Genomic DNA, 56,376 nt, shown 5'->3' on the forward strand with positions numbered 1-56,376 from the left:
GCGCATCCTGCCGGTGGACATGTTCTGCTGTGCCACCTTGCTCAGTCTGAGTTTCCAGAGCCGTTCGGTGGAGGTGTGGAATGGTGGCATGCCCGACGGTTACCTGCACCGCATGGCCAGCGGCGAGCGTGTTCCCTTGCCGGCGCGGCATTTGCCCCTTGGGATTCTCAGCGCGCAAGCCTTCGATGACCGTACGGATGTGTATCCGATGGCCGTCGATGATCGAGTGTTTCTGTTATCGGACGGGGTGATCGATACCTGCGATGCCAATGACCAGTTGTTCGGCGTCGAACGCTTGCAGCAGGTGTTTGCGGCGAACCGTGAGCCGGATCGGTTATTCGAGGATATCGAACAGGCGTTGCGCGATTTTCGCGGACAGGCCCGTGATGACGTAAGCATGGTCGAAGTCAGTCTGCTTGAGTCGGCGCAGGCCCACGGCGCAGCGCCGGTGTATTCCGACAGTGGCCAGTCGTGCCCGCTGGACTGGTCGGCCAGTTTCGAGTTTCGCGGCGCCACGCTCAGGCGCTTCAATCCGTTGCCGTTCCTCTTGCAGTTGCTGCTTGAGGTGCATGGCCTGCGCGCGCAAAGCGGGGCGCTGTACAGCGTGCTCGCCGAGTTGTATTCCAATGGGCTGGAGCATGGCGTGCTCGGGCTGGACTCGAGCCTCAAACGCGATGCGGCAGGTTTCGCCCGCTACTATGAAATGCGCGCGGCGCGGCTGGAGGCGCTGCAAGACGGTTTCGTGCGCGTGCATCTGCAGGTGCAACCGCAAGGCGAGGGTGGGCGGCTGGTCATTCGTGTCGATGACAGTGGCAAGGGGTTTGATGTGGCGCGGGTCATGGAAAGGCCCGTGGATAACGTCCGCTTGTCGGGACGCGGCATCGGTCTGGTCCGGCAGCTGGGGCGCAACGCCAGTTGGTCGGACCAAGGTCGTAGTGCCAGCGTGGAGTTTTTCTGGGAGATTGAGGCATAATCCGCCCATTCTTGATCAAGGAGTGAGCAAGTGACAGACGCACATGTAAATCGCGAAGTCCTCGATACTTTGCGCGAGGTGATGGAGGACGGCTATACGGAATTGCTGGAGACTTTTCTGGCAGATTCGCAAAGCCGCCTGCACGAGTTGCAGGACAGCACCAGCGCCAAAGCGCTTTCCGATGTAGCGCATAGCTTCAAGGGCAGCGCCAGCAACATGGGCGCGGTTCGACTGGCCGAGTTGTGCCAGGACCTGGAGTCGAACGCGAAGGACAAAAGCCCGGAAGCGCTCGCTCAGCTAGTCGCCGATATCCATTCTGAATTCGCCGAAGTACGTCCGGTGTACGAAAGCGAAAAGCACCACGCCCACATCCACTGAAGCTGCCGTCCGGCGCTTTTCGCAAGTGTCTGGCCAAACTGGCCCGGCACTTGCAGTCAACTTGCTCAACTGTACCTACGATCCCAGTGCAGCGGAGACCGTGTCATGCCTGCGACCCCCAACATTCTTCTTCAGACCGCCGCTCAGGCCAAGGCGCAAGCCGCCTCTGCCAAATCGTCGGCAATGGCCGCAGACGCCGGGGACAAGGCCTCCAGCTTCGCCAAAGTGTTCGCCGATCAGGCGCCGGCCAAGCCCGCCGTGAGCGCTGACAATTCAGTCAAGCCGGCACGCGATAAGGTCGCGGACAGCAGCGGCAAAAAGGATATCGGCAAAGAGCAGTCTGCCGCGCCCCAGCCAGCAGTTGCCGATAGCGGCAAAGCGTTGCCTGCCGACAAAGCGGCGGCGAGCGACGACGCGACAGCGACTGCCGATGACACCACTGAAACCGTACAAACCCCTGTGGCCGATGCCGCGCCTGTAGACCCGGCCCTTGATCCGGCCTTGGCGCAAGTCGTTCAGCCGTTGGTGGCAGCGCCTGTGGTGCAAACGCCAACAGTCGCCACGCCAGCCCAGCCGGAAACCGAAACGCCTGCACTGGCGGTCGTGTCGGGCATGGTCAAAGATCCGGCGGCAACCGACAGCGATTTCGATCCATCGGCCGACCCGCTCGACTCGATGCCGGCCGTGCGCATGGCGATGGAGCAGGGCGGGCATATTTCCGCCGCCAGTCAGGCGCAACCGAAAGCCACGCCTGCTCAAGCTCAGGCTGACGGCGAATTGACCGCCGCGCAGAACTTTGCCGCCGGCATGGCCAGCATGCTCGACGTGCAGGCCGACAAGGACAGCACCAGCCAAGGCGGCGAACAAGCTTTCAGCGGGCTGATCGACGATGGTCTGAAGGATCTGAAATCGGCTACCAGCGACACCCGCGTCGATGACTTCGCCAACCGTCTGGCGGCACTGACCCAGGCCGCTACGCCGAAAACCGCCAATGCGCTGCCGGTGAATCAGCCGATCGCCATGCACCAGAGCGGCTGGACCGAAGAAGTGGTCAACCGCGTCATGTACCTGTCCAGCGTCAACCTGAAGGCCGCCGACATTCAGTTGCAACCGGCGGAGCTGGGGCGTCTGGATATCCGCGTGAACATGGTTCCCGATCAGCAGACCCAGGTCACCTTCATGAGCGCGCACCCGAGCGTGCGTGAAGCGCTCGACAGCCAGATGCACCGCCTGCGCGACATGTTCAACCAGCAGGGCATGGGCCAGGTGGATGTCAATGTCGCCGACCAGAACCGTGGCTGGCAGGGTCAGCAAGGTCAGGAACAGGCGCAGCAGGGGCAGAGTGGCCGGACCAGCGCTGCGGGTGGCCGCTTGGATTCGGCGGATGAGGAATTGCCACCGGCTACTGTCGCTGAAGTGGCGGCGCAGACTACCAGCGTAATTGGCAGCAGCGCGGTCGACTATTACGCCTGAGCAAATCAAGAGCCCCCTCACCCTAGCCCTCTCCCAGAGGGAGAGGGGACCGATTGGGGAATCTTGAAGAACTACGCCGACCTGAACGAGCATCGCTGAATCCGTTCGACATTCGGCGACCTGTTGATTCCCGCCCTGAACTTGCAATCACCTCGGTTGTGCAGGTCGATGTCCAGCCCCATTACATCTCGGTCGGCCCCCTCTCCCTCCGGGAGAGGGCTGGGGTGAGGGTGCTTTTGACTTTAGCGTCGTTCTCGACCTCCGACACTTCTGGCATAACACTTGCTCTTGCCTTGCCGTGCGACTGTGAAACCCCCGATTAGTGACGGATTATTGGCATGGCGAAGAGCGAAGCTGCAGCAGTAAAAGACCCCGCAACCAAAGGCAAACTCAAGCTGATCATCGTGATCGTGCTGGCGTTGCTGGTGGCCATTGGTGCATCCGTCGGGGCGACCTGGTTCTTCATGCATGGCGCGCAGAGCAAGCCTGCCGAGGCCGCTGAAGCAGCGCCGGTCGGCAAGCAGGCGGCGATTTTCGAGCCGATGGCGCCGGCCTTCGTGGCCAACTACAACCAGAACGGCCGTCAGCGCTACATGCAGGTGAGCATCACCATGCTGGCGCGTAATCAGGCCGATCTGGACGCGCTCAAAGTGCACATGCCGGTTATCCGCAACAACCTGGTAATGCTCTTCTCCGGTCAGGATTTCGCCACACTGGCGACCCCGGTCGGCCAGGAGATGTTGCGCCAGAAGGCCACCGCCAGCGTCCAGGAAGTGGCGCAGAAAGAACTGGGCAAAGTGGTCATCGAACAGTTGCTTTTCACTAATTTCGTACTGCAGTAGGAACACGACATGGCCGTGCAGGATCTGCTGTCCCAGGATGAAATCGATGCGCTGCTGCATGGCGTCGATGATGGTCTGGTACAGACCGATAATGCTGCCGAACCCGGCAGTGTCAAAAGCTACGACCTGACCAGCCAGGATCGCATCGTCCGTGGACGCATGCCGACGCTGGAAATGATCAACGAGCGCTTTGCCCGCTACACCCGCATCAGCATGTTCAACATGCTGCGCCGCTCGGCGGACGTGGCTGTCGGTGGCGTGCAGGTGATGAAGTTCGGCGAATACGTGCACTCGCTGTACGTGCCGACCAGCCTCAACCTGGTCAAGATCAAACCGCTGCGCGGCACCGCGCTGTTCATCCTCGACGCCAAACTGGTGTTCAAGCTGGTGGACAACTTCTTCGGTGGTGACGGCCGTCACGCCAAGATCGAAGGGCGTGAGTTCACCCCGACCGAACTGCGCGTAGTGCGCATGGTGCTGGAGCAGGCTTTCGTCGATCTGAAGGAAGCCTGGCAGGCGATCATGGAAGTCAATTTCGAGTACATCAACTCGGAAGTGAACCCGGCCATGGCCAACATCGTCGGCCCGAGCGAAGCGATTGTGGTCTCCACCTTCCACATCGAACTCGATGGCGGTGGCGGCGATCTGCACGTGACCATGCCGTACTCGATGATCGAGCCGGTGCGCGAGATGCTCGACGCCGGTTTCCAGTCCGACCTCGACGATCAGGACGAGCGCTGGGTCAACGCCCTGCGCCAGGACGTGCTCGATGTCGACGTGCCGATCGGCGCCACCGTGGCCCGCCGCCAGTTGAAGCTGCGCGACATCCTGCACATGCAACCGGGGGATGTGATCCCGGTCGAGATGCCGGAAGACATGATCATGCGCGCCAACGGCGTGCCGGCCTTCAAGGTCAAGATGGGCTCGCACAAAGGCAACCTCGCGTTGCAGGTGATCGAGCCGATCGAGCGTCGCTGAGGCGGCGCTTTCCACCCCCGTATTTAACCGAATTGTTGCCCGCCGAGGACACATGATGAACGACGATATGAACGCGCAGGACGACCAGGCACTGGCCGATGAATGGGCTGCGGCCCTGGAAGAAACCGGTGATGCCGGCCAGGCTGACATCGATGCACTGCTGGCTGCCGACGCAGGCACTTCCAGCTCCAACCGTCTGCCGATGGAAGAGTTCGGCAGCGTGCCGAAGAACAATGATCCGGTGACCCTCGACGGCCCGAACCTGGACGTGATCCTCGACATTCCGGTGTCGATTTCCATGGAAGTCGGCAGTACCGACATCAACATCCGCAACCTGCTGCAACTCAACCAGGGTTCGGTGATCGAGCTTGATCGTCTGGCCGGTGAGCCGCTCGACGTGCTGGTCAACGGCACCTTGATCGCCCACGGCGAAGTAGTGGTGGTCAACGAGAAGTTCGGCATCCGCCTGACCGACGTGATCAGCCCAAGCGAACGCATCAAGAAGCTGCGCTGAGTGAAAAGGTTTCTCTGGGTGCTGCTGGCATGGCCGTTGAGCGTGCTGGCTGCCGAGCCGGGCGCAACCACTGCCGCGCCTGCCGCCACCGCGCCAATGGTCAACAGCGGCGTGGCCGGTCAGTTGACGCAACTGGTGTTCGGTTTGCTGCTGGTGCTGGGTTTGATCTTTTTCCTCGCCTGGCTGTTGCGCCGCGTGCAGCAGGCGGGGCCAGCGGGCAAGGGCCAGGTAATCGAGCTGATCGGCTCACGCGCGCTCGGTCCGCGTGACCGCTTGATGCTGGTGCAGGTCGGCAACGAGCAGATTCTGCTCGGCCTCAGCCCCGGCACCATCACCGCGCTGCACGTGCTCAAAGAGCCGGTCGAAGTCCCCACCGCCAGTGAAAAAGCGACGCCGGAATTTGCTCAGCATCTGCTGAAGATTCTTGGCAAGGACCAGAAGGATACGAAGTAATGGGTGCGCTCCGCATCGTCTTGACGCTGGTCCTGTTGCTGGCCGCGCCGCTGGCGTTCGCCGCCGATCCGTTGTCTATCCCGGCGATCACGCTGGGCACTAATGCCGACGGCGCGCAGGAATATTCGGTCAGTCTGCAGATCCTGCTGATCATGACCGCGCTGAGCTTTATTCCAGCGGCGGTCATCCTGATGACCAGCTTCACGCGGATCATCATCGTCTTCTCGATCCTGCGTCAGGCCCTCGGCCTGCAACAGACGCCGTCGAACCAGATCCTCACCGGCATGGCGCTGTTCCTGACGCTGTTCATCATGGCGCCGGTGTTCGACCGGGTGAACAACGACGCGCTGCAACCGTATCTGGCGGAAACCCTCACCGCCCAGCAAGCGGTGGAAAAGGCTCAGGTGCCGATCAAGGACTTCATGCTCGCGCAGACCCGCACCAGCGATCTGGAGCTGTTCATGCGCCTGTCCAAGCGCACCGACATTGCCAGCCCGGATCAGGCGCCGTTGACCATTCTGGTGCCGGCGTTCGTGACTTCCGAGCTTAAAACCGCCTTCCAGATCGGCTTCATGATCTTCATTCCGTTCCTGATCATCGACCTCGTCGTGGCGAGCGTGCTGATGGCCATGGGTATGATGATGCTCTCGCCGCTGATCATCTCGCTGCCGTTCAAGATCATGCTGTTCGTGCTGGTCGATGGCTGGGCGCTGATCATCGGTACTCTGGCCAGCAGTTTTGGAGGTGTTTCGCCATGACGCCGGAAGTCGCGGTCGATATCTTTCGTGAAGCCCTGTGGCTGACCACCATGATGGTCGCCATCCTGGTGGTGCCGAGCCTTCTGGTCGGCCTGCTGGTGTCGATGTTCCAGGCTGCCACGCAGATCAACGAACAGACCCTGAGCTTCCTGCCGCGTCTGCTGGTGATGCTGGTGACCCTGATCATCGGCGGTCCGTGGATCGTGCAGACGTTCATGGAATACATCATCCAGCTGTACAAAAACATTCCGATGGTCATCGGCTAAGCCATGCAATCGTTGCTTCAGCTGACCGACACCCAGATCAGCACCTGGGTGGCGTCGTTCATGTTGCCGCTGTTTCGCGTGGCGTCGATGCTGATGGTCATGCCGGTGTTCGGCACCACCCTGATCCCGCGCCGCGTGCGCCTGTATTTCGCCGTGGCGATCACCGTGGTCATCACCCCGGCGCTGCCGCCGATGCCCGCCGTCAGCCCACTCGATCTCAGCGGCCTGTTGCTGATCGGCGAGCAGATTCTGGTGGGCGCCGTACTCGGCTTTTCCCTGCAACTGTTCTTCCAGGCTTTCGCCGTCGCCGGGCAGATTGTTGCGATCCAGATGGGCATGGGCTTCGCCTCGATGATCGACCCTACCAACGGCGTTTCAGTGGCGGTGATCGGGCAGTTCTTCACCATGCTGGTGACGTTGCTGTTCCTGTCGATGAACGGCCATCTGGTGGTGTTCGAAGTCCTCACTGAAAGTTTCACCACGCTGCCGGTCGGCGGCGGTTTGATGGTTGCGCATTACTGGGAACTGGCCGGCAAACTCGGCTGGGTCCTCGGCGCCGCATTGCTGCTGGTGTTGCCGGCCGTCACCGCACTGTTGGTGGTCAACATCGCCTTCGGCGTGATGACCCGCGCCGCGCCGCAACTGAACATCTTCTCGATCGGTTTTCCGCTGACCCTGGTGCTCGGCCTGTTCATCGTCTGGGTGGGCCTGGCGGACATTCTCAACCAGTATCAACCGCTGGCCAGCGAGGCCTTGCAGTTGCTACGTGAACTGGCACGGGCGCGCTGAGTCATGGCAGAGAGCGAAAGCGGTCAGGACAAAACGGAAGACCCCACGGAGAAGCGCAAAAAGGACTCCCGTGAGAAGGGTGAAATCGCCCGTTCCAAAGAGCTCAACACCCTGGCCGTGATGATGGCCGGCGCCTCTGCGCTGCTGATTTTCGGCGGCATGCTTGCGCAAGAAATGATGGACGTGATGCGCCTGAACTTCACCCTGTCCCGCGAAGTGGTCATGGATCAGGGCGCCATGGGCCGATTTTTGCTGGAGTCGGGCCTGATCGCGTTGCTGGCGATTCAGCCGGTGATGATCACCCTGTTGCTCGCCGCCATCATCGGGCCAATCTCCCTGGGTGGCTGGCTGTTCGCGGCAAGTTCGCTGGCACCCAAATTCAGCCGGATGAACCCGGCCGCCGGCCTCAAACGGATGTTCTCGTTCAAGGCTGTGGTTGAACTGCTCAAGGCATTGGCGAAGTTTCTGATTACCTTGGGCGTGGCGCTGTTGGTATTGTCCGCCGACGTCGACGACTTGCTGCGCATCGCCCACGAACCACTGGACATGGCGATCATCCACAGCGTCTTGCTGGTGGGCTGGAGCACGCTGTGGCTGGCCTGCGGTCTGATCATCATCGCCGCCGTCGACGTGCCGGTGCAGATCTGGGAGAGCATGAAGAAGCTCAAGATGACCAAGCAGGAAGTGCGCGACGAACACAAGGACCAGGAAGGCCGACCCGAGGTCAAACAACGCATTCGCCAGACCCAGCGCGAAATGTCCCAGCGACGGATGATGGCGGCGATTCCCGAAGCCGACGTGGTCATCACCAACCCGACCCACTACGCGGTCGCGCTCAAGTACGACTCGGAGAAGGGCGGCGCGCCGGTGCTGCTGGCCAAGGGCAGCGACTTCATCGCCCTGAAAATCCGCGAAATCGCAGTGGCCAACAACGTCATGCTGCTCGAGTCGCCTGCGCTGGCGCGCTCGATCTATTACTCAACTGAGCTTGAGCAGGAAATTCCCGGTGGACTGTATCTGGCGGTGGCGCAGGTATTAGCCTACGTCTACCAGATCCGCCAACACCAGGCGGGCAAGGGCAAACGGCCGGACCCGCTCAAGGATGATCTGCCGATTCCACCGGACTTGCGGCGGGATTCCTGACGTTGCTGCGCAGCCTTTTGTCTGAGATTCCCCTTTACTGTCAACTCTGACAGGTGCAGTCGCCGTGATTTTGCAGTTTGATGCAAGATGCAGCTGCGTACTGGCGCGGTCAGGCGAGCGAGTGCAAGGGAGCACGACGATGAAAGGTATTTTCAGCAGCTACGATGAAAAAACCGGCAAAGGCACCATCACGCCGAAGCCGACGGGACGATGCCTTTCCTTTGCCGAAGCCACGAATTTTTTCTGACTGCCAAAGAGTACCGATTCAGCGTTCCATTGGCTGAGGCCTTGCAGGCGAAGATCAAAGTGGGCGGCGAAGTCGAGTTCGAATTGCCCAGGACCAAAAATGGGAAAGTGAAAATCCTTCGGTATTGACCGGCAGTTTGCCCTCATCGCCAAACACCTGAAAAGAAAACCGCCGTCCCGATGATGCGCAACGGCGGTTTTTTTGGGCGATTATTGCCTGCCAGTCAGCCTTCGCGAGCAAACTTGATTCCACTTGTAATGCGATCAACCGTCGAAAGTGAGCCTGCTTGCTAAGGGGTCATCCCGGTCAGGAAAACAACCAAGTTCAAGCCCCGCTGTTCTAGATCACCGGTTAAATAAATCCGTTCCCTTTACTCCTGTCCCCTTTTCTCTCAATTCTGATGAGGCGAAGCGTCGACTCACTACCGCAAACACAAGACAGTGTGTCCAGGGCTAGAATGATAAGCATGCTCTCTCCACCCTTGTCCTTCGTTGTACAACCCCCAATACAAACTAACGTCTGAGCGAATTCCATAGCCAGCGAACTGAGTCACAAAAAATTTAGTCCGGAACAAAACCAGGTCTGACGTTTTTACAGCACGGCCATTCGCATTGACCCACTGATCAATCTTTGAATCAGCTATAAGTGATGGTGAGACAATGCATTGTTCGACGTTGCTTACAGAAACAGAAATTGAGGCATGTTGGCCTGAGCTATCTCTTACATTGATGGTGGTGCTGCCATTACCTTCACTCCAGATTAACCCGACGTCATTGACGTTTGCGATTTTTGGATTATCCGATTGATAAGTAATTTGACCCACTCCTCCTGACGCTTGACGATTTGCTGAGGCTCCAGACGGATGAACACCCGTAAGGCGCCATCTATCGATGTACTGACCACTGGTATTCACGATTGACACTGTCCTGCCTGACAACTCTAAAGGTGAATCATCTATGATGAGTTTTGCACGTACCTTGAGGCCTACATTTAGACTAGGGAACAGAGTAGCTTCGTTTTTGTCCCCGTTGGTGCTGAATCCAACACTAATGTCCACGCGAAGAGATCCATCAACAAGGCGGTCTAGTTCCGAACGCAAAAGCGTTCTGCTCAATTTACCTGGCATTTCAATTTCAATTCCATTAGCCAACGAAATTTCGTAGTCCGATCCATCATCTTTTTTTCCTACGCAAAGCAGCCAGAACTTTTGTCCCTTTGCCATGGCTGTCCAGGTATCGACTGTCACAGTCGCATCGCCATCAAAAGTCGATAAATCAAGTACTTTTCCTCCGTCCGGCCCAATTGCTTGGAGAATTACGGGTGTCGGCAAACGCGGGTCTCCATCAGCGATTGTCATGACATCAAACCTGACTGTTGGTGATTCTCCAGCCGGAACTCCGGTACGAATCAAATCCCACCGCAACTCAATCGCCTTGCCATGCCAAGCCGCCAGAAACGCAGCGCTCAATGAAATCTCTGCAATCCCACCAACAAAATCCACCACCGGAAACGGCGGCGCACCGGCCGGCGCGTTCACCTGGACGAATTGAGCTTTATCGTCTTTCTCTGCTGCGAAACCTGTTATCTGAAGCTTCACTCCATCCGGATTAGCCAAAACGTCAATCGGCACAGTGGGCGGGGTCAAGGTTGGGGGTGGCAGGTCAAGTTGCAGGCCAATGACGGTATACACCTGATCCGGAAACCGCGTGGCGCTAGCGAAGTCATTGCTCTTGTCCTCCGATACCCAGAATTCCAGTTTCAACAGCGATCCTTCTTTCAATTCTTTCAGAAAAGCTATGAGCAGCGGTTTATCCCAGAACCCCTGACTGACCCAGGTCGCATTCACCTTGTGGGTGTCACCATTCCAGAATTGCAGGACGTGTGCCGAGCCGTCAGGTTTCTGGCCGGTGAGCTTCAACCACACCTGCTGACCGACCTGGATTCCCGTCCAGTCGCGTGCTCGCAGCGTGGCGTCCTGGCCCCTCAGTGCGGCCACGTCGAGCATGCCGTCCACGGCCTCAGCGATTATCGGCGAGTTGTACACCTTCTGATTGGCGGTGATAGTGATCGGGGTCGTCGCCGACTCATTGTTGTTGGTCAATTGATCGCGCACCCTGGCGAAGACCGAATGGGTGCCGTCGCCAATCAACTGCAATTCGGCAGCCGTCAGGGTATGGTTGATCGGGCTTGTGGGGTTGGGAAATGTGATGCTCCAGGTGCCTATGGTGAGCGTGACCGTGTCGTGAGGCCGTGAGTAACCGACGGTGATCGTGATGACTGCCGTCTGCCCCGGTGCGACGCTGGGTGGATGGCTGACGGTGACGGTAGGCGCCGGGTTGTTGTAGAGCAGCTTAAGTGTGGGTGAGTCAGCGTCGTTACCGCTGGCTCGGGTCACTCTGTAGCGGACATCGTTGACACCGTTTGTGAACCAGCTCGCCGGCACGTGCAAAAGAATGCGTTCCTGCTCCTCACCGGGATAGATGGTTTTGCTGATGCCGGTGTTGACTCCGTTGACAAAAATAGTCACGACGTCATAAGCCGCCATGACCCAATTCCGCAAGCCGGTTATGGGGTCGATGACAAGTTCTACCCCAGATGGAGTGAATGCCGAGAGAGGAAGGCCACCATCGGCAGTACCTGGAGGCAGCACCGGTGTTATCCATTGCGGGGGGTACACGGGATACAAGGCCAGGGCAGCGTTGGCTTCGGTTGAATGGACTTGAACGCTCATTCTGTTCTCCAGGAACAATGGCAGGCAAGGTTCATCACAACGCAGAACGAGGCGCCCGTCACCTGTCAGATCTGACAGGTGGGGACGGTTTTCCGACCAATGGTATCGCTGAAGGAGTGGGCGCTCCTGCGCCGCCGAGAGGCCTAGCTCGCGCAAGCTGCACTCGACAGGATCTTCAGCCGCTGCAAGATTTGCATCCAAGAAGATCAAAATGTGGGAGCGCGCTTGCTCGCCAAAAGGCCGGCTCTCTCACTCGAATCACTCAGCCGAACCGCATCATCCAGGCAACTCCAGATTATCCAGCACCCGATTTACCGCCAGTTCCCCGAGCATGATCAGTTGCGCAATCCCCATCAGCGTTCGGCGCTGCGATGGTTTGACCAGCCCGGCGAATTCCTGGGCGATGGTTTTGGCGCAGGTAGGGGGTTCTTAAGCGTCTGCCAACAGGCCTTCGCTTTTAGTGGCGGCGGTAATGGCGTACAGGCCTGCGGTTTTTGGCTTGACTGTAGGCCGTGGCGCGAGGATTTGTAGGATGGAGGGCGTGTCTGCAGGTATTTTTTAACGCGATCACTATTGTAAAAACTCCAAACTGAGTCTATTTGCCGTAGCGCTGGGCATCGAGAACAATCCGATGCCCAGCGATCTATGACGGCGTCACAGCAATGGATCAATTAATTATTGAGAAGTTATCCACGGAGCAGCCATATCTCCCGTTAGTTAAGTCTATGTACTTTATTTTTCTGTTCGGTGTTTCTGTGATCTCGGCCCAGACTTGATCTGGCACTTCATATGGGGGCGTGAGGTGGGACTTAATTAGCTGTAGATTTTCATCGTAGCATGTGTAGGTCGTTTGAACTCGAGAGATGGATGCGATGCCGAATCTAATACTTCTTGCTGTATTTTTCAGTGTGAATCTTAAAGTTGAATTGTGGTAAATATATATATATTTAGATATCAAATACGGGGCGAAAATGCTACTAGTGGCAATGCTAGAATTCCCCGCTACGACAGTAACGGTCATGCTTGGAAAGTCCATGACTGTGCCAACAGGCTTGTTTCCGTCGGTGCCCGTCTCGAAATCTTCCATTACAATCAAAGGGTCGTTCAATAAGTTCAAATTTAACGTGGGGAAGATAATTGGTGTCGAGTTTGTGGTGGCGCTCGGTAACGCTTCGAAGAGAATCTCAAATTTAGTGTCGTGCTTGAGTGTTAAAAGATTTTCCCTGGAAACGCTTTCCTTTAGTCCTGACGCTTTTTCCGTCTCCGTGATGTTGTGGTCAGTTAATATTGGTATGACGCAGTTATCATCATTGTTATCTTTTCCTGCGATCTTCAGGTTTACGAAGTTTTCAGTGCTAATTCCGATCCAAGGTATCACGGTGATCTCGGCGGCTCCTTCAAATGTACGCAAATCTAGCACTTTGTTATCCGGCGCCTGTGACACTCTCGGAGAAGGTAAACGCTCATCGCCATCTATAATCTTTGACACGTTCAGCTTGACCGATTCTGATTGTCCAGCTCTACCCCCATTGCGATTCAAATTCCAGCGCAGCTCAATCACTTTCCCATGCCGGGCTGCTAGAAATGCCGGACTCAATAACGTGTTCACCCGTTTGTTGGCATTGAATTCCACCAATGGAAATTGCGGCGAGCCCGCCGGTGCATTGACTTCCACCAGTCGTGCACGGTCTCCTTTTAAAGCGCCAAGATACTCGATGCGCACCGTCACGCCGTTCGGATAGGCCAGTACATCAATCGGGTCAACGGCCGGTGCCACCAGAAACGGGGGCAGCAACACAATGGTGCTGCCGTCGATTGCATCGGCCGTGGTGGTCTTGGAGGTCGCAATAGTGATGCCGCCGCGCACCAGTTCATATTTCGCCCGTACGACGCTGCCGGCGATTACTTTGGCATTGGGCACCTTCAGCTTGTAGGTGAACGGAATGCGCCCGACATCGGCCTCGACGGTGTGCGACTCCACGGGGGTGTCGAGTTTGCTGGCGGTGTAGATCACACGGATTTTGTCGTTGGGCTGCCAAAGTGGGGCGAATGCATGGACCAGTACGGTGAGGTCCTTGCTACCGAGTTTGGCCAGATCGATGGTGCTTGGGTCATCGCTAGGATCGTCCGGGTCTTCGGCCAGATCGGGGGCGACCAATCGGGTTTCCGTCAGGTGCACATCGACCTCTACTGCGCCCGAGTAAGGCGAGTCGGTATCCGGTCCGTTGCCTAGCTGATCGGTGACAGTGTAGGAAAAGACGAACTTCGGATTGTCCCCTGCCTGCTGGAACACATCTTTCCCAACCATCACGCAAACCGTCGTTGGCTCGGCTGAAGGGGTAGTCGGGGCTTCTGCGGCAGTGACGGTTCGCTCAACATCCTGGCCATTGCAGTTCAACCGGATCACGTCGTAGGCGCGGCAGTAGGGGTAGGCAAAGCACACCTGCACGCCTTGTTCGGCGCGCTCGGCGTCGATGCCGTCCTCGATCACGTCCTGCGGCAGGATCAGTTGCAGTTCGGAATGGGCGCCGTCACCCGGTGTGCGATCCTCGATGCCTGGGCGAATAGCGTTGTACAGCAAGGTCAGCTCCGGCGTTGAAGTGCCGATGTTCTGGCTGGCGCGGGTGATGGTGTAAACGAGCGTATTGAGCTGATTTGGCAGCAACAAGCCTTTGGGCAGATAAAGGGTCTGAACCTCGTTTTCCTCGCCTGTCTGGATGGTTTTTGTCGCTTCGGTACTGGCGCCGTTCAGCATTAGCCGGATCACGTCGCCTGCTTGCACCGTACCGGCTAGCGGAGGATCGACGGCGATGGTCAGGCCCATGGGTTTGAGGTCATATACGTGTTTGGGGACGCCATAATGGGCACCCACTACCGGCTCAGTCGCTTCAGGAGCGCGGGGTGGGGAGAGCGCCAACACGGCGTTGTCGGGTGTCTGGGTTGTGGTCATGACTGATGCTCCTGAGCGGTGGAAAGGTCAGGTGCCATCAGAGCGCTTAATGGCCGATTGCGCACCTGTCAGATCTGACAGGTGTCAATGAGTCTCAGACGAATGGTCGGGTTGAGCGATGGAGCAATGAGGCCCCGCCATCTCGGTTGATGGGGGGTATGTGTCACGAAGATGTGTCGCCTGGTAGTCAACTTTCGCGAGCCTGCTCGCGAAGACGTCAGCAGCCATAGCGCTTTATTCAGGGTTTGTTACTGCGGCAATTCCAGATTATCCATTACCCGATTCACCGCCAGCTCCCCAAGCATGATCAGTTGCGCAATCCCCAGCAGCGTCCTGCGCTGCGACGCCGGTATGAGATGGGCGAAGTCATGGGCGATGGTTCTGGCTGAGGCGAGTGTTTCGCTGGCGTCGGCCAGCAGTTCCTCGTTTTTGAAGTCCGCAGTGACGGCGTACATCCGGCGGGTTTTGCGTGGCGGTGGGGTAGGGGTGGGCAGAGGTAGTGATCGAGCGCGCGTTCGGGGGCGTCGTTGAGCTTTTTTGAATCGAGGGATTCGTAGGGGGAGGTGGGGTCGGTTTCGGGTGGGTTGGGTGTGGGTTTGATCATGGTGAAGCTCCTATATAAGTGGAGCCGTCAGGCACTGTCGCTAAACAGTAAGGTGGCGGCTGTACGCAGGTTAGCGAACCGGTTATAGGCACCCGGCAGACCCGAAGGTCTCCCACATACAGCCACCATGGCGCAGTCGCAGATACTGAACCCGCGACAAAGCATGGAACGCTGATGCACCTATTCAAGATCCGGGTCGCTAAACCCGATCGCTGATTCGTCAGCGACCGGACCACAATAGAATCCGACCCCCAGGTGCACAAGCCGGCGGATTCTGGCTTGGCTGTAGGCAATGGCGCAAGGATTTGTAGCCTTGAGACCGTGTCTGGAGGTGTCTTGTAAACAGCTTCGTTTAAATCGAAAAAAATGCGCCGCATTCGAAGTCCTCTTCGCGAGCAGGCTCGCTCCCACAGGGGCCGTATTCCAAATGTCCGATTGGGAATGCATGTCAAACTGTGGGAGCGAGCCTGCTCGCGAAGGGGCCAGCCCAATCAGCCGATAAATCCCAAGTAAAACCGCTCTATTTCATTCCCCGGCAAAAGTTGGAAAGCTTCTTGCAATAGCCGCCCTGCGCCCGTTCGGGGCGTCAAAAGTTTGCTTTAAAGGAACGGGGAAAACCGGTGGATCGCACTCAGTTATTCAATACAGCACGCACCAACGTTGCCGATCTCAGTCGAGGCAATCTGGGCGTGCCGTTGTTGCTGCTGGTCATGCTGGCGATGATGATGTTGCCAGTACCGCCGTTCCTGCTCGACGTCTTCTTTACCTTCAACATTGCCCTGTCCATCGTCGTCCTGCTGGTCTGCGTGTATGCGCTGCGGCCGCTGGATTTCGCCGTGTTCCCGACGATTCTGCTGGTGGCGACGTTGCTGCGACTGGCGCTGAACGTGGCCTCGACGCGGGTGGTAATGCTCCACGGTCAGGACGGCCATGCCGCGGCTGGTAAGGTGATTCAGGCGTTCGGTGAGGTGGTGATCGGCGGTAACTACGTGGTCGGTATCGTGGTCTTCGCGATCCTCATGATCATCAACTTCGTCGTGGTGACCAAGGGTGCCGGGCGGATTTCCGAGGTGAGCGCGCGCTTCACCCTCGATGCGATGCCCGGCAAACAAATGGCGATCGACGCCGACCTCAACGCCGGCCTGATCGACCAGAATCAAGCCAAGTCGCGCCGTCAGGAAGTCGCCCAGGAGGCGGAGTTCTACGGTTCGATGGACGGTGCCAGCAAGTTCGTCCGTGGTGACGCGATCGCCGGCCTGCTGATTCTGTTCATCAACCTCATCGGCGGCATGGCCGTGGGTATCTTCCAGCATGGCATGAGCTTCGGCGACGCGGGCAAGGTTTACGCCTTGCTGACCATCGGTGACGGTTTAGTGGCGCAATTGCCATCACTGTTGTTATCTACAGCAGCGGCGATCATGGTGACCCGTGCTTCCGGCTCGGAAGACATGGGCAAGCAGATCAACCGCCAGATGTTCGCCTCGCCGAAAGCGCTGGCCGTGGCCGCTGGTTTGATGGCGGTGATGGGTCTGGTGCCGGGCATGCCGCACTTCTCCTTCCTGAGCATGGCGGCGCTGGCTGCGGGCGGCGCGTACCTGTTCTGGAAAAAGCAGAACGTTGCCAAGGTCGTGGCGCTGGAAGAGGTCAAGCGTCAGCAGGAACTGCTGCCGTCGCCGGCCCGCGCCATGGAAACCAAAGAGCTGGGCTGGGACGACGTCACGCCGATCGACATGATCGGCCTGGAAGTTGGCTATCGCCTGATTCCGCTGGTAGACCGCAATCAGGGTGGGCAATTGCTCGCGCGGATCAAGGGTGTGCGCAAGAAGCTCTCGCAGGATCTGGGCTTCCTGATGCCGACCGTGCACATCCGCGACAACCTTGATCTGGCGCCGAGCGCGTATCGCTTGACGCTGATGGGCGTGATTCTGGCCGAGGCCGAGATCTACCCGGACCGCGAACTGGCGATCAACCCCGGCCAGGTGTATGGCTCGCTCAACGGTATCAACGCCAAAGATCCGGCTTTCGGCCTGGAGGCGGTGTGGATCGAAATCAGCCAGCGCGCCCAGGCGCAATCGCTCGGCTACACCGTGGTTGACGCCAGCACCGTGGTCGCCACCCACTTGAACCAGATTCTGTACAAGCACTCCAGTGAGCTGATCGGCCACGAGGAAGTGCAGCAACTCATGCAATTGCTGGCCAAGAGTTCACCGAAACTGGCGGAAGAGCTGGTGCCGGGCGTGGTTTCGCTGTCGCAGTTGCTCAAGGTCCTGCAAGCGCTGCTCGCCGAGCACGTGCCGGTGCGCGACATTCGCAGCATCGCCGAAGCGATCGCGAACAGCGCTGCCAAGAGTCAAGATACCGCCGCGCTGGTCGCCGCTGTGCGGGTCGGCGTATCCCGTGCAATCGTCCAAAGCATTGTAGGCACTGAGTCCGAGCTGCCTGTAATCACATTGGAACCAAGGTTGGAACAGATATTGCTCAATAGTCTGCAGAAGGCAGGACAAGGCTCGGAAGAGGGCGTTCTGCTGGAGCCGAGCATGGCCGAGAAGCTGCAGCGTTCGTTGATCGAAGCGGCCCAGCGTCAGGAAATGCAAGGCCAGCCGGTGATCCTGCTGGTAGCAGGCCCGATTCGCGCGATGCTCTCGCGTTTCGGCCGCCTCGCAGTGCCAGGGCTGCATGTACTGGCCTACCAGGAAGTACCGGACAACAAGCAAGTGACCATCGTTGCGACAGTAGGGCCCAACGGCTGAGGTAGTGGTTTATGCAAGTTAAGCGTTTTTTCGCCGCCGATATGCGTCAGGCCATGAAGCTGGTTCGCGATGAGCTGGGCGCTGATGCCGCCATCATCGGCAACCGCCGCATCGCCGGCGGCGTCGAGTTGACGGCGGCTCTGGATTACAAATTGTCGGCGCTGGCGCCACGGGTTCCGAACATGGAACTCGAAGACGAGCTGCGCAAGACCCAGTCGCGCATCGTCACCGCCCAGGCCGAGCTGAGCCTGCGTGGCGAAGCCGACGGCAACACCAATCAGCAGTTGTTCGCCGGGCTGCCGTTGACCGCAGGCCTGCCGCTGACTGCTGCCGAACCGTTGAGCGAGCCGACCTACGCCGCGCCGACGCGCCCGGCCGCAGCGCCTGCGCAGGCCTCGGCGGGTGTCGATCCGCGTGCACTGGATTCGATGCGTTTTGAATTGAACAGCCTGCGCGAGCTGATGGAAGTGCAGCTCGGCACCCTGGCCTGGAATCAGCTGCAAGGCAGCCGTCCGGCCCAGGCCAATCTGTATCGCCGTCTGCAGCGCATCGGCCTGTCCGGCCCGCTGTCGCGCGATCTGTTGGCGATGATCACCGATATCGAAGAACCCCGTCAGGCCTGGCGCATGCTGCTCGCGCACCTGGCGCGGATGATTGCCGTGCCGGAAGTCGAGCCGCTGGAAGAGGGCGGTGTGATTGCCATGGTCGGCCCCGCCGGCATGGGCAAGACCACCACGCTGGCCAAGCTCGCCGCGCGTTATGTGCTCAAGTACGGCGCGCAGAACGTTGCACTGGTGAGCATGGACAGCTTCCGCATCGGCGCGCAGGAACAATTGAAAACCCTCGGGCGCATCCTCAACGTGCCGGTAACGCACGTCGATCCGGGTCAATCGCTGGTGCAGGCATTGGATCCACTGCTACGCAAACGCGTGGTTTTGATCGATACTGCCGGCCTGCAAGCCAGTGATCCGGCGTTGCGCATGCAGCTTGAGAGCCTGGCCGGGCGTGGCATTCGCTCAAAAAATTATCTGGTCCTGGCAACCACCAGCCAGAAACAGGTTCTAACCGCCGCTTATCACAGTTACAAGCGTTGCGGGCTGGCCGGCTGCATCCTGACTAAACTGGATGAAACGGCCAGTCTCGGCGAAGTGTTGAGCCTGGCGATCAGTCATGAATTGCCGGTCGCGTACCTGACCGATGGCCCACGGATTCCGGATGATCTGCATCTGCCGCGTCGTCATCAATTGGTCAGCCGCGCCGTCAGCGTGCAAATGCAGGAAGAACCCAGCGAAGAAGCCATGGCTGACATGTTCGCTGATATCTATCACAGCCCGACCAAGCAGGTTGGCTGAGGTAATCATGAACAGTTTTTGTACCTACATCGATGGTCTGCCACGCATTGTTCCGATCAGGAACGCGCAGCCAGTAATGTGGCCTCCGTCTATGCAAGACAAGGTAAAGAAATAACATGGGCAGCATGCATCCCGTACAGGTGATCGCGGTGACCGGCGGCAAAGGTGGCGTCGGCAAGACTAACGTGTCAGTGAACTTGTCGCTGGCGCTGGCAGAGCTTGGCCGTCGGGTCATGCTGCTGGACGCCGACCTGGGCCTGGCGAACGTCGACGTTCTGCTGGGGCTGACACCCAAGCGCACACTGGCCGACGTTATCGAAGGCCGTTGCGAACTGCGCGACGTGCTGTTGCAAGGCCCGGGCGGGATTCGCATCGTGCCGGCGGCCTCCGGCACGCAGAGCATGGTGCACCTGAGCCCGGCGCAACACGCCGGCCTGATCCAGGCGTTCAGCGACATCGGCGACAATCTCGACGTGCTGGTGATCGACACCGCTGCGGGTATTGGTGACTCGGTAGTCAGTTTCGTACGCGCCGCGCAAGAGGTGTTGCTGGTGGTCTGCGACGAGCCGACTTCGATCACCGACGCTTACGCGCTGATCAAGTTGCTCAACCGCGATTACGGCATGAACCGCTTCCGCGTGCTGGCCAACATGGCGCAGAGCCCGCAGGAAGGGCGCAACCTGTTCGCCAAGTTGACCAAGGTCACGGATCGCTTCCTCGACGTCGCCCTACAATACGTCGGCGCCGTGCCATACGACGAAAGCGTGCGCAAGGCAGTGCAGAAGCAGCGCGCCGTCTACGAAGCCTTTCCCCGTTCCAAGTGCGCACTGGCCTTCAAGGCCATCGCCCAGAAGGTCGATACCTGGCCGCTGCCCGCCAACCCGCGCGGGCATCTGGAATTTTTCGTCGAGCGTCTCGTGCAGCAAACCGCAGGGCCTGTGATATGACCGCCAGTGGCATGAATCTTTACAAAAAGTCGGCGCGCGACGCGCAATACGAATTGATCGAGCGCTACGCGCCGCTGGTCAAGCGCATTGCCTATCACTTGCTGGCGCGCCTGCCGGCCAGCGTGCAGGTCGAAGACCTGATCCAGGCCGGGATGATCGGTTTGCTGGAAGTCTCGACCAAATACGACGCCAGCAAAGGCGCCAGTTTCGAAACGTACGCGGGCATTCGAATCCGCGGCGCGATGCTCGATGAAGTGCGCAAAGGGGATTGGGCACCACGCTCGGTTCACCGTAATACCAGGATGGTCAGCGACGCGATTCGCTCGATTGAAGCTAAAACCGGCCGTGACGCTAAAGATCACGAGGTTGCGGCCGAACTCCAATTGAGTCTCGACGATTACTACGGGATTCTGAATGACACCTTGGGCAGTCGCCTGTTCAGTTTCGACGACCTGTTGCAGGACGGCGAACACGAAGGGCTGCACGAGGATGGCGCCAGTGCTCATATGGAGCCGTCACGCGATCTGGAAGATGAACGCTTCCAGGCGGCGCTGGCGGACGCGATTGCCAATTTGCCGGAGCGTGAGCGACTGGTGTTGGCGCTGTACTACGACGAAGAGCTGAACCTCAAGGAAATCGGTGAAGTCCTTGGCGTCAGTGAATCGCGGGTCAGCCAGTTACACAGCCAGTGCGCGGCCCGTCTGCGGGGGCGTTTGGGGGAGTGGCGAGCGCGCTGAAGGCAGTGTGGGGACACTGCGAAACGAGGCTGGTGCGGTGATAAGCGGCGCCGGTCTCGATCCGTTGTGCTCCAGACAAACTTTAAGTGCTGCGCCGATTGATTGAAGTGGCGCGTCCAGGTGCTGGGCGCGTTTAAGACTGCTTGGAGGTCGAATTGAACAAAGACATGAAAATCCTCATCGTTGATGACTTCTCAACGATGCGGCGGATCATCAAGAACCTGCTGCGCGATCTTGGGTTCACCAACACCGTCGAGGCCGACGATGGCACCACTGCCATTCCGGTGCTCAACAGCGGCAGCATCGACTTTCTGGTAACGGACTGGAACATGCCGGGCATGACCGGTATCGACCTGCTGCGTCACGTGCGCGCCGATGAGAAACTCAAGCACCTCCCGGTGTTGATGGTGACTGCTGAAGCCAAGCGCGAGCAGATCATCGAGGCCGCTCAGGCCGGTGTGAACGGTTACGTAGTCAAACCTTTCACGGCTCAAGCGTTGAAAGACAAAATCGAGAAGATTTTCGAACGCATCGGCTGATGAATGCGCGGGGGAGCTATGGAGCATAACGAATCATCACAGGGCGATTTCGAATCGACCCTGAAAAAACACGCGGTCGAACTGGTCGAGAGCCTTGAAAAAGGCAAGTTCGGCGACGCGGTGCAACTGATCCATGAGCTCAATCAGACCCGTGACCGCGGCCTGTATCAGGAAGTGGGCAAGCTCACACGTGAACTGCACAGTGCGATCGTCAATTTCCAGATCGATCCGCACATGCCGCAGGCCGAGGAAGTGTCGCAAATCACCGACGCCACCGAACGCCTGGGCTATGTGGTCAAGCTGACGGAAGCCGCGGCCAACCGCACCATGGATCTGGTGGAAAGCGCCACCCCGGTGGTCAACAGTCTGGCTGATGAAGCGCAGACATTGAGCGCCGATTGGGGCCGCTTCATGCGTCGCGAGGTCGGGGCTGAAGAGTTCCGCGAACTGGCGCGCCGGGTCGACGGTTTTCTGTCACGCAGCAGCACGGACAACCGTGCGGTGTCGAGCAACCTCAACGACATCCTGCTGGCTCAGGATTACCAGGACCTCACAGGTCAAGTGATCAAGCGTGTGACCCAACTGGTCACCGAAGTCGAAAGCAATCTGCTCAAACTCGTGCTCATGGCCAGTCAGGTCGACCGCTTTGCGGGCATCGAACATGACCGCGCCGCAATGCTTGCTGAAAAAGATCCACAAAAACATCTCTCGCAGGGTGAAGGTCCGCAGATTCATGCCGATAAACGAGAAGACGTTGTGTCCGGTCAGGACGATGTGGACGATTTGTTATCCAGCCTTGGATTCTAGAGTTTCGGAATTCGGGTTTTTTGGGTTTTTAGACCTGTAGGAGCACCCCATTAATGAGCTTCGGCGCCGATGAAGAGATCCTTCAGGATTTCCTGGTTGAGGCCGGCGAGATTCTTGAGCAACTGTCCGAACAACTGGTCGAGCTGGAAAGCCGTCCGGATGATGCAGATCTGCTCAATGCAATTTTTCGCGGTTTCCACACTGTAAAAGGGGGCGCCGGCTTCCTTCAGCTCAATGAGCTGGTGGAGTGCTGTCACATCGCCGAAAACGTGTTCGACATCCTGCGCAAGGGTGAGCGTCGCGTTGATGCAGAACTGATGGACGTTGTGCTCGAAGCACTGGACGCGGTGAACAGCATGTTCAGCGAAGTCCGTGAGCGTGCACCGATCACCGCTGCCACGCCGGAACTGTTGGCCGCGCTGGCGCGTCTGGCCGAACCGCAATCGGCGGATGAAGCCCCAGCTTCGCCGGTTGCCGAGATGATCGAAGAACTGGTCGTTGAAAGCGACTCCTCGGACGACATCACCGATAACGAATTCGAACAACTGCTGGACTCGCTGAATGCCGTCAAGGCCCAGGCCGAGGCTCCGGCCGCTGTTGCTGCTCCCGCGCCGGTTGCCGACACGGCGGCCAGCGATGAAATCACCGACGCCGAATTTGAATCGCTGCTCGATCAACTGCATGGCAAAGGCCAGTTTGCTGTCGATGCGGTCGCTCCGGCGGCACCAGCAGCGCCGGCTGCTCCGGCCGCGCCTGCTACGGGCGACAGCTCGGACATCACCGACGACGAATTCGAAGCCTTGCTCGATCAGTTGCACGGCAAGGGCAACTTCGCCGTTGACGCGCTGGAATCGGCCATCGCTTCGGCCCCGTCAGCACCTGCTGCACCGGCAGCCGCTGCGGCCGGCAGTGACCTGATCAGCGATCACGAATTCGAATCGCTGCTCGACGAACTGCACGGCAAAGGCAAGTTTGACGCCAGCGCTGCGACTGCCGGCTCCGTGTCGAGCGTCGCCACGCCAGCGGCGAAAGCTCCGGCTGCCGCTGCTGCGCCGAAGCCTGCCGCCAAGCCTGAACCGAAAGCCGAGGCGCCGAAACCGGCCGCCGCTGCTGCACCGGCTCCGGCCCGCGCGCCAGCTGCTGCCCCGGCAGAAAAGCCGGCCAGCGAAGCGGAAACCACCGTGCGCGTCGACACCGCGCGGCTCGACGAGATCATGAACATGGTCGGCGAGCTGGTGCTGGTGCGTAACCGTCTGGTGCGTCTGGGCCTCAACAGCGGCGACGAAGCCATGTCCAAGGCCGTGTCGAACCTCGACGTGGTCACCGCTGACCTGCAGACCGCCGTGATGAAGACGCGGATGCAGCCGATCAAGAAGGTCTTCGGGCGCTTCCCGCGTCTGGTTCGCGACCTCGCGCGTCAGCTCAAGAAAGAGATCAACCTGGAACTGGTGGGCGAAGAAACCGACCTCGACAAAAACCTTGTCGAGGCCCTCGCCGACCCGCTGGTCCACTTGGTGCGCAACGCCGTCGACCACGGCATCGAGTCGCCGGAAGAACGCGAAGCATCGGGCAAGGCCCGTGGCGGTCGCGTGGTGCTGGCGGCCGAGCAGGAAGGCGACCACATCCTGCTGTCGATCTCCGACGACGGCAAAGGCATGGACCCGAACGTCCTGCGTTCGATCGCGGTAAAACGCGGTGTGATGGACAAGGACGCGGCCGATCGCTTGAGCGATACCGAGTGCTACAACCTGATCTTCGCCCCGGGTTTCTCGACCAAGACCGAGATCTCCGACGTGTCCGGCCGTGGTGTCGGCATGGACGTGGTGAAGACCAAGATTTCCCAGCTCAACGGTTCGATCAACATCTACTCGACCAAGGGCCAGGGTTCGAAGATCGTCATCAAGGTGCCGCTGACCCTGGCGATCATGCCGACGCTGATGGTCATGCTGGGCAATCAGGCGTTTGCGTTCCCGCTGGTCAACGTCAACGAAATCTTCCACCTCGACCTGTCGACCACCAACGTCGTCGACGGTCAGGAAGTGGTGATCGTGCGCGACAAGGCGCTGCCATTGTTCTACCTCAAGCGCTGGCTGGTCAGCTCCGCCGCTCACGAAGAGCAGCGCGAAGGCCATGTGGTGATTCTTTCGGTGGGCACTCAGCGCATCGGCTTCGTCGTCGATCAACTGGTCGGCCAGGAAGAAGTGGTCATCAAGCCATTGGGCAAAATGCTCCAGGGAACTCCGGGCATGTCCGGCGCCACCATCACCGGTGACGGCCGCATTGCGCTGATTCTCGATGTTCCAAGCATGCTCAAGCGTTACGCCACAAAGCGTATTTGAATCCGGGGCGGCGGCGCGATGACGCGCCGCTGCACCTAATGGAGTGTTTATGGCAGTCAAAGTCCTGGTGGTGGACGATTCGGGTTTTTTCCGCCGCCGCGTCTCGGAAATTCTTTCGGCGGATCCGAGCATCCAGGTGGTCGGCACGGCCACCAACGGTAAAGAGGCGATCGATCAGGCCATGGCCCTCAAGCCTGACGTGATCACCATGGACTACGAGATGCCGATGATGGACGGCATCACGGCAGTGCGGCACATCATGCAGCGCTGCCCGACCCCGGTGTTGATGTTCTCCTCGCTGACCCACGAAGGCGCGCGGGTAACCCTCGATGCGCTGGACGCCGGCGCGGTGGATTTCCTGCCGAAGAATTTCGAAGACATCTCGCGCAACCCCGAAAAGGTCAAGCAGTTGCTGTGCGAGAAAGTCCACAGCATCTCGCGCAGTAACCGTCGTTTCAGTGCCTACAGCGCGCCGGCTCCCGCCGCTGCGCCAGCGCCGACGCCTGCTCCGGCAGCGTCGAGCTACGGCAGCCACACGAGCCACAGCAGCCCTGTCCCGGCACGTCCGGCACCTGCGCCTGCGCCTGCCCGTGCATCCGCTGCCAGTGCTTCGTCGCCGGCACCGAAACGCAAAGCCTACAAACTGGTTGCCATCGGCACCTCGACGGGTGGCCCGGTCGCGCTGCAACGCGTACTGACGCAGTTGCCGGCGAACTTCCCGGCGCCGATCGTGCTGATCCAGCATATGCCGGCGGCGTTCACCAAAGCGTTTGCCGAACGTCTCGACAAGCTCTGCCGTATCAGCGTCAAGGAAGCCGAGGATGGCGACATCCTGCGTCCGGGCCTGGCGCTGCTGGCGCCGGGTGGCAAGCAGATGATGATCGACGGCCGTGGCGCGGTGAAAATTTTGCCGGGTGACGAGCGTCTGAATTACAAGCCGTGCGTGGACATCACCTTCGGTTCTGCAGCCAAGTCTTACGGTGACAAAGTTCTGGCAGTGGTGCTGACCGGCATGGGCGCCGACGGCCGCGAAGGCGCGCGTCTGCTCAAGCAGGGCGGCAGTTCGGTGTGGGCGCAGGACGAAGCAAGCTGCGTGATCTACGGCATGCCGATGGCCATCGTCAAAGCCGATCTGGCTGATGCCGTGTATGGTCTGGACGACATCGGCAAGCACATCGTCGAGGCGTGTATCTGATGGATGTTCTCAGCCTAATCGGCCTCATCATGGCGTTCGTCGCCATCATCGGCGGCAACTACCTTGAAGGCGGTCACCTCGGCGCGCTGGCCAACGGCCCGGCAGCGCTGATCGTGCTGGGCGGCACGGTCGGTGCTGCGCTGCTGCAATCGCCGATGAGTGCGTTCAAGCGCGCCATGCAGATTCTCGGCTGGATCTTCTTTCCGCCGCGTGTCGATCTGGCCGGCGGCATCGACCGCGTGGTCAATTGGAGCCTTACGGCGCGCAAGGAAGGCTTGCTCGGCCTCGAAGGCGTGGCCGACGCTGAACCTGACAGCTACTCGCGCAAGGGTTTGCAACTGCTGGTCGACGGCGCCGAGCCGGAAGCCATTCGCAGCATTCTCGAAGTGGATTTCTACACTCAGGAATCCCGCGACATCGAAGCGGCCAAGGTGTTCGAAAGCATGGGCGGCTACGCGCCGACCATCGGCATCATCGGTGCGGTGATGGGCCTGATCCACGTGATGGGCAACCTCGCCGATCCGTCGCAACTGGGTAACGGGATTGCCGTGGCGTTCGTCGCGACCATCTACGGCGTGGCCAGTGCCAACCTGATCCTCTTGCCGGTCGCGGCCAAGCTCAAGTCCATCGCGTTGCGGCAGTCGCGTTATCGCGAAATGTTGCTGGAAGGAATTCTGTCGATCGCCGAAGGTGAAAACCCTCGTTCCATTGAGTTGAAGCTGCAAGGCTTCATGGACTAAGGGAATAACCTCATGGCTCGTCGTCGCCACCAGGAAGAACACGTTAATCACGAACGCTGGCTCGTGTCCTACGCGGATTTCATCACTTTGCTGTTCGCGTTTTTCGTGGTGATGTACTCGATCTCGTCGATCAACGAAGGCAAGTACAAAGTCATTTCCGAAGCGCTGATCGGCGTGTTTACCGACTCCGATCGCTCGCTCAAGCCGATTCCGATCGGCGACGAACGACCGAAAACCGTGACCCCGGCCAAGCCGCTGGTCAAGGATGCCGAACAGGTCGACGCCGGTATTTCCGGGGCCAGCGATCCGCTGAAAAGCATCGCCGATGACATCAGTGCCGCCTTCGGTGACTTGATCAGCTCCAACCAGATGACCGTGCGCGGCAACGAGTTGTGGGTCGAGATCGAGCTCAATTCCAGCCTGTTGTTCGGCAGCGGCGATGCCATGCCGAGCGACATCGCGTTCAACATCATCGACAAGGTCGCGGCGATCCTCAAACCGTTCGATAACCCGATCCACGTCGAAGGCTTCACCGACGATCAACCGATCCGCACCGCGCAGTACCCGACCAACTGGGAACTGTCCTCGGCGCGCTCGGCGAGCATCGTGCGCATGCTCGCCATGCAGGGCGTAAACCCTGGGCGACTGGCGTCGGTGGGCTACGGCGAATTCCAGCCGGTGGCCAATAACGCCACGGTCGAAGGCCGGGCGAAGAACCGTCGCGTGGTGCTGGTGGTGTCGCGCAATCTCGATGTGCGCCGCAGCCTGACGGGCACCGGAACCGCCAATGCGCAACCGGACGCGGCGTTGAAGCGCGCTGGCACACAAACTGCACCGACCCCGGTCAAGACGCCGGGACGCGAGAGTGCCGTCAATTCTCCGTCGCCCGCATTAACACGCTGAAGCATGTCTCGGCCAATCAACCTGGCCGGGAGGAACGAACTGAATGAGAGTCTGGGCAGTCGCCAATCAAAAGGGTGGTGTTGGTAAAACCACATCCTCCATCGCTTTAGCCGGATTGCTGGCCGAGGCGGGCAAGCGCGTGGTTGTGGTCGATCTCGACCCGCACGGCTCGATGACCAGCTATTTCGGTTACGACCCCGACAGCCTGGAGCACAGCAACTACGACCTGTTTCTGCACAAGGGCAGCGTGCCGCAAGGCCTGCCGGGGCAGTTGCTGTTGTCGACCAGCGACGAACGCATTTCCCTGCTGCCATCGAGCACCGCACTGGCCACCCTTGAGCGACAGTCACCGGGGCAAAGTGGCCTGGGCCTGGTGATCGCCAAGAGTCTGGCGCAATTGTGGCAGGACTTCGATTACGCAATCATCGACAGCCCGCCGTTGCTCGGTGTGCTGATGGTCAACGCCCTTGCCGCGAGCCAGCAACTGGTGATCCCGGTGCAGACCGAGCACCTGGCCGTGAAAGGTCTGGAGCGCATGGTCAACACCCTGGCGATGATTAACCGTTCGCGCAAACAACCGCTGCCGTTCAGCATCGTGCCGACCCTGTTCGACCGCCGCACGCAGGCGTCGATGGGCACCTTGCGCGTGCTGCGTGACAAATTCCCCGACGACATCTGGCACGGCTACATCCCGGTCGATACCCGTCTGCGCGACGCCAGCCGGGCGGGTGTCACGCCTTCGCAATTCGACGGCAAGAGCCGTGGCGTCCTGGCCTACCGCGCACTGCTCAAGCACCTGCTCGCGCAGCAACTTGTTCCGCAGGTGGCCTGAGCATGATCTTTATTCGTGTAGGAGCTGCCGAAGGCTGCGATCTTTTGATCTGGCCTGTCAGTGCTCCTGAAAAGATCAAAAGATCGCAGCCTTCGGCAGCTCCTGCAGGGAGTCGCGCATGAACCGGCCGGTGAAGCTGACTTCTCGTCCGCAACAGGCCTTGCAGTCCTATCTGGAAGACCTGTTGCTCGACCTGCCCGAGGACTTGCCTGCGCCGGTCGAAGCGCCGCCGCCAGTCGTCGAACAGGCGCAGCCTGAAGTGGTGGAAAGCACCGAGGCCATGGACGAGTTCCAGGCAGCGGTGCTGGAGGAGCAGGCCCGCGACGCGCAGAAATCCGTCGCTCCAATTGCCGCGCCCGCTGCTGCCCCCGTGGCCAAAGCGCCAGTTGCGCTGATCGACGAACCGCGCGCGCCGCTGTCGACCTTGGCGCCGCTGCTGCAAACGCAATTATTGACCGTGCCGGAACCCGAGCCGGAGCCAGAACCCGCGCCGCAGATTGCGGAGCCGAAGGTGCTGGTCCCGCCGCTGGTCGAAGTGCACCTGCCACCGAACAACCCGCCGCCACCGGTCGAACCCGATGGCCGTCCGGCCTGGGCTGCCGAAGCCTTCGAATGCTTGCTGTTCGATGTCGCCGGGCTGACCCTGGCGGTGCCGCTGGTGTGCCTCGGCTCGATCTATTCGCTGGCCGGCCACGAGCTGACGCCGCTGTTTGGCCAGCCGGAGTGGTTCCTCGGCATTCTGCCGAGCCAGGCCGGCAATCTGAAAGTCTTGGACACCGCGCGTTGGGTCATGCCGGATCGTTACCGCGATGACTTCCGGCAGGGCCTGCAATATGTGATTTCGGTACAAGGTTACGAGTGGGGGCTGGCGGTGCATCAGGTCAGCCGCTCGTTGCGCCTGGACCCGAATGAAATCAAATGGAGAAGTCACCGGGGTCAGCGGCCATGGCTCGCCGGCACCGTGATCGAGCACATGTGTGCATTGCTTGACGTATCCGCACTGGCCGAATTGATCGCCAGCGGCGGGGCAAAGCACTTGAGTGGCAACAAGCCGCTACATAAACCGACATAGCAGCCGACATAACTATCAGGCGATGGCATTTTCCAGTGCCACCACACAGAACACACACCGCCCGGGGCGGTTTTTTCGAGGGGTCAGGGTATGAGTAGTCAGGCGTCGAATGCAAAAGGTTCTGAAGATCCGATCCTGCAATGGGTGACCTTCAAACTGGATAACGAAACCTACGGCATCAACGTGATGCGCGTGCAGGAAGTGCTGCGCTACACCGAGATCGCGCCGGTGCCGGGTGCACCGAGCTACGTGCTGGGCATCATCAACCTGCGCGGCAACGTGGTCACCGTGATCGACACCCGTCAGCGCTTCGGCCTGCACAGCGGTGAGATCAGCGACAACACCCGTATCGTCATCATCGAAGCCGACAAGCAAGTCGTCGGCATCATGGTCGACAGCGTCGCCGAAGTGGTTTACCTGCGTCAGTCGGAAATCGAAACCGCACCGAACGTCGGTAACGAAGAATCGGCCAAGTTCATCCAGGGCGTGTGCAACAAGAACAACGAACTGCTGATTCTGGTCGAGCTGGACAAGATGATGAGCGAAGAAGAATGGTCGGAACTGGAGAGCATCTGATTTGATTCTCGAGGTTGCGGTAATTGTTCTGTTCCTGTTCTGGGCCGGCACGCTGGCGATGTTCGTCTCGTACATCAAGGCGCAGCGAGTGATCGCTGCACAGCAGGCCCAGGGCGATGCGCTGCGTGATCAGCGCATCAAGGAACTGGCCAAACGCGTCGACGATTACCAGAACGGCAACGTGCGCATGGGCGAGGCCTTGCACGAGTTGCGCGCGGTGGTAAGCCCGTTGCCGGACAAGATCGTTGCACTGGAACAACGCGACCCATCGAGCCTGTCATTCGCCCAGGCGGCGAAACTGGTGGGCATGGGCGCCAGCGTCGATGAACTGACTCAGTCGTGCGGGTTGACCCAGGCTGAGGCGGAGTTGATGCGCAAGTTGCACAAGAGCAGCTAGGAGTTTCAAGCTCCAAGCTTCAAGCAAGATCAAAAGATCGCATCGGAGGCAGCGCCTGCATAAATCCCGTGTAAGCGCTGTCGAAGTGTGCGATCTTTTTTCTCGATTGCATCGCAGGCATAGCGATCCGCAGTTGTCCGGATCAGCTCGCCGGAGTTTTTGTGTAACTGATCAGTTGATACAGGGCTTTCTGCTCACCGTTACCGCCGAAGTCGGCGTTGCCCCAGGCCACTACCCGACGATCTGCCCTGAGTGCCACGAAGGTATCGCCTCCTCCGTACACAGCACGCACGTCAGTGAGCAAATGGGCAACTGCGCTGGTATCGCCGCCGCCGTTCTCTCTTCCCCACGCAACTGCCACGCCGTTGCTGCGCAATGCTACGACCGCGTCTTGGTTGGCATTAATGGCGACAATGTCTCTCAACTGGCGAATGTCTGGCGGAATGTTAACGATATCGCTGGGGAGGGTAGCCCAAGCGTGCACTGAGCCATCCCCGCACAGCACGACAAATCCGGATCCGGAGCCTATGACGTGGACGATGTCGTTGCGACTGGCAATCTCTTCTGGCATGGGCGGCATATGTCCCCATACGACCAGTTCGCCATTGCTTCTGCATGCTGCAAAGGCTGAGCTGTTACTAGCCAGGTCGACGATATCTCTCAGCGCTGCGATGTCCGACGGCACTTGGCCTCCAAGCGATTCATGCCCCCATGCGCGCACTTGGCCATTGTCGCTCAGTACTGCGAAAGCATGAGTCGAGCAAGCCAGTCTGGTTATGTCGGTGAGCAACGCGATATCGTCCGGCAACTGCGCTGAATGGTCATGATAGCCCCAACAGACGACGTTGCCAGTGCTGCGCAGCGCGGCGAAACCATACTGGCCACCCGACGCTTGCATGATATCGGTCAAATCGGCGATTTCGGGCGGAAGTGCGCCTCCCATCTCGGGCATGCCCCATGCGACAAGCTTGCGCGATTCAAGAAGGGCTACGAAAACATAAGTGCTTCCCGACACCGCGACAACCGTATTCAGCTGTGCGATATCTTCGGGGACGGTCCCGCTGGGCTGAAGTCCCCAAGCGAGGACATTGCCTTGCGCGCGCCGAATCGCAAAGGCTCTCATCCCCGCCGACAACTCTACGACGTCGTGCGCTTCTCTTACCGGTTCCGGCAAAGTGCCGCCGCCATCGACGTGACCCCATGCATGGACTGCCCGGCTGTCCAAAACAGCGCACAGGGCGAATGATGTACCGATAATGTTTGACGGGTTCAGGGTTATCCGTTTCTTGCCCGACCAGACGATCAGTTCCTCATAAGGCCGGACATCGAAAAATTCGCTAACAGTGGCTGACTGCTTGTCTCCAACATACTGCCACATGACGTTCAACGGTTTGAGCGTTGAGGCGTCCAGCGCTACAAGTCGCCAGCTGCGCGTGTAGAAGTTGCCAAGACCACCCCGATTGCCGCGTGCGCCCATGACCAGCAGTCCGCCTTCAGCGTTTATCTTCAGGGGCAATTCATCTTTCTCGTTTGGCATGGAATCAATCCCTCAAGATTGTGGACCTGCGGGCAACCTGGTCAGGTCTGGTCCGTAATCAAGCGCTGCGGGATCGGGCATGCGCTACTGTCAGACCTGACAGTAGCGACAAACGGTATATGGCAGGGCGCAGAAGAGACTGCGACTGCGGCTCAGTAGTCATCCCCGCGTGCGGTGATGTCCTTCTCGACCATCGGCGCGTTCGGGTCTTGTCCTTCGGGGAATTTGCCCTTCAGATTCCAGGCAAACGCGATGATCTCGGCGATGGTGCGATAGAGCTCTTCGGGAATGCTGTCGCCCAGTTCCATCCGCGCCAGCAGGCGCACCAGCTCGGCGTTCTCGTAGATCGGCACTTCGTAATCGCGGGCGATGCGCAGGATTTCTTCGGCCAGTTCCTCGTCGCCCTTGGCGGTGAGCGTCGGGGCGTGGTTGCCGTCGTATTTGAGGGCGATAGCCTGGCGTGGAGCAGTGGAATCGTTCATGCGGTTTCGTCGACCCAGCGGTGTTCGAGGCGGGTTTGGTTGCCTTGCGGCGGGGTGCCGTGGTGGCAGTCGAGGTCGCCGACGTTGAGCCCGGAATCGAGCAAGCGCTGGCGCAGGGCGAACAGGTTGTTCTCGATCAGGTCGGCGGTGTACGGCCGCTCGGCCCACAGCTGGCTGGACAGGCTGCCGGCGATCAGTTGCGCCTGAATCTGCATCGGCCCGAGCGGTTCCAGATCGAAGGCCAGATCGACGCGCCACAGTTGCTGTTTGGCTTCGCGCTCATCGCGGCGTTCGTGCGGCTGCGGTTCGCGCTCCGGCGCTTCTTCACGCTGGAATTTGACCTGCAACGGCACGATGTCTTGCAAATTGCGCATGGGGATTTCCAGTTGCCAGGTGCTGAGCAGGCGGCCATCGTCGGTGACGCCGGTCTGTTCCAGGCTCGACAACTGATGGCTTTGCAGACGCGACACCGCTGCGGCGGCGAGGCGTAGCAGTTGTTCGAGATCACCTTCGCCCTCGAGTTTCGCCAGCAGTCGTTCGGGCAACGGGAAGCTGCTGGGCACCGGTTTGGCGCTGACCTGGCCGAGGGTGCCGAGGGCGTTCCGGACGAAACTCGGCAGCGCTTGCGCCAGGGTATTGGCGGCGATGATCGCATTGAAATTGGTGTTGCTCGGCAGGCCCGGGGTCAGTTGCGCGATCAGCTTGAGCAGGTCGGCTTTCATGTCCGGGGCGAGAGTCGGGTTTTGTCCGCCGAGCAATTTCGCTTCGAGGAACGCGCCGCTGTTGGCCAAGGCCAGCGCCACGCCTTTGGCGGTGCTCATTTGCTGCAGGTCCGGCAGGCTGGCGAGCAGCTTGTCGACCACCGCGCGCAGATCGGCCGAAGTCTGATCGCTGGATGGCGGCAGGCTCTGCAACAACTTCAGCAAGCCATCGAGCGAGCCCTGACGACTTTGCTGACCGAGCAATTGCTGACTGACCGCCAGTTGCTCTTGACGGCTGCTCAGCGGCACGAATTTGAGGGTTTGCGCATCCTGCACCTGCGCCGACAACAAGGTGCCGATGCGCAGCGGTTGCGGGCTGTCGACGGTCAAAGTGCTGCCGCTCAATGCGGTGTTGAGCAGGGTGACCATCGAGCGAAATACCGCCGCTTGCCCCGGCGTCTGCGGCAGGGCCTGCGAGGTCACGACTTTGCCTTGCAGCAGGGTGCCGGCGGGCAATTGCGCGGTATCGATGCGGGTGAGGGTGGCGACGCTGCTGGCGATCGCTTGCTGTACGGTGATCGCCAGATTACCGGCCGATGGCTGAGTGATCGCCAGGTTGGTGCCCTGTGGCAACGGCAGGTTGCTGCTGGCCTGCACGGTGGTCTGACGGCCGCTGTCGAGTGTCACTTTGAGCAGCAATTCAAAGGTCTGATCGGCCTGCTTGAGCGACAACACCTCGGCCTTGGCGCTTTGTCCCGCGCCGATCAAGCCTTCGACCGGTGTCAGCAGCTTGAGCAGTTCACCCGTCTGCGGGCGAGCGCTCGCCGGCACGGTGGGCGGCAGCGGGAGGATGTTCATTTCGCCTGTCATACGCGGACACAACCTGAGGAAATTGCGCTCTTGAGAGTAAGGCACGGCATGTATAATGCCGCGCGTCGTGCGCTTCGTTCAAAAAACCTGGCAATTGTTTGATCCAGCTCGCCAGATCGAGCGATCAAAGCATCTATGCTGCATCTCTTTAACGGCCGCTCTAGAGCCGACTTGAACCGTATAAGGCCCGTGATCCCTTGACCAGTCCTGTCCTGCAAACCGTTGCCCTGGCGTGTGAACGCGACCTCAGGCTGCTTTTCGAAAACCTCGAATTGCGCCTGGCCAGTGGTGACATGGTGCAGATCAGCGGCCCCAACGGCAGCGGCAAGACCAGTCTTTTACGTCTGCTCGCCGGTTTGATGCAACCCACCGACGGCCAGGTGCTGCTCAACGGTCAGCCGCTGACCGAGCAACGCAGCGAACTGGCGCGAAACCTGTTGTGGATCGGCCACGCTGCCGGGATCAAGGATCTGCTCACTCCCGAAGAAAACCTGTCGTGGCTGTGCGCCCTGCATCATCCCGCCGAACGCGAGGCGATCTGGCAGGCGCTGGCAGCAGTAGGATTGCGCGGTTTCGAAGACGTTCCCTGCCACAGTCTTTCCGCCGGCCAACAGCGCCGCGTGGCGCTGGCGCGGTTGTATCTGGACAGCCCGCCGTTGTGGATTCTCGACGAACCGTTCACCGCGCTGGACAAGCAGGGCGTCGCTCAGTTGGAAGAGCATCTGGCCGGCCACTGCGAACGCGGCGGTCTGGTGGTGCTGACCACCCACCACACCCTGAGCCGCATGCCGGCCGGTTATCGCGACATCGATCTGGGGAAATGGGCGGTATGAGTGTCTTCGGCCTGCTGCTTGCCCGCGAATCGCGACTGCTGTTCCGCCGCCCGGCGGAGCTGGCCAATCCGCTGATTTTCTTTGCCATCGTCATTGCCCTTTTCCCGCTGGCCGTCGGCCCGGAAACTCAAGTCTTGCAAAACCTGTCCCCGGGGTTAGTCTGGGTGGCGGCGCTGTTATCGGTCCTGCTGTCGCTGGACGGATTGTTTCGCAGTGATTTCGAAGACGGCTCGCTGGAACAGTGGGTCCTTTCGTCGCACCCGCTGCCGCTTCTGGTCCTGGCCAAGGTGCTGGCACACTGGCTGTTCTCCGGTCTGGCACTGGTGCTGCTGTCGCCGTTGCTGGCGCTGATGCTCGGTTTGCCGGCCGCGTGCCTGCCGGTGCTGCTGCTGTCGTTGTTGCTCGGTACGCCGGTGTTGAGCCTGCTCGGTGCAGTCGGGGCGGCGCTGACGGTCGGCCTGAAGCGCGGCGGGCTGTTGCTGGCGCTGCTGATTCTGCCGTTGTACATCCCGGTGTTGATCCTTGGCAGCGGCGCGTTGCAAGCGGCGCTGCAAGGCATGCCGGCGACCGGCTACCTGTTGTGGATGGCCAGCCTCACAGCGCTGGCGATCACCCTGACACCCTTTGCAATAGCCGCTGGCCTGAAGATCAGCGTCGGCGAATAATAATGAGGCCTGGTCAAAAATTGACCACTTCTTCAAGAAGAAAGGCATGACCCTCTGCCAGCTCGCGATGATGAGCGGCAACCGTGATGGAAACAGTATGAACTGGACCTGGTTTCACAAGCTCGGCTCGCCCAAGTGGTTCTACGGCATCAGCGGCAAGTTCCTGCCGTGGTTGAGCATTGCAGCGTTGCTGCTGATCGGCGTTGGCGTGGTCTGGGGCCTGGCGTTCGCGCCGCCGGATTACCAGCAAGGCAACAGCTTTCGCATCATCTATATCCACGTGCCAGCGGCGATGCTCGCCCAGTCGATCTACGTGATGCTCGCGGTGTGCGGCGTGGTCGGGCTGGTGTGGAAGATGAAACTGGCCGATGTCGCCCTGCAATGCGCCGCACCGATCGGTGCGTGGATGACCGCCGTGGCGCTGGTCACCGGGGCCATCTGGGGCAAGCCGACCTGGGGCTCGTGGTGGGTGTGGGATGCGCGCCTGACCTCGATGCTGATTCTGCTGTTTCTGTATTTCGGTGTGATCGCGCTGGGCAATGCCATCAGCAACCGCGACAGCGCCGCCAAGGCCTGCGCGGTGCTGGCGATCGTTGGCGTGATCAACATTCCGATCATCAAATACTCGGTGGAGTGGTGGAACACCCTGCACCAGGGCGCGACGTTCACACTTACGGAAAAACCGGCGATGCCAGCGGAAATGTGGCTGCCGCTGCTGCTGACGGTGCTGGGTTTCTACTGCTTCTTCGGCGCCGTGCTGTTGCTGCGCATGCGTCTGGAAGTACTCAAGCGCGAGGCCCGCGCCAGTTGGGTGAAAGCCGAAGTGCAGCAGAGTCTGGAGGCGGTGCGATGAGTTTTGCTTCATTCGGCGATTTTCTCGCCATGGGCCATCACGGCCTGTATGTCTGGTCGGCCTACGGCATCTGCCTGGCGGTGCTGGCCCTCAACGTAGTGGCGCCGATTGCGGCGCGCAAGCGTTATCTGCAACAAGAGGCGCGTCGTCTGCGCCGGGAGAACGGCAAGTGAATGCGCTGCGCAAAAAACGTCTGATCATCATTCTGGCGATTCTGGTCGGAGTGGGCGCTGCTGTCGGCCTGGCCCTGAGCGCGTTGCAGGAAAACATCAATCTGTTTTACACGCCGACGCAGATCGCCAACGGCGATGCGCCGCAGGACACGCGCATCCGCGCCGGCGGCATGGTCGAGGCCGGTTCGCTGCAACGCTCCAAGGATTCGCTGGACGTCAGATTCGTCGTCACCGACTTCAACAAATCCGTGACCATCGCCTATCGCGGCATCCTCCCGGATCTGTTCCGCGAAGGGCAGGGCATCGTCGCCCTCGGCAAGCTCAATGCCGATGGCGTTGTAGTGGCTGATGAAGTGCTGGCCAAGCACGACGAGAAGTACATGCCGCCGGAAGTGACCAAAGCGCTGAAAGATAGCGGTCAATCCGCGCCGACGCCTGTGAAGGAGGGTTGATCAATGGCCGCCGCACTGTTTATTCCCGAACTGGGCCATCTGGCGATGATCCTCGCCCTGTGTTTTGCACTCGTCCAAGCGCTGGTGCCGATGCTCGGCGCGTGGCGCGGCGACCGCTTGTGGATGAGCCTGGCGCAACCGGCGGCGTGGGGCCAGTTTGCCTTTCTGCTGTTTGCCTTTGGCTGCCTGACCTATGCGTTCATGACCGACGATTTCTCCGTCGGCTACGTGGCGATGAACTCCAACAGCGCGCTGCCCTGGTACTACAAATTCAGCGCGGTGTGGGGCGCCCACGAAGGTTCCCTGCTGCTGTGGGCGTTGATCCTCGGCGGCTGGACCTTCGCCGTGTCGGTGTTCTCCCGGCAGTTGCCGCAAGTCATGCTCGCCCGCGTCCTGGCGGTGATGGGCATGATCAGCACCGGTTTCCTGCTGTTCCTGATTCTTACCTCGAACCCGTTCTCGCGGATCCTGCCGCAGATTCCCGCTGACGGTCGCGACCTCAACCCGTTGCTGCAAGACATCGGCCTGATCGTGCATCCGCCAATGCTGTACATGGGCTATGTCGGTTTCTCCGTGGCGTTCGCGTTTGCCATCGCCGCGCTGCTCGGCGGGCGTCTCGATGCGGCGTGGGCGCGCTGGTCGCGGCCATGGACCATCGTCGCCTGGGCCTTCCTCGGCATCGGCATCACCCTCGGTTCGTGGTGGGCGTATTACGAACTCGGCTGGGGCGGCTGGTGGTTCTGGGACCCGGTGGAAAACGCCTCGTTCATGCCATGGCTGGTCGGCACCGCGTTGATTCACTCGCTGGCGGTCACCGAGAAACGCGGCGTGTTCAAGAGCTGGACGGTGTTGCTGGCGATCGCCGCGTTCTCGTTGAGCCTGCTCGGCACTTTCCTCGTACGTTCAGGCGTGCTGACTTCGGTGCATGCCTTCGCTTCGGATCCCGAGCGCGGTGTGTTCATCCTGATTTTCCTGCTGTTCGTGGTGGGCGGTTCGCTGACCCTTTTCGCCCTGCGCGCGCCAGTGGTGAAAAGTCAGGTCGGGTTCAATCTGTGGTCCCGTGAGACTTTGCTGCTGGGCAACAACCTGGTGCTGGTTGTCGCTGCATCGATGATCCTCCTTGGGACCTTGTATCCGCTGATTCTTGATGCCATCAGTGGCGCCAAGCTGTCGGTCGGCCCGCCTTACTTCAATGCGTTGTTCATTCCGTTGATGGCGTTGCTGATGCTGGTCATGGCGATCGGCGTGATCGTGCGCTGGAAGGACACGCCAGTGAAATGGCTGGCGAGCATGCTCACTCCGGTGCTGCTCGGCAGCGTCGCATTGGCCGTGGTGGCCGGCGTGGCTTATGGCGATTTCAACTGGGCAGTGATTGCGACGTTCCTGCTGGCGGCGTGGGTGTTGCTCGCCGGCGTGCGCGATCTGTTCGACAAGACTCGCCACAAAGGCCTGATCAAAGGTTTGCCGACGCTGACCCGCAGCTATTGGGGCATGCAGATCGCTCACCTCGGCATCGCGGTGTGCGCGCTGGGCGTAGTGTTGTCGAGCCAGAACAGTGCCGAGCGCGACCTGCGTCTGGCGCCGGGCGAGTCGATGGATCTGGCCGGCTATCAATTCGTCTTCGAGGGCGCGAAGCATTTCGAAGGGCCGAATTTCACCTCGGACAAAGGCACCATCCGCGTCATTCGTGACGGCGAGGAAATCAGCGTGCTGCACCCGGAAAAGCGTCTGTACACCGTGCAGAACTCGGTGATGACCGAAGCCGGGATCGATGCCGGTTTCACTCGCGATCTCTACGTCGCCCTCGGCGAGCCGCTGGATAATGGCGCCTGGGCCGTGCGCGTACACGTCAAACCGTTTGTGCGCTGGATCTGGTTCGGCGGCTTGCTCACCGGATTGGGTGGTTTGCTGGCGGCGCTGGATCGGCGTTATCGGGTCAAGGTGAAAAGCAAAGTGCGCGAAGCGCTGGGCATGACGGGAGCGGCGGCATGAGGCGTTGGTTGATGTTGTTGCCGTTGGCGATTTTTCTGCTGGTGGCGGTGTTTCTCTATCGCGGCTTGTACCTGGATCCGGCGGAGCTGCCGTCGGCGATGATCGACAAGCCGTTCCCGGAGTTTTCCCTGCCAAGTGTGCAGGGTGACAAGACGCTGACCAAGGCCGACATTCTCGGCAAACCGGCGCTGGTCAATGTCTGGGGCACCTGGTGCATTTCCTGCCGGGTCGAGCACCCGGTGCTGAACAAACTCGCCGAGCGCGGCGTGGTGATCTACGGCATCAACTACAAGGACACCAACGCTGATGCCTTGAAGTGGCTGGCGGAATTCCACAATCCATATGCGCTGGATATTCGTGACGACGAGGGTTCGCTGGGCTTGAATCTTGGTGTCTACGGCGCGCCGGAAACCTTCTTTATCGACGCCAAAGGCATCATCCGCGACAAGTTCGTCGGGGTGATCGACGAGCAGGTCTGGCGCGAAAAACTCGCGGCCAAGTATCAGGCGCTGGTCGATGAGGCCAAGCCATGAAGCGTTTTCTCGCTGCGGTCGTGTTGGGTTTGAGCCTGGCCGGTGTCGCCCACGCGGCCATCGATACCTACGAATTTGCCAAAGAGGGTGACCGCGAGCGTTTCCGCGAGCTGACCAAGGAACTGCGCTGCCCCAAATGTCAGAACCAGGACATCGCCGACTCCAACGCACCGATTGCCGCCGACCTGCGCAAAGAGATTTTCCGCATGCTCGGCGAGGGCAAGGACAATCAGCAGATCATCGACTTCATGGTCGATCGCTATGGTGATTTCGTTCGCTATAAACCGGCGCTCAATGCGAAGACCGCGCTGTTGTGGTTCGGCCCGGCCGCTCTGCTGCTCGGCGGTTTTGTGGTGATCGTGCTGATCGTGCGCAGGCGTCGCGGGCAACGCGCCGAAACGCCGTCATCGCTGTCTGCCGAAGAACGTCAGCGCCTCGACCAACTGTTGGATAAAAACCAAGAATGATTGATTTCTGGCTCGCCGCAGGGCTGTTGCTTCTGGTCGCCCTGAGTTTTCTGCTGATCCCGGTACTGCGCGAACGCCGCGCTCAGCGGGAAGAAGATCGCACCGCGTTGAACGTCGCGCTGTACCAGGAACGGGTTGCCGAGCTGCAAGCGCAGCAGGCCGAAGGCGTGCTCGACGCCGCGCAACTGGACAGCGGCCGCGCAGAAGCCGCGCGTGAATTGCTCGCTGACACCGAAGGCGTCACCGCACCGCGTGTCTCCCGCCTGGGCAAGCCGTTGCCGCTGCTGGCCGCCGTGTTGGTACCGGTGCTGGGTCTCGGTCTGTACCTGCATTTCGGCGCCGCCGACAAGGTCGAACTGACCCGCGAATTCGCTCAGGCACCACAGTCGATGGAAGAGATGACCCAGCGTCTGGAGCGTGCGGTTGCCGCGCAACCGGATTCCGCTGAAGGCCTGTATTTCCTCGGCCGTACCTACATGGCTCAAGACCGTCCGGCAGACGCGGCGAAGATGTTCGAACGCGCCGCCAACCTCGCCGGTCGCCAGCCGGAACTGCTCGGCCAGTGGGCGCAGGCGCAGTATTTTGCTGACGGTAAAAAGTGGTCGGAGCAGATTCAGAAATTGACCGACGAAGCGCTGAAGGCCGATCCGAAGGAAGTTACCAGCCTCGGCCTGCTCGGCATCGCCGCGTTCGAAGGCGAGCGTTATCAGGAGGCCATCGACTACTGGAATCGCCTGCTCGCGCAACTGCCGCCGGATGACAACTCTCGCGCTGCGCTGCAAGGCGGCATCGAGCGTGCCGCCGAACGCTTGAAAGCCAGCGGCGGCAAAGTTGCCCAGGCACCGGCGCCGAAAGCGGCATTGCTGACAGTCAGCGTTGATCTGGCCAGCGAACTCAGGAGCAAGGTGCAACCGGGCGACAGCGTGTTCATCTTCGCCCGCGCCACTTCAGGCCCACCGGCGCCGCTGGCGGCCAAACGTCTGACCGTGGCTGACCTGCCGGTGACCGTCGAACTGGGCGATGCCGACGCAATGATGCCGCAGTTGAAACTGTCCAACTTCCCTGAAGTCCAACTGGTTGCGCGCATCTCACGGGCCGGTCAACCGACTGCCGGTGAGTGGATCGGTCGCAGCGGCCCAGTGGCCAGCAGCACCACCGCGCCACAAAAACTGACTATCGACAGCCCGGACAAGTAACCGGACCCAACAGGAAAGCACCGCCATGCACACCATCGCCCGCATCACAGTCCTCACACTGGCCCTGGGCTTGAGTGCATGTGCGGTACAACGCCCGGAACCGACCACCAGCCTGCCGCCAATCCCGCCCTCGCAGCCAAGCCCGACCCCGTCGACCTCGCCGAGCCCCGGCAAGAGCATCCCGGCCAAACCCGCCAAGCCCGTGCCCCGCACCTCGGCCAGCTTCGCCCCGCCACCGGGCGGCAACAGCCACTGGGACCAGAAGCTCGGCGTCTACGTGCTCGACGACCAGACCAACACCTTCTACCGCCAGCGCACCTACTACCGCTGGAACAACGGCTGGAGCCGCTCGGTCAGCCCCAACGGCCCGTGGGAAGACACCAACATCCACGGCGTCCCGCCGGGGTTGGGCAAGAAATTCGGGCAGTAAGAGAAACGGCGATCCTGGGATCGCCGTTTTTTTGCGTCTGATTCTCAGAGAATCGCACGATAGTGACCTAACGCCTTTACCGACTCGACCAATCCTTGCCGTTGGAGAAAGCCGAGATATTTGTCCACCTCCACATTGGGCGTTTTCAATTGCCGTCGCTGGCTTTGAGCCGCAGCGACGACGGCAGCCGAATCAAGATGGAAAAGGTTTTCCACAAACTCATCCGGGTGCTGAGCTTCAATGCCGTATGGCGCGAGGTGACGGGTGGGGAAATCTTTCAGGTTGAACGTCACTATTACATCGGCACCGCATCGGATTGCGGCCGCTAGAACATAGCGGTCGTTCTCAGCAGGCAGTGTCAGGCCTGACACCAAGTCTTCATAGCCATCGATACACGCGTCTGGAATGGCCAGGTCCATCAATTGCGATGTGCGATCGAGTTGTTCGAGGGTCAGGTCGGACCTGTTCTTCAATAAGTTACGCTTCCATTCGTGGTGTATTTCCTGAGTCCAGCGAGCCCGATACAGCCCTGACAACGCGAGCCACATCAGGAAATCTCTTAAAGGGGCCGGATATAAAACGCATGCATCGTATACAGCAGTGAAAGAGGAATGCCTCACTCGTATCCTGTCCTTAGCGCCTGTGCCTGCTCCGCGAGAAGCATCATTGCCTGCTCGCTGGCGGTGTCTCGCCGGGTTTTATATTCCATCAGATCAGCAAAACGCACACGTCGGTGCTTGCCTGTTTTGTGGTAGGAAATCTCACCGCTCTCCAGCAGTTTGATCATGTGCGGACGTGAGACGTTGAGCAGATCGGCAGCTTCCTGCGTGGTCAGTTCCGCGTGGATCGGTACCACCTTCACAGCGTTGCCCTGCGCCAGCGCCGCGAGGATATCGCTCAGCAAGCGCAACGCCGATGTTGGCAGCTCGACGCTGTGGGCTTCGTTCTGTTCATCAAAAATCTGGATTCGCTGAGTTTCAAAAGCGGTTGTGAGGAAGGCGCTCAGGGCGCGCTGGCCTGCAATCGCGGCTTTGACCTCTCGTTCGACAGGCAGATTGATGGCAGATGGAGTAGCGGTGGTCATAAGACTGTTCCAGCATTCTATGGAAGGATGTGTCGACGTTATTCGAATTAAACGAAATTCGCAATAAACGAAACTGGTGCAGGAATACTTTGTAAAACTACCAACCATCACCCCGTCCCATTCTGTGCTTGAGTAAAGATAACTCTAGAGTTACTTTTAATGGGCCAGGCCAAGGAGGCGGTTGGTGCAGAGCAGGCTATTGATGAAGGAGCTGGAGGAGGCGGGCTGGACGCTGGATCGGGTTGCGGGCAGTCATTACATCTTCACTCATCGTTACAACCCGAACACTATTGCCGTCCCGCATCCGAAAAAGGATTTACCGCTGGGGACAGTCAAAAGCATTCGGCGGCGCGCGGGGTTATTCAGCCCGCCAACCCGTCATGAAGGAGATCCGTAATGCAATATCCCATCTGCATCGAGTGGGGTGACGAGAACACTGCCATCGGTATTCAGATCCCCGATATTCCCGGCGCAGTCACGGCCGGGGACAGCTTTGAGGAGGCCTACAACGCGGCCGTGGAAGTGGCTCACCTCATGCTGCAGGAGATCGCGGCGGCCGGTCAGGCGATTCCGATGCCGACCTCGGCAGCGGCGCATCGCAATCATCCGGATTTTGCCGAGATGGGCTGGGGCATGCTGGAGCTGGATATCTCGCCGTACCTTGGCAAGACCGAAAAGGTCAACGTTACGCTGCCCGGCTATGTGATTCAGCGTATTGATCGCTATGTACGCGAGCACAACGTCAAAAGCCGCTCCTCGTTTCTGGCGGATGCGGCGATGGAGAAACTGGTTCGGTATTGAGGGTCTGCGCAATTGTGGGAGCGAGCCTGCTCGCGAAGGCGTCAGGTCAGGCACTGATCTATGGCTGACACACCGCCTTCGCGAGCAGGCTCGCTCCCACTATGACATCGCGTCAGGACGCGACTTTTCGCTGCGCCAGCGCAGCGTTTTGCGATGCACTCAGAAACCGCAACAACGCCAACAACGGAAACACGCTGCCGACAATCACGATCCACAACCAGCCGCCATGCTCGTACACCGCGCTGGCCACCGACGAGCCGAACGCGCCGCCGATGAAGATGCTGGTCATGTACAGCGCGTTCAAACGGCCACGACTTTTCGCGTCCAGCGAGTACACCGCGCGTTGGCCCAGGACCATGTTCATCTGCACGCAGAAGTCCAGCACCACGCCGGTCACGGCCAGGCCGATGACGCTGTAGGCCGGGTGAATGAAGGCGGGGAGAAAGCTCAGGCTGGCGAACAGCATGGCCAGCAGCGAGGCGATGCGTGTGTGACCGGCATCAGCGAGGCGGCCGCTGATTGGCGCGGCGATGGCACCGATGGCGCCGACCAGGGCGAAGATCGCGATTTCGCTTTGCGACAGGCCATGGTTGCGTGCCAGCTCCAGCGGCACGGCGGTCCAGAACAGGCTGAACGTGGCGAACATGCAGCCCTGATAAAACGCCCGCTGACGCAGCACCGGTTGCTGGCGCAGCAGCGTCCACAGCGAGCCGATCAATTGGCCATAAGTTGCGCTGTGATCGGGCTGGCGCTTGGGCACGGTCAGTGCCAGCACCACGCTGATTGCCGCCATCAACGCTGCGGCGATCATGAACATGGCGCGCCAGCCGAGGTGATCGGCGACCACACTCGACACCGGTCGCGCCAACAGAATACCCAGCAGCAAACCGCCCATGATCCCGCCCACCACGCGACCACGGGACTCTTCCGGCGCCAGATGCGCGGCCAGCGGAATAAGGATCTGCACCGACACCGAGCTGAAACCGACCAGCAGCGAGATCAGCAGAAATATGTTCGGCTGTTCAGTGAACGCGGCGCCAAGCAGACTGGCGATCGCCACGACCGTGGTGATGATCATCAGCCGCCGGTTCTCCAACAGATCCCCCAACGGCACCAGAAAGAACAGGCCCAACGCGTAACCGATCTGGGTCAGCGAGACGATGAAACTGGCCATGGTGTCGGAGAGGCCGATGTCCGGCGCGATCAGGCCGATGATCGGCTGTGCGTAGTAGATGTTGGCAACGATGGCGCCGCAGCAGAACGCGAACAGCAGGACCATGCCTCGGGTCATTGCGTGAGGAGTGGTGGTCATAGGGGATCTCGGGTCGGGCACAGGAAAGCGCTGAGGCTAATGGACAACGTGGACTGGCAGAAGACGTTTTCGGATGATAACTGTTATTACGCAGTGTAATGAGCGGTATTGCCGCGCAACAAAAAGGCGACCCGGTGGGTCGCCTTTTGATTTTTCAGACCAAGCCTTACTGCCCGCTATAAATCTGATCGAACACGCCACCATCATTGAAGTGGGTTTTCTGCACCGTGCGCCAGTCACCAAACGTCTTCTCCACCGAAAGGAAGTCGACTTTCGGGAAACGGTCGGTGTACTTCGCCAGCACCGCCGGGTCACGCGGGCGCAAGTAGTTGGCCGCCGCAATTTCCTGTCCTTCCGGCGACCACAGGTACTTCAGATACTCATCAGCCGCAGCGCGCGAGCCCTTCTTGTCGACCACTTTGTCGACCACCGAAACCGGGGGCTCGGCTTCCGCTGAGACGGTCGGGTAGATGACTTCGAACTGATCGCGACCGAACTCGCGGGCGATCATTTCCGCTTCGTTTTCGAAGGTCACCAGCACGTCGCCGATCTGGTTGGTCATGAACGTGGTGGTGGCGGCGCGGCCACCGGTATCGAGTACCGGCGCCTGCTTGAACAGCTTGCCGACGAAGTCCTTGGCCTTATTCTCGTCGCCACCGTTTTTCAGCACATAGCCCCAGGCCGACAGGTAGGTGTAGCGGCCGTTACCCGAAGTTTTCGGGTTGGGCACGATCACCTGTACGCCGTCCTTGAGCAGATCCGGCCAGTCTTTCAAAGCTTTCGGGTTGCCCTTGCGGACAATGAACACCGTCGCCGAGGTGAACGGTGCGCTGTTGTTCGGCAGGCGCGTGACCCAGTTGTCCGGCACCAGTTTGCCGTTGTCGGCGAGGGCGTTGATGTCGGTGGCCATGTTCATGGTAATGACGTCAGCCGGCAGGCCGTCGATCACCGAACGCGCCTGCTTGCTCGAGCCGCCGAAGGACATCTGCACGGTGATGTTTTCGTTGTGCTCGGCTTGCCAGTGCTTCTGGAACGCAGTGTTGTAGTCCTTGTAGAAATCGCGCATCACGTCGTAGGAAACGTTAAGCAGCGTCGGTGCTGCTTCGGCGATGTTGGCCAAGGCCAGGCCGGCGGCGAGAAGTGAGGCGCCAAAGAGTTTTTTCACTGCGCATTCCTTGTTCTGTGGGGGTGTTGTGTAAAAAGTGAGGCCATTTGCCAGCGACTATAGCGGGCCTCGCATAGTCGCTTAAAGATTAAAAAGCTCTGTGCTTATTCCACTTTCTTGAACAGCTGACTGCCGCAGCGCGAACAGAACGCTGCGCTCTGTTCATGGCTCTTTTTCTGGCAGCCCGGGCAGTCATGTTGCAGCTGTTCGCCGCGCATGGCGTTGGCCAGCTCAGCGGTGAAAATCCCTGTGGGCACGGCGATGATCGAGTAACCGGTGATCATCACCAGCGAGGAAATCACCTGGCCCAGCGGCGTCTTCGGCACGATGTCGCCGAAGCCCACAGTGGTCAAGGTCACGATCGCCCAATAGATGCCTTTGGGAATGCTGGTGAAGCCATGTTCCGGGCCTTCGATCACGTACATCAGCGTGCCGAACACTGTCACCAGCGTGCACACGCTGACCAGAAACACGACGATTTTCTGCTTGCTGCCACGCAGCGCCGACATCAGATAGTTGGCTTGCTTGAGATACGGGCTGAGCTTGAGCACACGGAAAATCCGCAGCATCCGAATGATGCGGATGATCAGCAGATACTGCGCATCGCTGTAGTACAGCGCGAGGATGCCCGGCACGATCGCCAGCAGATCCACCAGGCCATAAAAGCTGAAGGCATAGCGCAGCGGCTTGGGCGAGCAGTACAGACGCAGGATGTATTCGCCGAGGAAGATCGCCGTGAAGCCCCACTCTATATAGGCCAGAACGTCGGCGTAATTACGGTGAATGCTGTCGATACTGTCGAGCATCACGATCACCAGACTGGCGAGGATGATCAACAGCAGAATGCCGTCGAAGCGACGCCCGGCCGGGGTGTCGCTCTGGAAAATCATGACGTAAAGCCGTTCGCGCCAATTGTTGCTGCTGTCCATGGATAACGCCTGAATCGAAGATCAGCGCAGCCTAGGGTGATTCTCCTCATGAGCGCAAGACTCATGCGCGAGCGACGCTTTGCCAAGCATTTGAATGCCGGCACGAATCAACCAGCAGGCGAGGATGAACGGCGCGGTCAGCGTGGCCAGCCCGAGGGCGGCAAACAGCGGCGTCACCAGCAAGGCCAGGACAATGGCGAGCAGCGGCAGCCACGGATTTTGTCGCTGAGCGCTGAAGGCGAGGGCGGCGAGTACAGCGTTGTAGCCACCGAGCCCGAGCAGTGCGGCGGACGTGTCGTGGTGCAGCAGACTCGAGCCGAGGCCGATCGCCGACGCCAGCAGCGCCCAGCAGAACGCGCGGCGATCGGCGAGCAGCAAACCGCTGGCGATCAACGCCCCGGCCAATGGATGGTCAAGAAACATCACCTGGCCGAATCCGCGCAGTTCAGCGGCCAGCAGATTTGTCGTGTTCAGGTCGGGCGATGCCATCGGCGTGGCCGGTTCGGTGAACACCAGCAGCACCCAACTTATCGCCACGAACGGCGAGGTGTAGGCCGGTATGGCGCGACTGCGGTACACGTGTTTGAGCCATTGCTGAGTAAGCATCGCGCTCAAGCCACCGGCTGCAAGAATCAACGGCGGCAGCAGTGGCGACCAAGGGAAATACAGGCTCAGCAGCAGGCCGAGCAGCACGCCGTTGTAGCTGAACAACCCGGCCTGGCGATCGGCCTTGGCGTAGTTGCGCTGCTGCGCGGTGAGCAGACCGGCAACGCCACCGAGCAGCGCCCCGGCGAACAGCACCGGCGCCGTCAGCAGAATCGCCAACAGACACAGCAGGCCGCACAGCGGATGGCGCTGAAAGAAAATCTGACTGAAACCGTTGAGCAAAGCCTCGGCCCAGTCGGGGCAGTGGGTGTTGAAGTGATTGGCAGGCATGTTGAGAAAATCTGGGCAGTTGGAACATCAAAAGGTCTTGCAAGTCCCTGTGGCGAGGGGATTTAGCGAAACGTCGCACCGCCCCGTTCGGCTGCGCAGCAGTCGTCGCTTTTGAGGGTGTGACGGTTTCCACAGAGAAACCGCATTCTCCGATGGGGGGCCGCTTCGCAGCCCAACGGGAATAAATCCCCTCGCCACAAGGTTATGCACCCACTTTTAGGGTGGGTTAAATCAACGTCTCGATGCGCAGCGAATTGGTCGATCCCGGCTGCCCGAACGGCACGCCGGCGGTGATCAGCAGCGTGTCGCCACGCTCGGCCATGCCTTGCGCCTGAGCAATCTCCAGTGCGGTCGAGCAGACTTCGTCGACCTGACGCAGGCGATCGTTGACCACCGAATGAATGCCCCACGCCACGCTCAAGCGCCGCGCCGTTTGCAGGTTCGGCGTCAGATTGAGGATCGGTGCTTTCGGCCGTTCCCGCGATGCGCGCAACGTCGAGGCGCCGGACTCGCTGTAATTGACCAGCACCGCCACCGGCAGCACGTTGCTGATCCGGCGGATCGCACAGCTGATTGCATCGGAAACCGTCGCCTCGGCTTTCGGTCGGCTGACGTCAAGCTGGGTCTGATAATCCGGGCCGTTCTCAACTTGACGGATGATCTTGCTCATCATCTGCACGGCTTCCAGCGGGTATTCGCCGGACGCGGTTTCCGCCGAGAGCATCACCGCATCGGCGCCTTCGGCCACGGCGTTGGCGACGTCAGTCACCTCGGCACGGGTTGGGGCAGGGGAGAAGCGCATTGACTCGAGCATCTGTGTCGCCACCACCACCGGTTTGCCCAGCGCGCGGCAGGTGGTGATGATGTTTTTCTGAATCTGCGGCACGCTCTCCGCCGGCACTTCCACACCAAGATCGCCGCGCGCGACCATGATCGCGTCGCTCAACTCAGCAATCTCACGTAGTTGCTCGACCGCCGAAGGCTTCTCGATTTTCGCCATCAGAAACGCCTTGTCGCCGATCAATGCGCGGGCTTCGACAATGTCCTGCGGGCGCTGTACGAACGACAGCGCGACCCAGTCCACACCCAATTCCAGGCCGAAGCTCAAATCGCGGCGATCCTTGGCGGTCAGCGGGCTGAGGTCGAGCACCGCTTGCGGCACATTCACGCCTTTGCGATCGGACAGTTCGCCGCCGTTGAGCACGCTGGTGTCGATCGCATCGGCGTACTTGGTGACCACGCGCAGGCGCAGCTTGCCGTCGTCGAGCAGCAGGTCCATGCCCGCTTCCAGCGCGGCAATGATTTCCGGATGCGGCAGGTTGACCCGGCGCTCATCGCCCGGTGTCGCATCGAGATCCAAGCGGAACGCCTGACCGCGATGCAACTGCACCTTGCCGTCAGCGAACTTGCCCACACGCAGTTTCGGCCCTTGCAGGTCCATCAGAATGCCCAGCGGATAGTTGAGCTGGCGCTCGACTTCGCGGATCCATTGATAGCGCTTGGCGTGGTCGGCGTGATCGCCATGGCTGAAATTCAGCCGGAAGATGTTGACCCCGGCCTCGACCAGCTCGCGGATGTCGTCGATACCGTCGACCGCAGGGCCGAGGGTGGCGAGGATTTTGACCTTTTTATCAGGCGTCATGATTTGCAGTTCTCAAGGATCAGAATGGCGCGGAAGTCGTTGACGTTAGTGCGGGTCGGCTCGGTGACGATCAGCGCATCGAGCGCCTGGAAGTAGCCATAGCCGTTGTTGTTATCCAGCTCGTCGCTGGCGCTCAGACCCAGTGCGGCGGCGCGGGCGTAGCTGTCCGGAGTCATGATTGCGCCGGCGTTGTCTTCCGAGCCGTCGATGCCATCGGTGTCGCCGGCCAGCGCGTAGACGCCGGGCTGGCCCTTGAGGCTGTCGGTCAGGCTGAGGAGGAATTCGGCGTTACGCCCGCCACGGCCATTGCCGCGCACGGTTACCGTGGTCTCACCGCCAGAAAGAATCACGCACGGCGTCGCCAGTGGCTGGCCGTGATTGATGATCTGTCGGGCGATGCCGGCGTGGACTTTCGCCACTTCGCGGGATTCGCCTTCGAGGTCGCCGAGAATCAAGGTGCTGAAACCGGCCTGACGGCACTTCACCGCCGCCGCGTCTAGCGATTGCTGCGGGCGGGCGATCAACTGGAAGTGGCTGCGCGCCAGGGACGGGTCGCCGGGTTTGACGGTTTCCGATTCCGGACTTTGCAGCCAGGTGCGCACGGAGGCGGGAATGTCGATGCCGTAGCGCTTGATGATCGCCAGTGCTTCGGCCGAAGTGCTCGGGTCGGCCACGGTCGGCCCGGAGGCGATGACGGTGGCGAGGTCGCCGGGCACATCGGAAATCGCGTAGGTGTAAACCGTCGCCGGCCAGCAGGCCTTGCCGAGGCGGCCACCCTTGATCGCCGAGAGGTGCTTGCGCACGCAGTTCATCTCGCCGATGGTCGCGCCGGATTTGAGCAGGGCTTTGTTGATCGCCTGCTTGTCAGCGAGGGTAATGCCTTCGGCTGGCAGGGCGAGCAGGGCAGAGCCGCCGCCGGAGAGCAGGAAGATCACGCGGTCGTCTTCAGTGAGGTTGCTGACCAGCTCCAGCACGCGTTTGGCCACGGCCAGCCCGGCCGCATCCGGCACCGGGTGTGCGGCTTCGACCACTTCGATTTTTTCGCACGGGGCGCCGTGGCCGTAGCGGGTCACCACCAGGCCGGTGACTTCACCCTCCCAGCAGCGCTCGACCACTTGCGCCATGGCGGCAGCGGCTTTGCCGGCGCCGATGACGATCAACCGACCGGTGCGATCGGCAGGCAAATGGGCTTCGAGGACTTGGTTCGGATGGGCCGCGTCGATGGCTGTGGCAAACAGCTCGCGCAGCAGTTGTTGCGGATCGACCGACATGGCGGGCTCCCGGAATTCTTGTTATTCGAAAGGGCAACTCGGAACCCTTGTGGGAGCGAGCCTGCTCGCGAACGCGGCATGTCAGCCAACATGGATGTTGGATGTGAAGCCGCTTTCGCGAGCAGGCTCGCTCCCACAGGGTTTTGTGCAGGCTTTATTTATTGTCGCGAATCGAGAAATTGGCCATGTGCTCCAGGCCCTTGATCAGCGCCGAGTGGTCCCAGTTGCTGCCGCCGATGGCCGCGCAGGTGCTGAATACCTGCTGGGCATTGGCGGTGTTCGGCAGATTGATGTTCAGCTCCTTGGCGCCTTGCAGGGCCAGGTTCAGGTCCTTCTGGTGCAGGCTGATGCGGAAGCCCGGGTCGAAGGTACCTTTGATCATGCGCTCGCCGTGCACTTCGAGGATCTTCGAAGAAGCGAAACCGCCCATCAGCGCTTCACGCACCTTGGCCGGATCGGCACCGTTTTTCGAGGCGAACAGCAGGGCTTCGGCTACGGCCTGGATGTTCAGCGCGACGATGATCTGGTTCGCCACTTTGGCGGTCTGGCCGTCGCCATTGCCACCAACCAGGGTGATGTTCTTGCCCATGGCCTGGAACAGCGGCAGGGCGCGTTCGAAGGCATCGGCGTCGCCACCGACCATGATGCTCAGGGTTGCGGCCTTGGCGCCGACTTCACCGCCGGAAACCGGAGCGTCGAGGTACTGCGCGCCTTTCTCGTTGATTTTGGCGGCGAAGGCTTTGGTGGCGGTCGGCGAAATCGAGCTCATGTCGATCACGACTTTGCCCTTGCCGATACCGGCCGCGACGCCGTCGGCGCGGAACAGCACGTCATCGACCTGCGGGGTATCCGGAACCATGACGATGATGAATTCGGCTTCCTGCGCCACTTCGCGCGGGTTGGCCAGGGCGACGGCGCCAGCGGCGACCAGATCGGCCGGGGCCGCGTCGTGGTGTTGCGACAGGAACAGGCTGTGACCGGCTTTCTGCAGGTTCGCCGCCATTGGGTGGCCCATGATGCCGGTGCCGATGAATCCGATTTTAGCCATGAGAAAATCCTCTTGTTTTTTTCGTGCTCAAGCAAATAGGGGAGCTGCTTTTCATGTGGGAGCGAGCCTGCTCGCGAATGCGGTGGAACATTCAATATCCGTGTTGACTGAACCACCGCATTCGCGAGCAGGCTCGCTCCCACAGGGGATTTGCTGTGTTTCTTAGATTGCGTTGTGTGATTTCAACCAACCCAGGCCCGCTTCGGTGGTGGTCAGCGGTTTGTATTCGCAACCGACCCAACCCTGATAACCGATGCGATCAAGGTGTTCGAACAGGAAGCGGTAGTTGATCTCACCAGTGCCCGGCTCGTTGCGCCCCGGGTTGTCCGCGAGTTGCACGTGGTTGATCTCGCCCAGGTGCGATTGCAGGGTGCGGGCCAGATCGCCTTCCATGATTTGCATGTGATAGATGTCGTATTGCAGGAACAGATTGGCGCTGCCGACCTGCTCGCGAATCGACAGGGCCTGCGCCGTGTTGTTCAGGTAGAAACCTGGAATGTCGCGGGTGTTGATCGCTTCCATCACCAGTTTGATGCCCACCGCTTGCAGCTTGTCGGCGGCGTATTTGAGGTTGGCAACGAAGGTCTTTTCCACAGTGGCATCGTCAACGCCTTGCGGGCGGATACCGGCCAGGCAGTTGACCTGGGTGTTGCCCAGCACTTGTGCGTAAGCGATCGCCAGATCGACCCCGGCGCGGAACTCTTCGACCCGATCCGGCAGGCAAGCGATGCCACGCTCGCCCTTGGCCCAGTCACCGGCCGGCAGGTTGAACAGCACTTGGGTCAGCCCGTTGGCCTCGAGTTTTGCCTTGATTTCAGCCGAGCTGAAGTCGTACGGGAACAGGTATTCCACCCCACTGAAACCGGCCTTGGCGGCGGCGTCGAAACGGGCAAGGAAATCCTGTTCGGTGAACAGCATGGACAGGTTGGCTGCGAAACGCGGCATGGTGGTCTCCTAAAAACTGATGAGGCACGGTAGGTCAGACTGAACGCGATCAGTCCCCTCTCCTTGGGGAGAGGGTTAGGGTGAGGGGGAATCCTGAGTCAGATCCCGATTGTGCGAACACCGCAAAACCTTTCCCTCACCCCAGCCCTCTCCCAGAGGGAGAGGGGGCTAAAAGCAATCAATCGAGCAACGAAATCGCCGTCGGCGCATCGTTGCCGACCAGTGCCAGGTCCTCGAACTCGTTGACCGCGTTGATCTCGGTACCCATGGAGATGTTGGTCACACGCTCCAGAATGATCTCGACGATCACCGGCACCTTGAACTCTTCGATCATCTGCTCGGCCTTGCGCAGGGCAGGGGCGATTTCCGACGGTTCGAACACACGCAGTGCCTTGCAGCCGAGGCCTTCGGCGACTGCGATGTGGTCAACCCCGTAACCGTTGAGTTCCGGCGCATTCAGGTTATCGAAGGACAGCTGCACGCAGTAGTCCATTTCGAACCCGCGCTGGGCCTGACGGATCAGGCCCAGGTACGAGTTGTTCACCACGACGTGGATGTACGGCAGTTTGAACTGAGCGCCGACCGCCAGTTCTTCGATCATGAACTGGAAATCATAGTCCCCCGACAGGGCCACGACTTTCCGGTTCGGATCGGCCTTCACCACGCCCAGCGCTGCCGGAATGGTCCAGCCCAACGGGCCGGCCTGGCCACAGTTGATCCAGTGACGCGGTTTGTAGACGTGCAGGAACTGCGCGCCGGCAATCTGCGACAGACCAATGGTGCTGACGTAGCAGGTGTCCTTGCCGAACACCTGGTTCATTTCTTCGTAAACGCGCTGCGGCTTGACCGGCACGTTGTCGAAGTGGGTCTTGCGATGCAGGCTGGCCTTGCGCTGCTGGCAATCCTGCAGCCAGGCGCTGCGGTTCTTCAGCTTGCCGGCGGCTTGCCATTCACGGGCCACTTCGATGAACACGGTCAGCGCGGCAGCGGCGTCGGAAACGATGCCCAGATCCGGGGTGAACACGCGGCCGATCTGCGTGCCTTCGATGTCGACGTGAATGAACTTGCGGCCTTCGGTGTAGACATCCACCGAACCGGTGTGACGGTTGGCCCAGCGGTTGCCGATGCCCAGTACCACGTCGGATTTGAGCATCGTCGCGTTGCCGTAACGGTGCGAAGTCTGCAGACCAACCATGCCGACCATCAGCGGGTGATCGTCAGGGATGGTGCCCCAGCCCATCAGGGTCGGGATCACCGGGATGCCGGTCAGCTCAGCGAATTCAACCAGCAGATCGCTGGCGTCGGCGTTGATGATGCCACCACCGGCGACCAGCAATGGACGCTCGGCCTGATCCAGCAGCGCCAGAGCCTTCTCGACCTGCACGCGGGTCGCGGTCGGTTTGGCCAGTGGCAGCGGTTGGTAAGCGTCGATGTCGAATTCGATCTCGGCCATCTGCACGTCGAACGGCAGGTCGATCAGTACAGGGCCTGGACGACCGGAGCGCATTTCATAGAAGGCTTTCTGGAATGCGTAAGGCACCTGGCCCGGCTCCAGAACCGTGGTTGCCCACTTGGTGACTGGCTTGACGATGCTGGTGATGTCGACAGCCTGGAAATCTTCCTTGTGCATCCGGGCGCGGGGTGCTTGCCCGGTGATGCAGAGGATTGGAATCGAGTCAGCCGAGGCGCTGTAGAGCCCGGTGACCATATCGGTGCCGGCCGGGCCGGACGTGCCGATGCACACGCCGATATTGCCGGCCTTGGTGCGGGTGTAGCCCTCGGCCATGTGCGAGGCGCCTTCAACGTGGCGAGCAAGGACGTGATCGATGCCACCGACCTTCTGCAAGGCGGAGTACAGCGGGTTGATCGCTGCGCCCGGGATGCCAAAAGCGGTATCAACCCCTTCACGGCGCATCACCAGAACGGCGGCTTCGATTGCTCTCATTTTGCTCATGGTTTTGTGCCTCTTTACGTTTTGTAATTGTATACAAGTGGCTTTGCGCAGAGTGTATTCACGGCGGACGGCGCAGGTCAATCCATTTTCTCAAGCGCCTGTTTCATTCGTCGGAAGCCCGATGTGCTGTGGCTTTTCGTCGCATGTGGCGCTTTTCGAGAATTATTGTATACAAAAAAATAACTCATTGTGTTCTATTTGTGGCATTGGACTGCGGCACAAACGCGCAGTCCCACGACTTTCCCTATAACAAAATGAGGACGGCACCATGAGCGCTTTAACCTTGAAAGTCGCAGTCAACCTGGTCAGCGAAGCCATCAACGCAGGACGCGGCATCAACGCCGCACCGCTGACCATCGCGGTACTCGATACCGGCGGCCACCTGATCGCCCTGCAACGCGAAGACGGCGCCAGCCTGCTGCGCCCGAACATCGCCATCGGCAAAGCCTGGGGCGCCATCGCCTTGGGTAAAGGCTCACGCCTGCTCGCCCAGGACGCCCAACAACGCCCGGCGTTTTTTTCTTCGTTGAACAGCATGGGGCAGGGCAGCGTAGTGCCGGCTCCGGGTGGGGTGTTGATTCGAAATCAGGCGGGTGAAGTGCTGGGCGCGATCGGGATCAGTGGGGATTTGTCGGATGTGGATGAGCAGGTGGCAATTAAAGCGGTGGAGGCGCTGGATTTGAGGGCGGATGGCGGGGTGGTTGGTTGAATGTCAGTGTCTGAATGACCGCTTTCGCGAGCAGGCTCGCTCCCCCATTGGATCAGGGTTGGACACAAAATGTCTGAACACCTGAAGCCCACTGTGGGAGCGAGCCTGCTCGCGAATACGATCTGCGCTACACATCTTGCTAAAAGTCTGACGCTCCCTTTGCCATCTCCACGGCTAGCCTTCTCATGATCAACATATGAGAAGGCAACGGAATGCCGGGTTTATCTGCTTCACATCGCTTGCGCATCGGACGCTATTCAGAACACAACCGCATTTACCTTCTGACCGCCAATACCGCCGGGAGAGAACCTGTATTCAGCGATTTCTTCCTCGGCAGATTGCTTGTAAGCCAATTCAGGGCAGCTGAGGAAGCGGGATTGGCCAATTCTCTGGCTTGGGTCGTAATGCCAGATCATTTTCACTGGCTGATTGAATTGAAGAGTGGCTCGCTCGGCGAATTGATGCAGCGAACTAAATCCCTCAGCACCAAAGCGGTAAAGCTTTCGACCGGTAGAAAGTCCAGCCTTTGGCAACCTGGCTTCCATGACCGGGCACTGCGTAAAGAGGAGAATCTGGTGAAGATGGCTCGGTATGTCATTGCCAACCCATTGCGGGCAGGGCTGGTCAAAAGCCTTGGCGACTATCCGTTGTGGGATTCGATCTGGTTATGAGTTGAGGTCTGCGGTGCAGCTATTCGCGAGCAGGCTCGCTCCCACAGTGGATCTGGGTTGGACACAAAATGTCTGGACACCACAACCCCTGTGGGAGCGAGCCTGCTCGCGAAGCGGTTCCCCCGATCTCACCGATCCGGCTCACACCCCTTCAACACCAACCGGATAATCGTCTGCGCCGCCGCTTCATAATCGGCTTCATCAAGCTTGTCTTTCCCGGTCACCGCGGAAATCTGCCAGTCGAAGTCGGCGTAGGTCTGGGTCGCGGCCCAGATGCTGAACATCAGGTGGTTGGGGTCGATCGGGGCGATCTGGCCGCGGTCGATCCAGCTCTGGATGCAGGCGATGTTGTGTTTGGCCTGGGCGTTGAGCTGCTCTACCAGGTCAGCGCTCAGGTGCGGGGCGCCGTGCATGATTTCGCTGGCGAACACCTTGGAGGC

General features: G+C 60.0%; 56 protein-coding genes and 2 pseudogenes (2 of these 58 cut by a window edge). 39 read left to right on the forward strand and 19 right to left on the reverse strand.

What is annotated here, in order from left to right:
- From J2Y39_RS02870 to flhB, 11 genes are all read left to right on the forward strand, one after another.
- Positions 1-973, forward strand: partial view of a fused response regulator/phosphatase gene (locus J2Y39_RS02870; RefSeq protein ID WP_150636660.1) — the 3' portion only. The gene continues 731 nt to the left of window position 1, outside the view; the window shows 973 of its 1,704 coding nt (coding positions 732-1,704); the start codon falls outside the window, past its left edge; its stop codon occupies positions 971-973.
- A gap of 30 nt (positions 974-1,003) precedes the next feature.
- The gene (locus J2Y39_RS02875) at positions 1,004-1,351 is read left to right on the forward strand and encodes an Hpt domain-containing protein (protein ID WP_056783810.1); all 348 of its coding nucleotides are present in this window, start codon (positions 1,004-1,006) and stop codon (positions 1,349-1,351) included.
- A gap of 105 nt (positions 1,352-1,456) precedes the next feature.
- Positions 1,457-2,824, forward strand: coding sequence for a flagellar hook-length control protein FliK (locus J2Y39_RS02880; RefSeq protein WP_310214969.1), 1,368 nt, complete (start codon positions 1,457-1,459; stop codon positions 2,822-2,824).
- A 338-nt stretch (positions 2,825-3,162) separates the two neighbouring features.
- On the forward strand, positions 3,163-3,666 hold the full coding sequence (gene fliL / locus J2Y39_RS02885; RefSeq protein WP_016771071.1) for a flagellar basal body-associated protein FliL: 504 nt from the start codon (positions 3,163-3,165) through the stop codon (positions 3,664-3,666).
- Between the two features lie 9 nt (positions 3,667-3,675).
- Positions 3,676-4,644 (forward strand): flagellar motor switch protein FliM, encoded by a 969-nt coding sequence (fliM, locus tag J2Y39_RS02890; RefSeq protein WP_003222890.1) that lies wholly within the window; start codon positions 3,676-3,678, stop codon positions 4,642-4,644.
- 55 nt (positions 4,645-4,699) lie between these two features.
- Complete coding sequence (gene fliN / locus J2Y39_RS02895) at positions 4,700-5,158, forward strand: flagellar motor switch protein FliN (protein ID WP_016771070.1); 459 nt, start codon at positions 4,700-4,702, stop codon at positions 5,156-5,158.
- Entirely contained in the window at positions 5,159-5,611 is a 453-nt protein-coding gene (gene fliO / locus J2Y39_RS02900) for a flagellar biosynthetic protein FliO (protein ID WP_016771069.1), read from the forward strand.
- Complete coding sequence (gene fliP, locus J2Y39_RS02905) at positions 5,611-6,369, forward strand: flagellar type III secretion system pore protein FliP (RefSeq protein ID WP_016771068.1); 759 nt, start codon at positions 5,611-5,613, stop codon at positions 6,367-6,369. The genes fliO and fliP overlap by 1 nt, the downstream gene beginning before the upstream one ends.
- Positions 6,366-6,635, forward strand: a complete 270-nt coding sequence (gene fliQ, locus J2Y39_RS02910) for a flagellar biosynthesis protein FliQ (RefSeq protein ID WP_016771067.1) — start codon at positions 6,366-6,368, stop codon at positions 6,633-6,635. The genes fliP and fliQ overlap by 4 nt, the downstream gene beginning before the upstream one ends.
- A 3-nt stretch (positions 6,636-6,638) precedes the next feature.
- Positions 6,639-7,424 carry a flagellar biosynthetic protein FliR gene (gene fliR, locus J2Y39_RS02915; protein ID WP_016771066.1) on the forward strand — a complete coding sequence of 262 codons (786 nt, stop codon included), beginning with the start codon at positions 6,639-6,641 and terminating at the stop codon, positions 7,422-7,424.
- A 3-nt stretch (positions 7,425-7,427) separates the two neighbouring features.
- Positions 7,428-8,567: a flagellar biosynthesis protein FlhB gene (gene flhB / locus J2Y39_RS02920; RefSeq protein ID WP_016771065.1), complete on the forward strand. Its 1,140-nt coding sequence runs from the start codon at positions 7,428-7,430 to the stop codon at positions 8,565-8,567.
- Positions 8,568-9,235: 668 nt separating this feature from the next.
- Here flhB and J2Y39_RS02925 read toward each other — a convergent pair.
- The 4 genes and pseudogenes from J2Y39_RS02925 to J2Y39_RS02940 form a co-directional block, all read right to left on the reverse strand.
- Positions 9,236-11,545 (reverse strand): hypothetical protein, encoded by a 2,310-nt coding sequence (locus J2Y39_RS02925; RefSeq protein ID WP_310214973.1) that lies wholly within the window; start codon positions 11,543-11,545, stop codon positions 9,236-9,238.
- A 276-nt stretch (positions 11,546-11,821) separates the two neighbouring features.
- Positions 11,822-12,061 (reverse strand): annotated as a pseudogene (locus J2Y39_RS02930) (DUF6124 family protein); the annotation flags it as partial.
- A 151-nt stretch (positions 12,062-12,212) separates the two neighbouring features.
- On the reverse strand, positions 12,213-14,495 hold the full coding sequence (locus tag J2Y39_RS02935; RefSeq protein WP_310214975.1) for a hypothetical protein: 2,283 nt from the start codon (positions 14,493-14,495) through the stop codon (positions 12,213-12,215).
- Positions 14,496-14,743: 248 nt separating this feature from the next.
- Positions 14,744-15,099 (reverse strand): annotated as a pseudogene (locus tag J2Y39_RS02940) (DUF6124 family protein).
- Positions 15,100-15,719: 620 nt separating this feature from the next.
- On the opposite strand from J2Y39_RS02940, the gene flhA reads away from it, so the two are divergent.
- From flhA to J2Y39_RS03010, 14 genes are all read left to right on the forward strand, one after another.
- A complete protein-coding gene (flhA, locus tag J2Y39_RS02945; RefSeq protein WP_310214979.1) occupies positions 15,720-17,849 on the forward strand; it encodes a flagellar biosynthesis protein FlhA in 2,130 nt (709 codons plus the stop codon).
- A gap of 11 nt (positions 17,850-17,860) precedes the next feature.
- Positions 17,861-19,201, forward strand: coding sequence for a flagellar biosynthesis protein FlhF (flhF, locus tag J2Y39_RS02950; RefSeq protein ID WP_024012117.1), 1,341 nt, complete (start codon positions 17,861-17,863; stop codon positions 19,199-19,201).
- A 116-nt stretch (positions 19,202-19,317) separates the two neighbouring features.
- Positions 19,318-20,148: a flagellar synthesis regulator FleN gene (gene fleN, locus J2Y39_RS02955; protein ID WP_016771060.1), complete on the forward strand. Its 831-nt coding sequence runs from the start codon at positions 19,318-19,320 to the stop codon at positions 20,146-20,148.
- Positions 20,145-20,885 (forward strand): RNA polymerase sigma factor FliA, encoded by a 741-nt coding sequence (gene fliA, locus J2Y39_RS02960; RefSeq protein WP_016771059.1) that lies wholly within the window; start codon positions 20,145-20,147, stop codon positions 20,883-20,885. The genes fleN and fliA overlap by 4 nt, the downstream gene beginning before the upstream one ends.
- A 167-nt stretch (positions 20,886-21,052) precedes the next feature.
- Positions 21,053-21,424, forward strand: a complete 372-nt coding sequence (locus J2Y39_RS02965) for a chemotaxis response regulator CheY (RefSeq protein WP_024012118.1) — start codon at positions 21,053-21,055, stop codon at positions 21,422-21,424.
- Positions 21,425-21,442: 18 nt separating this feature from the next.
- Positions 21,443-22,231: a protein phosphatase CheZ gene (locus J2Y39_RS02970; protein ID WP_016771058.1), complete on the forward strand. Its 789-nt coding sequence runs from the start codon at positions 21,443-21,445 to the stop codon at positions 22,229-22,231.
- 53 nt (positions 22,232-22,284) lie between these two features.
- Positions 22,285-24,570, forward strand: coding sequence for a chemotaxis protein CheA (locus tag J2Y39_RS02975; protein WP_150741290.1), 2,286 nt, complete (start codon positions 22,285-22,287; stop codon positions 24,568-24,570).
- Positions 24,571-24,619: 49 nt separating this feature from the next.
- Entirely contained in the window at positions 24,620-25,765 is a 1,146-nt protein-coding gene (locus J2Y39_RS02980) for a chemotaxis response regulator protein-glutamate methylesterase (protein WP_056783833.1), read from the forward strand.
- Complete coding sequence (locus tag J2Y39_RS02985) at positions 25,765-26,505, forward strand: flagellar motor protein (RefSeq protein WP_016771055.1); 741 nt, start codon at positions 25,765-25,767, stop codon at positions 26,503-26,505. Before J2Y39_RS02980 ends, J2Y39_RS02985 begins: the two co-directional genes overlap by 1 nt.
- A 12-nt stretch (positions 26,506-26,517) precedes the next feature.
- The gene (gene motD / locus J2Y39_RS02990) at positions 26,518-27,408 is read left to right on the forward strand and encodes a flagellar motor protein MotD (RefSeq protein WP_016771054.1); all 891 of its coding nucleotides are present in this window, start codon (positions 26,518-26,520) and stop codon (positions 27,406-27,408) included.
- Between the two features lie 43 nt (positions 27,409-27,451).
- Positions 27,452-28,240 carry a ParA family protein gene (locus J2Y39_RS02995; protein ID WP_024012121.1) on the forward strand — a complete coding sequence of 263 codons (789 nt, stop codon included), beginning with the start codon at positions 27,452-27,454 and terminating at the stop codon, positions 28,238-28,240.
- Between the two features lie 118 nt (positions 28,241-28,358).
- Positions 28,359-29,312, forward strand: a complete 954-nt coding sequence (locus J2Y39_RS03000) for a CheW domain-containing protein (protein ID WP_041479626.1) — start codon at positions 28,359-28,361, stop codon at positions 29,310-29,312.
- Between the two features lie 90 nt (positions 29,313-29,402).
- A complete protein-coding gene (locus tag J2Y39_RS03005) occupies positions 29,403-29,888 on the forward strand; it encodes a chemotaxis protein CheW (RefSeq protein ID WP_016771050.1) in 486 nt (161 codons plus the stop codon).
- A gap of 1 nt (position 29,889) precedes the next feature.
- The gene (locus tag J2Y39_RS03010; protein WP_042607551.1) at positions 29,890-30,285 is read left to right on the forward strand and encodes a DUF2802 domain-containing protein; all 396 of its coding nucleotides are present in this window, start codon (positions 29,890-29,892) and stop codon (positions 30,283-30,285) included.
- Between the two features lie 142 nt (positions 30,286-30,427).
- Here J2Y39_RS03010 and J2Y39_RS03015 read toward each other — a convergent pair whose 3' ends face one another.
- The 3 genes from J2Y39_RS03015 to J2Y39_RS03025 form a co-directional block, all read right to left on the reverse strand.
- Complete coding sequence (locus J2Y39_RS03015; RefSeq protein ID WP_310214988.1) at positions 30,428-31,822, reverse strand: hypothetical protein; 1,395 nt, start codon at positions 31,820-31,822, stop codon at positions 30,428-30,430.
- A gap of 152 nt (positions 31,823-31,974) precedes the next feature.
- Positions 31,975-32,304, reverse strand: a complete 330-nt coding sequence (locus tag J2Y39_RS03020) for an EscU/YscU/HrcU family type III secretion system export apparatus switch protein (protein WP_041479625.1) — start codon at positions 32,302-32,304, stop codon at positions 31,975-31,977.
- Positions 32,301-33,875, reverse strand: a complete 1,575-nt coding sequence (locus tag J2Y39_RS03025) for a flagellar hook-length control protein FliK (protein ID WP_310214993.1) — start codon at positions 33,873-33,875, stop codon at positions 32,301-32,303. Before J2Y39_RS03025 ends, J2Y39_RS03020 begins: the two co-directional genes overlap by 4 nt.
- Before the next feature lie 197 nt (positions 33,876-34,072).
- Here J2Y39_RS03025 and ccmA point away from each other — a divergent pair, with 197 nt between their 5' ends.
- The 10 genes from ccmA (at position 34,073) to J2Y39_RS03075 (ending at position 41,469) form a co-directional block, all read left to right on the forward strand.
- On the forward strand, positions 34,073-34,708 hold the full coding sequence (gene ccmA / locus J2Y39_RS03030; protein ID WP_073472746.1) for a cytochrome c biogenesis heme-transporting ATPase CcmA: 636 nt from the start codon (positions 34,073-34,075) through the stop codon (positions 34,706-34,708).
- Entirely contained in the window at positions 34,705-35,373 is a 669-nt protein-coding gene (ccmB, locus tag J2Y39_RS03035; RefSeq protein ID WP_039763615.1) for a heme exporter protein CcmB, read from the forward strand. Before ccmA ends, ccmB begins: the two co-directional genes overlap by 4 nt.
- 97 nt (positions 35,374-35,470) lie before the next feature.
- The gene (locus tag J2Y39_RS03040) at positions 35,471-36,226 is read left to right on the forward strand and encodes a heme ABC transporter permease (RefSeq protein ID WP_056786756.1); all 756 of its coding nucleotides are present in this window, start codon (positions 35,471-35,473) and stop codon (positions 36,224-36,226) included.
- Positions 36,223-36,399: a heme exporter protein CcmD gene (ccmD, locus tag J2Y39_RS03045; RefSeq protein ID WP_016771045.1), complete on the forward strand. Its 177-nt coding sequence runs from the start codon at positions 36,223-36,225 to the stop codon at positions 36,397-36,399. Before J2Y39_RS03040 ends, ccmD begins: the two co-directional genes overlap by 4 nt.
- On the forward strand, positions 36,396-36,851 hold the full coding sequence (gene ccmE, locus J2Y39_RS03050) for a cytochrome c maturation protein CcmE (RefSeq protein ID WP_305382455.1): 456 nt from the start codon (positions 36,396-36,398) through the stop codon (positions 36,849-36,851). Before ccmD ends, ccmE begins: the two co-directional genes overlap by 4 nt.
- A 3-nt stretch (positions 36,852-36,854) precedes the next feature.
- Entirely contained in the window at positions 36,855-38,843 is a 1,989-nt protein-coding gene (locus J2Y39_RS03055) for a heme lyase CcmF/NrfE family subunit (protein WP_056783848.1), read from the forward strand.
- Positions 38,840-39,376: a DsbE family thiol:disulfide interchange protein gene (locus J2Y39_RS03060; protein ID WP_024012128.1), complete on the forward strand. Its 537-nt coding sequence runs from the start codon at positions 38,840-38,842 to the stop codon at positions 39,374-39,376. The genes J2Y39_RS03055 and J2Y39_RS03060 overlap by 4 nt, the downstream gene beginning before the upstream one ends.
- Entirely contained in the window at positions 39,373-39,843 is a 471-nt protein-coding gene (locus tag J2Y39_RS03065; protein ID WP_041479621.1) for a cytochrome c-type biogenesis protein, read from the forward strand. Before J2Y39_RS03060 ends, J2Y39_RS03065 begins: the two co-directional genes overlap by 4 nt.
- Positions 39,840-41,039, forward strand: a complete 1,200-nt coding sequence (gene ccmI / locus J2Y39_RS03070; protein ID WP_056783853.1) for a c-type cytochrome biogenesis protein CcmI — start codon at positions 39,840-39,842, stop codon at positions 41,037-41,039. Before J2Y39_RS03065 ends, ccmI begins: the two co-directional genes overlap by 4 nt.
- A gap of 25 nt (positions 41,040-41,064) precedes the next feature.
- On the forward strand, positions 41,065-41,469 hold the full coding sequence (locus J2Y39_RS03075; protein WP_016771039.1) for a hypothetical protein: 405 nt from the start codon (positions 41,065-41,067) through the stop codon (positions 41,467-41,469).
- A gap of 44 nt (positions 41,470-41,513) precedes the next feature.
- On the opposite strand, the gene J2Y39_RS03080 is transcribed toward J2Y39_RS03075, so the two are convergent.
- Together J2Y39_RS03080 and J2Y39_RS03085 are read right to left on the reverse strand one after the other, a co-directional pair.
- Positions 41,514-42,089, reverse strand: coding sequence for a PIN domain-containing protein (locus tag J2Y39_RS03080; RefSeq protein WP_056783857.1), 576 nt, complete (start codon positions 42,087-42,089; stop codon positions 41,514-41,516).
- The gene (locus tag J2Y39_RS03085; protein ID WP_056783858.1) at positions 42,086-42,553 is read right to left on the reverse strand and encodes a helix-turn-helix domain-containing protein; all 468 of its coding nucleotides are present in this window, start codon (positions 42,551-42,553) and stop codon (positions 42,086-42,088) included. The genes J2Y39_RS03080 and J2Y39_RS03085 overlap by 4 nt, the downstream gene beginning before the upstream one ends.
- Before the next feature lie 184 nt (positions 42,554-42,737).
- Between J2Y39_RS03085 and J2Y39_RS03090 the strand changes: the two genes are divergently transcribed.
- Both J2Y39_RS03090 and J2Y39_RS03095 read left to right on the forward strand, forming a co-directional pair.
- A complete protein-coding gene (locus J2Y39_RS03090) occupies positions 42,738-42,950 on the forward strand; it encodes a type II toxin-antitoxin system HicA family toxin (RefSeq protein ID WP_041479616.1) in 213 nt (70 codons plus the stop codon).
- The gene (locus J2Y39_RS03095; RefSeq protein WP_016771035.1) at positions 42,950-43,354 is read left to right on the forward strand and encodes a type II toxin-antitoxin system HicB family antitoxin; all 405 of its coding nucleotides are present in this window, start codon (positions 42,950-42,952) and stop codon (positions 43,352-43,354) included. The genes J2Y39_RS03090 and J2Y39_RS03095 overlap by 1 nt, the downstream gene beginning before the upstream one ends.
- A 112-nt stretch (positions 43,355-43,466) precedes the next feature.
- Here J2Y39_RS03095 and J2Y39_RS03100 read toward each other — a convergent pair whose 3' ends face one another.
- The 9 genes from J2Y39_RS03100 to gcl form a co-directional block, all read right to left on the reverse strand.
- Entirely contained in the window at positions 43,467-44,666 is a 1,200-nt protein-coding gene (locus tag J2Y39_RS03100; protein WP_252869019.1) for an MFS transporter, read from the reverse strand.
- A gap of 166 nt (positions 44,667-44,832) precedes the next feature.
- On the reverse strand, positions 44,833-45,831 hold the full coding sequence (locus J2Y39_RS03105) for a sulfate ABC transporter substrate-binding protein (RefSeq protein ID WP_217863988.1): 999 nt from the start codon (positions 45,829-45,831) through the stop codon (positions 44,833-44,835).
- A 104-nt stretch (positions 45,832-45,935) separates the two neighbouring features.
- Positions 45,936-46,760 (reverse strand): ion transporter, encoded by an 825-nt coding sequence (locus J2Y39_RS03110; RefSeq protein WP_041479613.1) that lies wholly within the window; start codon positions 46,758-46,760, stop codon positions 45,936-45,938.
- A 21-nt stretch (positions 46,761-46,781) separates the two neighbouring features.
- On the reverse strand, positions 46,782-47,696 hold the full coding sequence (locus tag J2Y39_RS03115) for an urea transporter (protein ID WP_310215014.1): 915 nt from the start codon (positions 47,694-47,696) through the stop codon (positions 46,782-46,784).
- A 226-nt stretch (positions 47,697-47,922) separates the two neighbouring features.
- Positions 47,923-49,338: a pyruvate kinase gene (gene pyk, locus J2Y39_RS03120; protein ID WP_095180738.1), complete on the reverse strand. Its 1,416-nt coding sequence runs from the start codon at positions 49,336-49,338 to the stop codon at positions 47,923-47,925.
- The gene (locus tag J2Y39_RS03125; RefSeq protein ID WP_310215016.1) at positions 49,335-50,609 is read right to left on the reverse strand and encodes a glycerate kinase; all 1,275 of its coding nucleotides are present in this window, start codon (positions 50,607-50,609) and stop codon (positions 49,335-49,337) included. The genes pyk and J2Y39_RS03125 overlap by 4 nt, the downstream gene beginning before the upstream one ends.
- 154 nt (positions 50,610-50,763) lie before the next feature.
- Positions 50,764-51,657 (reverse strand): 2-hydroxy-3-oxopropionate reductase, encoded by an 894-nt coding sequence (locus J2Y39_RS03130; protein WP_016771028.1) that lies wholly within the window; start codon positions 51,655-51,657, stop codon positions 50,764-50,766.
- 162 nt (positions 51,658-51,819) lie between these two features.
- Positions 51,820-52,602, reverse strand: coding sequence for a hydroxypyruvate isomerase (gene hyi / locus J2Y39_RS03135; protein WP_056783872.1), 783 nt, complete (start codon positions 52,600-52,602; stop codon positions 51,820-51,822).
- 178 nt (positions 52,603-52,780) lie between these two features.
- On the reverse strand, positions 52,781-54,556 hold the full coding sequence (gene gcl, locus J2Y39_RS03140; RefSeq protein ID WP_042607573.1) for a glyoxylate carboligase: 1,776 nt from the start codon (positions 54,554-54,556) through the stop codon (positions 52,781-52,783).
- A 268-nt stretch (positions 54,557-54,824) separates the two neighbouring features.
- Here gcl and J2Y39_RS03145 point away from each other — a divergent pair, with 268 nt between their 5' ends.
- Both J2Y39_RS03145 and J2Y39_RS03150 read left to right on the forward strand, forming a co-directional pair.
- The gene (locus J2Y39_RS03145; protein ID WP_310215019.1) at positions 54,825-55,265 is read left to right on the forward strand and encodes a heme-binding protein; all 441 of its coding nucleotides are present in this window, start codon (positions 54,825-54,827) and stop codon (positions 55,263-55,265) included.
- Positions 55,266-55,477: 212 nt separating this feature from the next.
- The gene (locus tag J2Y39_RS03150; protein ID WP_310215022.1) at positions 55,478-55,936 is read left to right on the forward strand and encodes an REP-associated tyrosine transposase; all 459 of its coding nucleotides are present in this window, start codon (positions 55,478-55,480) and stop codon (positions 55,934-55,936) included.
- A gap of 128 nt (positions 55,937-56,064) precedes the next feature.
- Here the strand turns inward: J2Y39_RS03150 and J2Y39_RS03155 are convergent, their stop codons facing one another.
- A protein-coding gene (locus J2Y39_RS03155) for a TetR/AcrR family transcriptional regulator (protein ID WP_041479604.1) crosses the window boundary here: on the reverse strand, positions 56,065-56,376 show its 3' portion. 297 nt of this gene lie beyond the right edge of the window; the window shows 312 of its 609 coding nt (coding positions 298-609); the start codon falls outside the window, past its right edge — the gene reads right to left on this strand; it ends in the stop codon at positions 56,065-56,067.

Source organism: Pseudomonas sp. 2957 (assembly GCF_031456345.1).
In the GTDB taxonomy this organism is placed as follows: Bacteria; Pseudomonadota; Gammaproteobacteria; order Pseudomonadales; family Pseudomonadaceae; genus Aquipseudomonas; species Aquipseudomonas siliginis.

Coding starts and splice junctions, on each gene's coding strand:
- J2Y39_RS02880 (WP_310214969.1), top strand. CDS start 1,457: ATGCCTGCGACCCCCAACATTCTTCTTCAGACCGCCGCTCAGGCCAAG.
- fliL (WP_016771071.1), top strand. CDS start 3,163: ATGGCGAAGAGCGAAGCTGCAGCAGTAAAAGACCCCGCAACCAAAGGC.
- fliM (WP_003222890.1), top strand. CDS start 3,676: ATGGCCGTGCAGGATCTGCTGTCCCAGGATGAAATCGATGCGCTGCTG.
- fliN (WP_016771070.1), top strand. CDS start 4,700: ATGAACGACGATATGAACGCGCAGGACGACCAGGCACTGGCCGATGAA.
- fliP (WP_016771068.1), top strand. CDS start 5,611: ATGGGTGCGCTCCGCATCGTCTTGACGCTGGTCCTGTTGCTGGCCGCG.
- fliQ (WP_016771067.1), top strand. CDS start 6,366: ATGACGCCGGAAGTCGCGGTCGATATCTTTCGTGAAGCCCTGTGGCTG.
- fliR (WP_016771066.1), top strand. CDS start 6,639: ATGCAATCGTTGCTTCAGCTGACCGACACCCAGATCAGCACCTGGGTG.
- flhB (WP_016771065.1), top strand. CDS start 7,428: ATGGCAGAGAGCGAAAGCGGTCAGGACAAAACGGAAGACCCCACGGAG.
- J2Y39_RS02925 (WP_310214973.1), bottom strand. CDS start 11,545: ATGAGCGTTCAAGTCCATTCAACCGAAGCCAACGCTGCCCTGGCCTTG.
- J2Y39_RS02935 (WP_310214975.1), bottom strand. CDS start 14,495: ATGACCACAACCCAGACACCCGACAACGCCGTGTTGGCGCTCTCCCCA.
- flhF (WP_024012117.1), top strand. CDS start 17,861: ATGCAAGTTAAGCGTTTTTTCGCCGCCGATATGCGTCAGGCCATGAAG.
- fleN (WP_016771060.1), top strand. CDS start 19,318: ATGGGCAGCATGCATCCCGTACAGGTGATCGCGGTGACCGGCGGCAAA.
- fliA (WP_016771059.1), top strand. CDS start 20,145: ATGACCGCCAGTGGCATGAATCTTTACAAAAAGTCGGCGCGCGACGCG.
- J2Y39_RS02965 (WP_024012118.1), top strand. CDS start 21,053: ATGAAAATCCTCATCGTTGATGACTTCTCAACGATGCGGCGGATCATC.
- J2Y39_RS02970 (WP_016771058.1), top strand. CDS start 21,443: ATGGAGCATAACGAATCATCACAGGGCGATTTCGAATCGACCCTGAAA.
- J2Y39_RS02975 (WP_150741290.1), top strand. CDS start 22,285: ATGAGCTTCGGCGCCGATGAAGAGATCCTTCAGGATTTCCTGGTTGAG.
- J2Y39_RS02980 (WP_056783833.1), top strand. CDS start 24,620: ATGGCAGTCAAAGTCCTGGTGGTGGACGATTCGGGTTTTTTCCGCCGC.
- J2Y39_RS02985 (WP_016771055.1), top strand. CDS start 25,765: ATGGATGTTCTCAGCCTAATCGGCCTCATCATGGCGTTCGTCGCCATC.
- motD (WP_016771054.1), top strand. CDS start 26,518: ATGGCTCGTCGTCGCCACCAGGAAGAACACGTTAATCACGAACGCTGG.
- J2Y39_RS02995 (WP_024012121.1), top strand. CDS start 27,452: ATGAGAGTCTGGGCAGTCGCCAATCAAAAGGGTGGTGTTGGTAAAACC.
- J2Y39_RS03000 (WP_041479626.1), top strand. CDS start 28,359: ATGAACCGGCCGGTGAAGCTGACTTCTCGTCCGCAACAGGCCTTGCAG.
- J2Y39_RS03005 (WP_016771050.1), top strand. CDS start 29,403: ATGAGTAGTCAGGCGTCGAATGCAAAAGGTTCTGAAGATCCGATCCTG.
- J2Y39_RS03015 (WP_310214988.1), bottom strand. CDS start 31,822: ATGCCAAACGAGAAAGATGAATTGCCCCTGAAGATAAACGCTGAAGGC.
- J2Y39_RS03020 (WP_041479625.1), bottom strand. CDS start 32,304: ATGAACGATTCCACTGCTCCACGCCAGGCTATCGCCCTCAAATACGAC.
- J2Y39_RS03025 (WP_310214993.1), bottom strand. CDS start 33,875: ATGACAGGCGAAATGAACATCCTCCCGCTGCCGCCCACCGTGCCGGCG.
- ccmB (WP_039763615.1), top strand. CDS start 34,705: ATGAGTGTCTTCGGCCTGCTGCTTGCCCGCGAATCGCGACTGCTGTTC.
- J2Y39_RS03040 (WP_056786756.1), top strand. CDS start 35,471: ATGAACTGGACCTGGTTTCACAAGCTCGGCTCGCCCAAGTGGTTCTAC.
- ccmD (WP_016771045.1), top strand. CDS start 36,223: ATGAGTTTTGCTTCATTCGGCGATTTTCTCGCCATGGGCCATCACGGC.
- J2Y39_RS03055 (WP_056783848.1), top strand. CDS start 36,855: ATGGCCGCCGCACTGTTTATTCCCGAACTGGGCCATCTGGCGATGATC.
- J2Y39_RS03060 (WP_024012128.1), top strand. CDS start 38,840: ATGAGGCGTTGGTTGATGTTGTTGCCGTTGGCGATTTTTCTGCTGGTG.
- J2Y39_RS03065 (WP_041479621.1), top strand. CDS start 39,373: ATGAAGCGTTTTCTCGCTGCGGTCGTGTTGGGTTTGAGCCTGGCCGGT.
- ccmI (WP_056783853.1), top strand. CDS start 39,840: ATGATTGATTTCTGGCTCGCCGCAGGGCTGTTGCTTCTGGTCGCCCTG.
- J2Y39_RS03075 (WP_016771039.1), top strand. CDS start 41,065: ATGCACACCATCGCCCGCATCACAGTCCTCACACTGGCCCTGGGCTTG.
- J2Y39_RS03085 (WP_056783858.1), bottom strand. CDS start 42,553: ATGACCACCGCTACTCCATCTGCCATCAATCTGCCTGTCGAACGAGAG.
- J2Y39_RS03095 (WP_016771035.1), top strand. CDS start 42,950: ATGCAATATCCCATCTGCATCGAGTGGGGTGACGAGAACACTGCCATC.
- J2Y39_RS03100 (WP_252869019.1), bottom strand. CDS start 44,666: ATGACCACCACTCCTCACGCAATGACCCGAGGCATGGTCCTGCTGTTC.
- J2Y39_RS03110 (WP_041479613.1), bottom strand. CDS start 46,760: ATGGACAGCAGCAACAATTGGCGCGAACGGCTTTACGTCATGATTTTC.
- J2Y39_RS03115 (WP_310215014.1), bottom strand. CDS start 47,696: ATGCCTGCCAATCACTTCAACACCCACTGCCCCGACTGGGCCGAGGCT.
- pyk (WP_095180738.1), bottom strand. CDS start 49,338: ATGACGCCTGATAAAAAGGTCAAAATCCTCGCCACCCTCGGCCCTGCG.
- J2Y39_RS03125 (WP_310215016.1), bottom strand. CDS start 50,609: ATGTCGGTCGATCCGCAACAACTGCTGCGCGAGCTGTTTGCCACAGCC.
- J2Y39_RS03130 (WP_016771028.1), bottom strand. CDS start 51,657: ATGGCTAAAATCGGATTCATCGGCACCGGCATCATGGGCCACCCAATG.
- hyi (WP_056783872.1), bottom strand. CDS start 52,602: ATGCCGCGTTTCGCAGCCAACCTGTCCATGCTGTTCACCGAACAGGAT.
- gcl (WP_042607573.1), bottom strand. CDS start 54,556: ATGAGCAAAATGAGAGCAATCGAAGCCGCCGTTCTGGTGATGCGCCGT.
- J2Y39_RS03145 (WP_310215019.1), top strand. CDS start 54,825: ATGAGCGCTTTAACCTTGAAAGTCGCAGTCAACCTGGTCAGCGAAGCC.
- J2Y39_RS03150 (WP_310215022.1), top strand. CDS start 55,478: ATGCCGGGTTTATCTGCTTCACATCGCTTGCGCATCGGACGCTATTCA.